The sequence below is a fragment of the Stutzerimonas stutzeri genome, from assembly GCF_002909485.1.
Lineage (GTDB): Bacteria > Pseudomonadota > Gammaproteobacteria > Pseudomonadales > Pseudomonadaceae > Stutzerimonas > Stutzerimonas stutzeri_AH.
The window spans coordinates 1-57,231 of record NZ_PPXG01000009.1; the positions used below are offsets into that span (position 1 = coordinate 1).

50 protein-coding genes (1 of these 50 only partly in view) are annotated in these 57,231 nt (G+C 63.1%); 33 read left to right on the top strand and 17 right to left on the bottom strand.

Annotated features, from left to right (window positions below; genetic code table 11):
* Positions 1-215: 215 nt before the first annotated feature.
* Positions 216-821 (bottom strand): TetR/AcrR family transcriptional regulator, encoded by a 606-nt coding sequence (locus CXK91_RS19315; RefSeq protein WP_033961699.1) that lies wholly within the window; start codon positions 819-821, stop codon positions 216-218.
* 141 nt (positions 822-962) lie between these two features.
* Between CXK91_RS19315 and CXK91_RS19320 the strand changes: the two genes are divergently transcribed.
* From CXK91_RS19320 to CXK91_RS19415, 20 genes are all read left to right on the top strand, one after another.
* Entirely contained in the window at positions 963-2,165 is a 1,203-nt protein-coding gene (locus CXK91_RS19320; protein WP_023110674.1) for an efflux RND transporter periplasmic adaptor subunit, read from the top strand.
* 19 nt (positions 2,166-2,184) lie between these two features.
* Positions 2,185-5,352, top strand: coding sequence for an efflux RND transporter permease subunit (locus tag CXK91_RS19325; RefSeq protein WP_004350825.1), 3,168 nt, complete (start codon positions 2,185-2,187; stop codon positions 5,350-5,352).
* 64 nt (positions 5,353-5,416) lie between these two features.
* A complete protein-coding gene (locus tag CXK91_RS19330; protein WP_008294935.1) occupies positions 5,417-6,946 on the top strand; it encodes an efflux transporter outer membrane subunit in 1,530 nt (509 codons plus the stop codon).
* Between the two features lie 14 nt (positions 6,947-6,960).
* A complete protein-coding gene (locus tag CXK91_RS19335) occupies positions 6,961-7,905 on the top strand; it encodes a LysR family transcriptional regulator (protein WP_004350822.1) in 945 nt (314 codons plus the stop codon).
* Between the two features lie 2 nt (positions 7,906-7,907).
* Positions 7,908-8,162, top strand: a complete 255-nt coding sequence (locus tag CXK91_RS19340; RefSeq protein ID WP_024718240.1) for an EexN family lipoprotein — start codon at positions 7,908-7,910, stop codon at positions 8,160-8,162.
* A gap of 236 nt (positions 8,163-8,398) precedes the next feature.
* Complete coding sequence (locus tag CXK91_RS19345; RefSeq protein WP_008294936.1) at positions 8,399-10,396, top strand: conjugal transfer protein TraG; 1,998 nt, start codon at positions 8,399-8,401, stop codon at positions 10,394-10,396.
* Positions 10,393-10,881 (top strand): ribbon-helix-helix protein, CopG family, encoded by a 489-nt coding sequence (locus CXK91_RS19350; RefSeq protein WP_008294937.1) that lies wholly within the window; start codon positions 10,393-10,395, stop codon positions 10,879-10,881. Before CXK91_RS19345 ends, CXK91_RS19350 begins: the two co-directional genes overlap by 4 nt.
* Positions 10,878-11,948: a P-type conjugative transfer ATPase TrbB gene (trbB, locus tag CXK91_RS19355; protein WP_022960601.1), complete on the top strand. Its 1,071-nt coding sequence runs from the start codon at positions 10,878-10,880 to the stop codon at positions 11,946-11,948. Before CXK91_RS19350 ends, trbB begins: the two co-directional genes overlap by 4 nt.
* The gene (locus tag CXK91_RS19360; protein ID WP_022960600.1) at positions 11,945-12,331 is read left to right on the top strand and encodes a TrbC/VirB2 family protein; all 387 of its coding nucleotides are present in this window, start codon (positions 11,945-11,947) and stop codon (positions 12,329-12,331) included. The genes trbB and CXK91_RS19360 overlap by 4 nt, the downstream gene beginning before the upstream one ends.
* Positions 12,328-12,597: a VirB3 family type IV secretion system protein gene (locus tag CXK91_RS19365; RefSeq protein ID WP_003462917.1), complete on the top strand. Its 270-nt coding sequence runs from the start codon at positions 12,328-12,330 to the stop codon at positions 12,595-12,597. The genes CXK91_RS19360 and CXK91_RS19365 overlap by 4 nt, the downstream gene beginning before the upstream one ends.
* 12 nt (positions 12,598-12,609) lie before the next feature.
* The gene (trbE, locus tag CXK91_RS19370) at positions 12,610-15,060 is read left to right on the top strand and encodes a conjugal transfer protein TrbE (protein WP_103457685.1); all 2,451 of its coding nucleotides are present in this window, start codon (positions 12,610-12,612) and stop codon (positions 15,058-15,060) included.
* Entirely contained in the window at positions 15,057-15,800 is a 744-nt protein-coding gene (gene trbJ / locus CXK91_RS19375) for a P-type conjugative transfer protein TrbJ (protein ID WP_023110638.1), read from the top strand. Before trbE ends, trbJ begins: the two co-directional genes overlap by 4 nt.
* Before the next feature lie 12 nt (positions 15,801-15,812).
* Positions 15,813-16,145: a hypothetical protein gene (locus CXK91_RS19380; RefSeq protein WP_023110637.1), complete on the top strand. Its 333-nt coding sequence runs from the start codon at positions 15,813-15,815 to the stop codon at positions 16,143-16,145.
* Positions 16,142-17,518, top strand: a complete 1,377-nt coding sequence (gene trbL, locus CXK91_RS19385) for a P-type conjugative transfer protein TrbL (RefSeq protein WP_023110636.1) — start codon at positions 16,142-16,144, stop codon at positions 17,516-17,518. Before CXK91_RS19380 ends, trbL begins: the two co-directional genes overlap by 4 nt.
* Positions 17,519-17,535: 17 nt before the next feature.
* Complete coding sequence (gene trbF / locus CXK91_RS19390; RefSeq protein WP_023110635.1) at positions 17,536-18,240, top strand: conjugal transfer protein TrbF; 705 nt, start codon at positions 17,536-17,538, stop codon at positions 18,238-18,240.
* A complete protein-coding gene (trbG, locus tag CXK91_RS19395) occupies positions 18,237-19,229 on the top strand; it encodes a P-type conjugative transfer protein TrbG (protein ID WP_023110634.1) in 993 nt (330 codons plus the stop codon). The genes trbF and trbG overlap by 4 nt, the downstream gene beginning before the upstream one ends.
* 2 nt (positions 19,230-19,231) lie before the next feature.
* Positions 19,232-20,503: a TrbI/VirB10 family protein gene (locus CXK91_RS19400; RefSeq protein WP_023110633.1), complete on the top strand. Its 1,272-nt coding sequence runs from the start codon at positions 19,232-19,234 to the stop codon at positions 20,501-20,503.
* A complete protein-coding gene (locus CXK91_RS19405; RefSeq protein WP_023110632.1) occupies positions 20,500-20,745 on the top strand; it encodes a DUF2274 domain-containing protein in 246 nt (81 codons plus the stop codon). Before CXK91_RS19400 ends, CXK91_RS19405 begins: the two co-directional genes overlap by 4 nt.
* A 471-nt stretch (positions 20,746-21,216) precedes the next feature.
* Entirely contained in the window at positions 21,217-22,344 is a 1,128-nt protein-coding gene (locus tag CXK91_RS19410) for a DUF3182 family protein (RefSeq protein WP_103457814.1), read from the top strand.
* A complete protein-coding gene (locus CXK91_RS19415) occupies positions 22,331-23,110 on the top strand; it encodes an alpha/beta hydrolase family protein (RefSeq protein ID WP_103457686.1) in 780 nt (259 codons plus the stop codon). Before CXK91_RS19410 ends, CXK91_RS19415 begins: the two co-directional genes overlap by 14 nt.
* Before the next feature lie 163 nt (positions 23,111-23,273).
* Here the strand turns inward: CXK91_RS19415 and CXK91_RS19420 are convergent, their stop codons facing one another.
* From CXK91_RS19420 to CXK91_RS19440, 5 genes are read right to left on the bottom strand one after another with little or no spacing between them, the layout of a single operon-like run.
* Complete coding sequence (locus CXK91_RS19420) at positions 23,274-24,302, bottom strand: ion transporter (protein ID WP_103457687.1); 1,029 nt, start codon at positions 24,300-24,302, stop codon at positions 23,274-23,276.
* A complete protein-coding gene (locus tag CXK91_RS19425) occupies positions 24,295-24,882 on the bottom strand; it encodes a cob(I)yrinic acid a,c-diamide adenosyltransferase (RefSeq protein WP_103457688.1) in 588 nt (195 codons plus the stop codon). The genes CXK91_RS19420 and CXK91_RS19425 overlap by 8 nt, the downstream gene beginning before the upstream one ends.
* A 17-nt stretch (positions 24,883-24,899) precedes the next feature.
* Positions 24,900-26,915, bottom strand: a complete 2,016-nt coding sequence (locus tag CXK91_RS19430; RefSeq protein ID WP_103457689.1) for a sensor histidine kinase — start codon at positions 26,913-26,915, stop codon at positions 24,900-24,902.
* Between the two features lie 45 nt (positions 26,916-26,960).
* Positions 26,961-27,872 (bottom strand): putative 2-dehydropantoate 2-reductase, encoded by a 912-nt coding sequence (locus CXK91_RS19435; RefSeq protein WP_103457690.1) that lies wholly within the window; start codon positions 27,870-27,872, stop codon positions 26,961-26,963.
* A gap of 4 nt (positions 27,873-27,876) precedes the next feature.
* On the bottom strand, positions 27,877-28,842 hold the full coding sequence (locus CXK91_RS19440) for a GGDEF domain-containing response regulator (protein WP_103457691.1): 966 nt from the start codon (positions 28,840-28,842) through the stop codon (positions 27,877-27,879).
* A gap of 154 nt (positions 28,843-28,996) precedes the next feature.
* Between CXK91_RS19440 and CXK91_RS19445 the strand changes: the two genes are divergently transcribed.
* Positions 28,997-29,476, top strand: a complete 480-nt coding sequence (locus CXK91_RS19445; protein WP_103457692.1) for a YajQ family cyclic di-GMP-binding protein — start codon at positions 28,997-28,999, stop codon at positions 29,474-29,476.
* Between the two features lie 87 nt (positions 29,477-29,563).
* On the top strand, positions 29,564-30,388 hold the full coding sequence (locus CXK91_RS19450) for a mechanosensitive ion channel family protein (protein ID WP_103457693.1): 825 nt from the start codon (positions 29,564-29,566) through the stop codon (positions 30,386-30,388).
* 58 nt (positions 30,389-30,446) lie between these two features.
* Here CXK91_RS19450 and CXK91_RS19455 read toward each other — a convergent pair whose 3' ends face one another.
* Both CXK91_RS19455 and CXK91_RS19460 read right to left on the bottom strand, forming a co-directional pair.
* Positions 30,447-32,147: an AmpG family muropeptide MFS transporter gene (locus tag CXK91_RS19455; RefSeq protein WP_103457694.1), complete on the bottom strand. Its 1,701-nt coding sequence runs from the start codon at positions 32,145-32,147 to the stop codon at positions 30,447-30,449.
* 38 nt (positions 32,148-32,185) lie between these two features.
* Positions 32,186-32,545 (bottom strand): MGMT family protein, encoded by a 360-nt coding sequence (locus tag CXK91_RS19460; protein WP_103457815.1) that lies wholly within the window; start codon positions 32,543-32,545, stop codon positions 32,186-32,188.
* Between the two features lie 135 nt (positions 32,546-32,680).
* On the opposite strand from CXK91_RS19460, the gene CXK91_RS19465 reads away from it, so the two are divergent.
* Positions 32,681-33,685: a DUF481 domain-containing protein gene (locus CXK91_RS19465; RefSeq protein ID WP_103457695.1), complete on the top strand. Its 1,005-nt coding sequence runs from the start codon at positions 32,681-32,683 to the stop codon at positions 33,683-33,685.
* Between the two features lie 73 nt (positions 33,686-33,758).
* On the opposite strand, the gene CXK91_RS19470 is transcribed toward CXK91_RS19465, so the two are convergent.
* Complete coding sequence (locus CXK91_RS19470) at positions 33,759-34,517, bottom strand: SDR family oxidoreductase (RefSeq protein WP_103457696.1); 759 nt, start codon at positions 34,515-34,517, stop codon at positions 33,759-33,761.
* Positions 34,518-34,617: 100 nt separating this feature from the next.
* Between CXK91_RS19470 and CXK91_RS19475 the strand changes: the two genes are divergently transcribed.
* On the top strand, positions 34,618-35,325 hold the full coding sequence (locus CXK91_RS19475) for a HugZ family protein (protein WP_103457697.1): 708 nt from the start codon (positions 34,618-34,620) through the stop codon (positions 35,323-35,325).
* A gap of 133 nt (positions 35,326-35,458) precedes the next feature.
* Positions 35,459-35,917 carry an FxsA family protein gene (locus CXK91_RS19480; protein WP_103457698.1) on the top strand — a complete coding sequence of 153 codons (459 nt, stop codon included), beginning with the start codon at positions 35,459-35,461 and terminating at the stop codon, positions 35,915-35,917.
* 11 nt (positions 35,918-35,928) lie between these two features.
* Here the strand turns inward: CXK91_RS19480 and CXK91_RS22625 are convergent, their stop codons facing one another.
* Positions 35,929-36,135 carry a hypothetical protein gene (locus tag CXK91_RS22625; RefSeq protein ID WP_146048137.1) on the bottom strand — a complete coding sequence of 69 codons (207 nt, stop codon included), beginning with the start codon at positions 36,133-36,135 and terminating at the stop codon, positions 35,929-35,931.
* A gap of 28 nt (positions 36,136-36,163) precedes the next feature.
* Here CXK91_RS22625 and CXK91_RS19485 point away from each other — a divergent pair, with 28 nt between their 5' ends.
* The 8 genes from CXK91_RS19485 (at position 36,164) to CXK91_RS19520 (ending at position 45,852) form a co-directional block, all read left to right on the top strand.
* Positions 36,164-36,457: a co-chaperone GroES gene (locus CXK91_RS19485; RefSeq protein ID WP_019340746.1), complete on the top strand. Its 294-nt coding sequence runs from the start codon at positions 36,164-36,166 to the stop codon at positions 36,455-36,457.
* 57 nt (positions 36,458-36,514) lie between these two features.
* Positions 36,515-38,164, top strand: coding sequence for a chaperonin GroEL (groL, locus tag CXK91_RS19490; protein ID WP_103457699.1), 1,650 nt, complete (start codon positions 36,515-36,517; stop codon positions 38,162-38,164).
* A 349-nt stretch (positions 38,165-38,513) separates the two neighbouring features.
* The gene (locus CXK91_RS19495) at positions 38,514-40,382 is read left to right on the top strand and encodes a TonB-dependent receptor plug domain-containing protein (RefSeq protein ID WP_256055764.1); all 1,869 of its coding nucleotides are present in this window, start codon (positions 38,514-38,516) and stop codon (positions 40,380-40,382) included.
* Positions 40,382-44,371 (top strand): cobaltochelatase subunit CobN, encoded by a 3,990-nt coding sequence (gene cobN / locus CXK91_RS19500; RefSeq protein ID WP_103457701.1) that lies wholly within the window; start codon positions 40,382-40,384, stop codon positions 44,369-44,371. The genes CXK91_RS19495 and cobN overlap by 1 nt, the downstream gene beginning before the upstream one ends.
* A 21-nt stretch (positions 44,372-44,392) precedes the next feature.
* Positions 44,393-44,944, top strand: a complete 552-nt coding sequence (locus CXK91_RS19505; RefSeq protein ID WP_103457702.1) for a MotA/TolQ/ExbB proton channel family protein — start codon at positions 44,393-44,395, stop codon at positions 44,942-44,944.
* Between the two features lie 5 nt (positions 44,945-44,949).
* The gene (locus tag CXK91_RS19510; protein WP_219811504.1) at positions 44,950-45,255 is read left to right on the top strand and encodes a DUF2149 domain-containing protein; all 306 of its coding nucleotides are present in this window, start codon (positions 44,950-44,952) and stop codon (positions 45,253-45,255) included.
* Between the two features lie 16 nt (positions 45,256-45,271).
* Positions 45,272-45,454 carry a hemin uptake protein HemP gene (gene hemP, locus CXK91_RS19515; RefSeq protein ID WP_103457704.1) on the top strand — a complete coding sequence of 61 codons (183 nt, stop codon included), beginning with the start codon at positions 45,272-45,274 and terminating at the stop codon, positions 45,452-45,454.
* 170 nt (positions 45,455-45,624) lie between these two features.
* Entirely contained in the window at positions 45,625-45,852 is a 228-nt protein-coding gene (locus CXK91_RS19520; protein ID WP_103457705.1) for a hypothetical protein, read from the top strand.
* Positions 45,853-45,884: 32 nt separating this feature from the next.
* Here CXK91_RS19520 and CXK91_RS19525 read toward each other — a convergent pair whose 3' ends face one another.
* From CXK91_RS19525 to CXK91_RS19555, 7 genes are all read right to left on the bottom strand, one after another.
* On the bottom strand, positions 45,885-48,941 hold the full coding sequence (locus CXK91_RS19525; protein WP_103457706.1) for a multidrug efflux RND transporter permease subunit: 3,057 nt from the start codon (positions 48,939-48,941) through the stop codon (positions 45,885-45,887).
* Positions 48,942-49,008: 67 nt separating this feature from the next.
* Positions 49,009-50,145 carry an efflux RND transporter periplasmic adaptor subunit gene (locus CXK91_RS19530; RefSeq protein ID WP_103457707.1) on the bottom strand — a complete coding sequence of 379 codons (1,137 nt, stop codon included), beginning with the start codon at positions 50,143-50,145 and terminating at the stop codon, positions 49,009-49,011.
* 222 nt (positions 50,146-50,367) lie between these two features.
* Positions 50,368-51,990, bottom strand: coding sequence for a methyl-accepting chemotaxis protein (locus CXK91_RS19535; RefSeq protein WP_044313802.1), 1,623 nt, complete (start codon positions 51,988-51,990; stop codon positions 50,368-50,370).
* An 85-nt stretch (positions 51,991-52,075) separates the two neighbouring features.
* Entirely contained in the window at positions 52,076-53,170 is a 1,095-nt protein-coding gene (locus tag CXK91_RS19540) for a DUF1513 domain-containing protein (RefSeq protein ID WP_042927041.1), read from the bottom strand.
* A gap of 2 nt (positions 53,171-53,172) precedes the next feature.
* A complete protein-coding gene (locus tag CXK91_RS19545; RefSeq protein WP_103457816.1) occupies positions 53,173-54,249 on the bottom strand; it encodes an imelysin family protein in 1,077 nt (358 codons plus the stop codon).
* Between the two features lie 69 nt (positions 54,250-54,318).
* Positions 54,319-55,737: a di-heme oxidoredictase family protein gene (locus tag CXK91_RS19550; protein ID WP_103457708.1), complete on the bottom strand. Its 1,419-nt coding sequence runs from the start codon at positions 55,735-55,737 to the stop codon at positions 54,319-54,321.
* 169 nt (positions 55,738-55,906) lie between these two features.
* On the bottom strand, positions 55,907-57,231 hold the 3' portion of the coding sequence (locus CXK91_RS19555) for an imelysin family protein (RefSeq protein ID WP_103457709.1). 10 nt of this gene lie beyond the right edge of the window; the window shows 1,325 of its 1,335 coding nt (coding positions 11-1,335); the start codon falls outside the window, past its right edge — the gene reads right to left on this strand; its stop codon occupies positions 55,907-55,909.

A 57,231-nucleotide genomic window follows, 5' to 3' on the forward strand; every position in this document is an offset into this window, starting at 1 on the left:
ACCATCGGTTACGGAATGCTAGACTTCGCAGAGGAACTCAACTACGGGGTCGATCTATCAACCATCTGAGGGTGGCATCAGGTTGGTGGGGTGAAGATGCCCCATCAACCATTAAATCCGTATACCCGATTTTTGAAAGGGTTCATGGTCAAAATCCAAATAGGTGAATGGTCTGGGTCAAAGAGTCCGGCCTGCCGGTCGGCACCTTTGGGTTGTTACGGCTGCGCGGGAGAGGTGTCCCGCCGCAAGCCCGCCACCAGTACAAGAAATCCCTGCACGGCTTTTTCGGAAGCGGCGCGTGGGTCGTCTGCGCTGGCGATCCACAGCGATGCGCCCAGCAGCGCCCCGCTTATCAGGCGGGCCGTCGCCAGGGGATCGACGGGGCGTATGACTGCCTCCTCGATCAACTTCTGGAGGCTGCGGCGCGTATTCACGATGCACACGTTCTGGCTGGGCCACTGGGAGGGATCGCCCAGAACCGCTGGCCCGTCCAGCAGGACGATCCGCTGGACTTCGGGCTCGACGGCCATCTTGATGTAGCCAATGCACTCCTGAACGAAGCCGTCCCAGGTGGACTCCGCCTCCTCGACGATGACGGCCAGTCGGCCAGATATCTCTGCATCAATCTGGGCGATGACCGCCTCCAGCAGCCCTTTCTTTCCACCGAAGTGGTGATAGAGCGCTCCGCGCGTCAGTCCGGCTTGGGCCGTCAGCTCATCCATTGAACTGTCCGCATATCCCACGGTTGCGAACGCAGCGCGGGCGGCACTGATGAGCTTGGCCCGCGTTTCCTCAATCATCTCTGCACGCTTTTGTGCTATTAGGTCGTCCTCCGATTTTTCACATACGAAGTGTATGTAAATGATTGACATACGTTGCGTATGAGTGGATGATAAATGGCATACGTCACGTATGTCAAATTTTATCAACCGGGTTTCGCCATCCCTTCGAGACTGAAAACAATGAGCACATTGCCTTACCTTGCGGTCCTGCCTTCCTGGCGCCGCGCCTTGCCGTTAGCTGCGGCGAGCTTGCTGGCGCTGTCCCTAGCTGGCTGCAATAGCGACGCCGCCGACGCGGTCGCCGCCCCTCCACCCACGGTCAGCGTGGCACCTGTGTCGGTGCGCAAGATCGTCCTATGGGATGAGTTCAATGGCCGCGTCGAGGCGGTGGAAAGCGTTGCGCTGCGGCCACGTGTGAGTGGCTACATCGACAGGGTCAATTACGAAGAGGGCCAGATCGTCAAACGTGGCGACGTGCTGTTCGAGATTGACGCTCGCAGTTACCGTGCTGCTCTGGCTCGCGCGGAAGCAGACTTGGCCCGCGCCCGCACGCAGGCCGCACTGGCACGTAGCGAAGCGGCCCGTGCTCAAAAGCTGGCTTCGTTGCAAGCAGCCTCCACCGAGGAGTTGGAGCAGCGCCACGCCGCCGCCGATCAGGCCCAAGCCAACGTGCAGTTCGCCCAAGCCGCAGTCGAGACCGCCAAGTTGGATCTGTCGTTCACCCAGGTACGTTCGCCCATCACAGGCCGCGCCGGACGTGCACTGGTCACGGCAGGCAACTTGGTGAGTGCTGACGGCCAGGCCAGCATCCTGACCACCGTAGTCTCGCTGAACCCGGTGCACGTGCATTTTGATAGCGACGAGCGTACCTATCTGCGCTACGCCCACATGGCTCGCAACGGAGAGCGCCCCGACCAGCGCAGCGAAAGTATCCCGGTGCAGGTGGGCCTGGTCGGCGAGAACGGCTATCCACACGCCGGAAACGTGGACTTCGTGGACAACCGTGTCGATGCGGCCACCGGCACCATCCGCGCACGCGCCACCCTGGTCAATCCCGACGGCCTGCTTACGCCGGGCCTCTATGCCCGAGTGCGCCTGCCGGGTAGCGGCAGTTTCGAGGCCATGCTGATCGACGACAAGGCCATCCTGACCGACCAGAGCCGCAAGTACGTGTATGTGATCGATGAGAACAACACCGCCCAGCGCCGCGACATCACGCTGGGACGCAAGGCCGAAGGCCTGCGCATCGTCGAGGAAGGTCTAAATCCCGGCGACCGCGTGATCGTCAACGGCATCCAGAAGGTTTCTGTCGGCATGCCAGTGACGGCCCAGGACATTGAAATGGCGCCTGCAGGCCGACAAAACGCCCAGGCGAGCGAATGAGCGCGGAGAGCCAGCCATCATGAACTTTGCCCGCTTTTTCGTGGACAGGCCGATTTTTGCGGCCGTGCTGTCCATCATCATTTTCGTGGTTGGGTTGATCGCGATCCCGCTCTTGCCCGTCAGCGAGTACCCGGAAGTCGTGCCACCCACCGTACAGGTTCGCGCCACGTATCCTGGCGCAAATCCGCGCGAAATCGCCGACACGGTAGCCGCACCACTGGAGGCATCCATCACCGGCGTGGAAAACATGCTCTACATGAAGTCCGTGGCCGGTAGTGATGGCGTGTTGGTGCTGACCGTCACCTTCCGTCCTGGCACCGATCCCGACGACGCCCAGGTCAAGGTACAGAACCGTGTCGCCCAGGCAGAGCCGCGTCTTCCCGAAGCGGTGCGCCAGCAAGGTGTGGTGACCGTCAAACAGTTCCCCAACGAAACGCTGGTCGTGCAGTTGCGCTCGCCGGGCGATCGCTATGACGCGCTGTACCTGCGCAACTATGCCGTGCTCCATGTACGCGACGAGTTGGCACGCATCCAGGGGGTGGGCGATGCCACGATCAACGGCTCTGGCGACTACGCCATGCGCTTATGGCTGGACCCCGACAAAATTGCGGCGCTGGGTATGACCGCCGGCGATGTGGTCGAAGCCGTGCGCGAACAGAACGTCCAGGTCTCGGCCGGTCAACTAGGTGCGCCGCCCAACCCCTCGGGAAGCGACTTCCTCCTGTCCATCAATGCGCAGGGCCGGCTGGTGACGGAAGAAGAGTTCGGCGACGTCATCGTCAAGACCGGATCGCAGGGTCAGGTCACCCGGCTGCGAGATGTGGCGCGCGTGGAAATGGACGCATCCAGCTACTCGCTGATGTCGTTGCTCAACAACAAGCCTGCTGTCGCGATCTCTGTCTTTGAAGCCCCGGGCGCCAATGCCATCGAAATCTCGGATCAAGTCCGCGCGAAGATGGACGAGTTGGCCAAGCGCTTTCCCGAGGGAGTGGAATGGTCGGTGGAGTATGACTCAACTGTCTTCGTGCGTCAGTCGATCAAGGCGGTCGTCAACACTCTGCTGGAAGCCATCGGACTGGTGGTGCTGGTGGTGATCTTGTTCCTTCAGACTTGGCGTGCCTCCATCATCCCACTGCTAGCCGTGCCGGTGTCGGTGGTAGGCACCTTCGCCGTGCTGCTGATGCTGGGCTTTTCCATCAATACGCTCACGCTTTTTGGACTCGTGCTTGCCATCGGGATCGTGGTGGACGACGCGATCGTGGTGGTGGAAAACGTCGAGCGCAACATCGCCGAAGGGCTGGCGCCGCTGGCTGCGGCCCATCAGGCCATGCGCGAAGTCAGTGGCCCCATCGTCGCCATCTCGCTGGTGCTGTGCTCGGTATTCGTGCCTATGGCATTCCTGTCCGGCGTGACAGGGCAGTTCTACAAACAGTTCGCCGTCACCATTGCGATCTCCACGGTAATTTCGGCCATCAACTCGCTGACGCTGTCGCCTGCGCTGGCCGCGCGCCTGCTTCGCCCGCATGGTGCCGCGCCAGACCTGCCCACGCGGGTGCTGGATCGCAGTCTGGGCTGGATATTCCGGCCGTTCAACCGTTTCTTCCTGCGCAGCGCGGATGGCTATGGAAACAGCGTGTCGCGCATCCTCGGGCGGCGTGGTGCGGTGTTTCTCGTCTACATCGCGCTACTGGTGGCGACGGGAGCTGTGTTCAAGGCCGTCCCTGGCGGATTCATCCCCATGCAGGACAAGCTGTATCTCCTCGGTGTCATCCAGCTACCCGAGGGTGCATCCCTGGAGCGCACGGAAGCGCTGGTCCGCCGTGTGAGCGACATCGCGCTCAAGACCGATGGCGTCTACAACGCCGTGCAGTTCCCGGGCATGAACGGCTTGCAGTTGACCAACACGTCCAATAGCGGCCTAGTGTATTTCATACTCAAGCCCATCAATGAGCGCAAGCACACTGCAACCGAGATTGCGGAACAGTTGAACGAGCGCTTCGCTCAGGAGCAGGACGGTCTGGCCTTTGCCATCATGCCGCCCCCTGTCATGGGGCTGGGCGCGGGTTCCGGGTTCTCTCTTTACGTGCAGGATCGCAACCGTGAGGGCTATGCCGCATTGCAGACGGCGACCACCGAGCTGGCGACGGCCATCTCGCAAGAACCGGGATTCCAATATCCGATCAGTTCCTATCAGGCCAATGTGCCGCAGCTTGACGCCGTAGTGGACCGCACCAAGGCGAAGGCACAGGGCGTGGCCGTGACCGATCTTTTCGATACGCTGCAAGTGTACCTGGGTTCGGCGTATGTCAACGACTTCACGCGCTTTGGCCGCACCTTCCGGGTGATGGCTCAGGCGGACGCACCGTTCCGCAGTTCTGTCGAGGACGTGGTCAAACTGCGCACCCGCAACGCCAATGGCGACATGGTGCCCATCGGCAGCATGGTGGACGTGCGCAAGACATTCGGCCCCGATCCCGTCATCCGCTTCAACGGCTATCCATCTGCCGACCTGATTGGTGAGTCAGATCCGCGTCTGGTGTCGTCATCGCAGGCATTGCAGCAAGTGCAATCCATTGCAGACAAGGTGCTGCCGCCAGGCATGCAACTGGAGTGGACCGACCTCAGCTACCAGCAGGTCACGCAAAGCAATACCGCGCTGGTGGTGTTCCCGCTGGCGGTACTGTTGGTCTTCCTGGTGCTGGCGGCACTGTACGAAAGCTGGACGTTGCCGCTGGCCGTCATCCTGATCGTGCCCATGAGCCTGTTGTCGGCCATGACGGGCGTGTGGCTCGCGGGTGGTGACAGCAACATTTTCGTGCAGATTGGCTTGATAGTGCTGATTGGTCTGGCCTCCAAGAATGCCATTCTGATCGTGGAGTTCGCCCGTGAACTTGAGCGCAAGGGGCACAGCATCCTCGATGCCGCGCTGGAGGCATCACGCCTTCGTCTGCGCCCGATCATCATGACTTCCATCGCCTTCATCGCTGGCGTGGTGCCGCTGATGGTCGGTTCCGGCGCAGGCGCGGAGATTCGCCAGGTTATGGGAGTGACTGTGTTCGCCGGCATGCTCGGCGTGACCTTGTTCGGTTTATTCCTGACTCCTGTTTTCTACGTCGCGTTACGCAGGCTCGCGACGCGCAAGCCACGTCGCCAGGCAAATGTCGCCATGGAGGCCACCCATGACTGACTCCACAAGGACTGATTCCGTCATGCTTCAAACGCCATCCCGCATCCGACCATGCCTACGTCGGATGCCACATCTGGTACTGCTCCCTTTGGTGGCGTTGACGCTGGCAGCTTGCGCAGTAGGGCCGAATTACAAGGCACCTGCCGCGCCCCAGGCAGTGACGTATGCCCGCCAAGACCCCGTTGCCGTGTCCCAGCTTGTACCGGAGGCCGATGCGCAATTCTGGCGGGAACTGGATGACCCGGTGCTGCACTCTTTGGTGGAGAATGCTCTTCACGCCAATCACGACATCCGCATAGCACTGTCGCGCTACGAGCAAGCCAGCGCACTGTCGCGCGAACGTCGCCAAGACTACTATCCGACGCTGGGCGCGTCCGGTGAAATCAGTACCCAGCGCGCCAGTGCTGCACAAGCACCGGATGCGTCCCGCTCCGACCGGGATAACGATCTGCATTCGGCTGGCCTATCCGTGATCTGGGAATTGGACTTCTTTGGCCGAGTGCGGCGCAGCGTGGAATCGCAGCGCGCCGAGACCGAGGCCAGCGCAGCCGACCTGGCGGGCGTACAAGTGGCTATGGTGGCCGAGTTGACCGACGCCTATTTCCGCTTGCGCGGCTTGCAAGTGCAATTACAGGTCGCGCGGGACAACGAAATCAACCAAGCCGATACGCTGCGGCTGATCGAGGTCTTGTTCGAGAACGGCCGGGGCACGTCGTTCGATGCCGACCGCGCCCGCACGCAATTGGCGCTGACACGCTCGCGCATTCCGCCGCTTGAAGCTGAGGCTGCTGTGGCCGCCCACCGCATTGCCGTGCTCACTGGCCGCACGCCTGCGGCGATGGCCGAAGTGCTGGATCACCCCGCAGCCTTGCCTGAGCTGCCCGCCCAGATCAACGCCGGTGCACCGGGCGATCTACTGCGTCGCCGTCCCGATGTGGCTGCGGCAGAACGTAGGCTGGCTGCGGCCACTGCGCGTATCGGCGTAGCCATGGCAGACCTGTTCCCTCGCTTTACGTTGGGAGGGCTGATCGGCACGCAGGCGTTGGGCTTTGGTTCGTTGTTCGAGCGTGATAGTGAAACGCGAATGATCTCGCTCGGTGTGGGTGGTTCCTTCCTAGACGTGGGCCGGGTGCGGTCGCGCATCGCGGCGGCCAATTCAGCCACTGCCGAAAACTTGGCGGTATACGAGCGCACGGTGCTGCGCGCCATGGAAGAAACCGAGAACGCGCTGGTACGCCTATCGCGCGCGCAGACCGAGAACGCCATGCTGGTACAGGCGACCGAGGCCAGCCGCCGGGCAGCCAAGACGGCTCGCCTGCAATTTGAGGGCGGCGCCATCCATGTTTTGGATGTGCTGGAGGCCGAACGTTCACGCTTGGAGTCCGAAGACTTGCTGGCACAAAGCGCCACCCGCAGGGCGACGGCGTTGGTGGCGGTCTACAAGACGCTGGCCGGCGGCTGGTCACACGCCTTGCCCGGACCGCAGGGCGAGGCAGTCGCGCAGCGCCACAAAAGCGGCGACAGGCCTGAACTGGATGAACTCGGTGAGATGAGCGGCTACAACGCTGCGACTCTCAAACGGCCTTTGTACTGACAACAGGAGGCGAAATGGAGATTCGACACTTACGCTGCTTTCTCGCTGTCGCCGAAGAACTACATTTCGCCCGCGCGGCGGAGAGGCTGCACATCGAGCAGTCACCGCTGTCGCGCACTATCAAGGAGCTGGAGGAGAGCCTGGGCGAACAGTTGTTCATTCGTACCAGCCGCAGCACGCGGCTGACACGGGCGGGCAAGCTGTTTCTGGAGCATGTGCCGCGCATCTTCACCGCCTTGCAGCAGGCGCGCGATAGCGTGAATGCAGCCACCAACGGCTTCCACGGTCAGTTGCGTATCGCACTGTCCGACGGCATCACGCCCTCGCGCCTGCCGTCCTTGCTGGCGCTGTGTCGGCAGGAAGAACCCGAAGTCGAGATTCGCCTGTTCGAGGTACCCTTGTCGCAGCAGATCAAGGGACTGCATGACGACCTTTACGACGTGGGCTTTGCCCAGTCCGATGAAGTTGGAGAAGGCATCACTGCCGAAGCCGTTTGGAGCGATGCGCTGATGGTGGCGGTTCCTGCACGTCATCCGCTTTTGAAGCACAAGCGCATCCCGCTGGAAGAAGTGCTGCGCTATCCGCTGGTGTTGTGCGATCCGCACGTATGCGAAGGCCATGCTCGCCAAGTCGAGCGCGTACTGCGCCGGATAGATATGGAGCCGCTGATTGCCGAACGTGTGGCTTCGTGCGATTTGATGATGGCGTTAGTGTCGGCGGGCTTTGCGCTGGGCCTAGCCGGAGCGCCGCATATCGCAGGCAGCCGTGAGCCTGGGATTGTGGCTCGGCCGCTGGCGGGTCGCTCACCCATGCTGACCACTTATGTGCTGCACCGGGAAGGTGGATCCTCGGACGTGCTGTCACGCTTTATCGAGCGTGTGCAGGCCATCGAATCGCCGGACGGCATCAGAGCCACGCCCCCCCTTGAACCCGATTCCCAAGAGGAAGTCGAGTCATGACCATGAAGCAGATCGCCCCATTCCTGTTGGTCGCCGCGCTGTCCGCTTGCGGCCAGTCCGAAACACCGAAACAGGCAACCAATGTACCGACCGTGGAAGAGCTGGTCGCAGATCCTGCGCGCCTGAGGGAGCTGCGCCGCCAGTGCAAGACCGAACGCCCGACGATGGGAGACGTGCTGTGCAACCGGGTGGCCGAGGCGACGAACAAGCGCTTCTTTGGCTATGGAAACACGCCCTACACGCCGCCGAAGTTCTGATTGTTGGCTTTCTGCCGCGAATCTTGATTTTTCTTTCTCGACACGCCGCCGCGCGCTCACGCCTGCGGCGTTTTTACTGGTTTCGCCTCTGCATGACACCATGCTTTTTGCATCACCTTGCTGCCGATAACGGTCTTTGACCGGCACTGAACCGGCACCGATCCTGACGCCTGCGGCACGCCTTTGTGCCGCGTTTTCCACGGGGAATCAGCGCAGGAGAAATCGGAGGCCAGGGTATGCAAGCTCAGGGCGTGTTGTTCGGGCAGATCGCCGCCGTCTTCGGCATCGTGATCGCCGGTGTGTGGGGTGCCACGCAATGGACCGCCGCCGCCTTGGGCTACCAGCTACGCCTGGGCGCGCCCTGGTTCGACTTCCACGGCACGCCGGTCTATTACCCGTGGAAGCTGTTCGAGTGGTGGTTCTTCTTCGACGCCTACGCGCCGCAGGTGTTCGACACCGGCGGCATGATCGCGGCGAGCAGCGGCCTGCTGGCCGTGGTGGTCGCCATCGCCATGTCGGTGTGGCGCTCGCGCCAGGCGCGCAAAGTGACGACCTATGGCTCGGCCCGCTGGGCCGATGTCGCCGACATTCGCAAGGCCGGGCTGACGCAGCCCGCCGGCGTCTTTCTCGGCCAGCATGACGGCCACTACCTGCGGCACGAAGGGCCGGAACACGTCCTGACCTTTGCGCCCACGCGCTCGGGCAAGGGTGTGGGCCTGGTGGTGCCGACGCTGCTGTCCTGGCCGGCATCCGCCGTCATCCACGACATCAAGGGCGAGAACTGGCAGATCACCGCTGGCTGGCGCAGTCGATTTAGCCACTGCCTGCTGTTCAACCCGACCGATGCCAGTTCGGCGGCCTACAACCCGTTGCTGGAAGTGAGGCGCGGCGCGCACGAGGTGCGCGACGTGCAGAACATCGCCGATATCCTGGTCGATCCCGAAGGGGCGCTGGAGAAGCGCAACCACTGGGAGAAGACCAGTCATGCGCTGCTGGTCGGCGCGATCCTGCATGTGCTCTACGCGGGAGAGGACAAGACGCTGCGCGGCGTGGCGAACTTCCTCAGTGACCCGGCTTGCCCGTTCGAGCTGACGCTGCATCGGATGATGACCACGCGGCATCTTGGAGATGTACCGCATCCCGTTGTCGCGTCCGCCGCCCGCGAAGTGCTCAACAAGTCGGACAACGAGCGTTCCGGCGTGTTGAGCACCGCCATGTCGTTCCTCGGCCTGTACCGTGATCCGACCGTGGCCGCAGTCACGTCGCGCTGCGACTGGCGCATCGCCGATCTGATCGCGTCTGCATCCCCTGTGTCGTTGTATCTGGTGGTGCCGCCTTCGGACATCAGCCGCACCAAGCCGCTGATCCGGTTGATCCTCAACCAGATCGGGCGACGGCTCACCGAGTCGCTCGATGGCAGCGACGGCATTGAGCGCCGCCACAAGCTGTTGCTGATGCTCGACGAGTTCTCGGCTCTGGGGCGCCTGGACTTCTTCGAGACGGCGCTGGCCTTCATGGCCGGCTACGGCATCCGCAGTTTCCTGATCGCGCAGTCGCTCAACCAGATCGACAAGGCGTATGGGCAGAACCATTCGATTCTGGACAACTGCCATGTGCGCGTGACCTTCGCCACGAATGACGAACGCACGGCGAAACGGATCTCCGAAACGCTGGGCACGGCTACCGAACTGCGTGCGCAGCGGAACTACGCAGGCCATCGACTTGCGCCGTGGCTCGGCCACCTGATGGTGTCCCGCCAAGAGACGGCGCGGCCGCTACTGACGCCCGGCGAAGTCATGCAGCTTGCGCCAGACGAATCAGTGGTGATGGTGTCCAGCGTCGCGCCGATCAAGGCCAAGAAGTTGCGCTACTACGCTGATGCCAATTTCAAGCAGCGGGTACTGCCGCCGCCTGCGCTAACGGCAGGCCGCTATGCCGATGTGCCGCCTGCACGTCCCGATGACTGGAGCGGTTTGGCGATCCCGGCCGTGCCTGCGGCACAGGCCACGGCATCTGCCGATGACCTGGGTGGCTCCGACGACGGCGGCCCCCGCCGTCAGCCCGAGCTGTCCGAAACCGTCGCCTACGACCCCGAACCCGATTACACGCCCAGCGACTTGGCGCTGCTCGATGACGACGACATGCCCCCGCTGCTTCCCGGCCAGTTCGACCCCGCCCTGCAACGCACGGCGCGGCTGGCATCTCTCGACCCCAACGACGGAATCGACATATGAGCCAATACCGATTGAACCTGTTCATCCAGCACGAGCACGCCAAGCGTCTGGACGAGCTGGCCGCGAAGAAAGGCGTGTCAAAGTCCAGCATCGTCGCCGCTGCCTTGGCGTCCTGGCTGTCACCCGATGCCGGCGACCAGCGTGAGGCCGCCATCGCCAAACGACTGGATCGCCTGTCGCGGCAGGCCGAGCGCCTGGAGCGTGACCAGAACATCCAGATCGAGACGCTGGCGCTATTCGTCCGCTACTACCTGACCGTCAGCACGCCGGTGCCGGAGGCCCATCAGGATGCGGCTCGCGCGCAGGGCAAGGCGCGCTTCGAGCAGTTCGTCGAACAGTTAGGCCGCCACCTGCTGCGTGGCCGCAGCCTGGTACGGGACGTGGTGGAAGAACTGCATCCCCAGGATCGTGAGTTCGAGATGCGCATGGATGACGCGGCCGCGATGGCCGCCGCCCATGAACGCACTGCGGAGCGTGCGTCATGAGTGCCGTTCCTCAAATCCCGCCCGAACCGCGCTCATCCGCTGCAGCATCCCAGGATCGCCGCATCCAGATGCTGCGCACGGCGATGGGGCCGGTGATCGCCGCTGCGCTGGAAGACCCGGACGTGGTGGAAGTGATGCTCAACCCCGACCGGACATTGTGGGTGGATCGGCTGTCGTCTGGCCGTGCGCCGCTCGGCGTCGAACTGCCCGAAGCCGATGGCGAACGCATCATCCGCCTGGTCGCCGCCCATGTCGGTGCGGAGGTGCATCGCGGCCAACCGCTCTTGACCGCCGAACTGCCTGAAACCGGCGAACGCTTCGAGGGCATCCTGCCGCCCGCCGCACCCGGCCCGGCCTTTGCGCTGCGCAAGCGTGCCGTGAGCATCATCGGTCTGGATCGCTATGTGGCTGATGGCATCCTGACCACTGGGCAGGCCGAGTTTCTGCGTCATGCCGTGCGCGAGCGGCACAACATCCTGATCGCCGGAGGCACCAGCACCGGCAAGACCACGCTGGCCAATGCCTTGCTGGCCGAGATCGCCGCCACCGGCGACCGCGTGCTGGTGCTCGAAGACACCATCGAACTGCAATGCGCGGCCCGCGACCATGTGCCGCTGCGCACCCGCGCCGGCGTCGTGTCCATGACCGAGCTGGTGCGGGCCACGATGCGCCTGCGGCCCGACCGCGTGATCGTCGGCGAAGTGCGCGGCGGCGAAGCGCTGGATCTGGTGAAGGTCTGGGGCACCGGCCACCCCGGCGGCATCGCCACCATTCATGCCGGCTCCGCGTTGGGCGCGCTGCTGCGCCTGGAGCAACTGATCCTCGAAGTGGCGGTGAATCCGCCCCGCGCCCTGATCGCCGAGGCGGTCAATGTCGTGATCCACATCGCAGGCCGCGGCCGCAAGCGCCACGTCGAAACCATTTCCCGCGTCGTCGGTTTCGACGGCGCGGGCTACCGCCTGGCGGATGCGCTGGAAGCGACGCTTCCCGAGCTGCCGCCGGTTCCTCTTACAGCCGCTGCCGCTACGCCTTCCTCGATCCCTGAACAACCTGGAGAACTGCCATGACGCACGTTGATGCTTTCCGTCTTTCTGTAAACCCGCTTTCCCCGCTGCCCATGCTGGCGCGTTTGCATCGCCTGGCCCGACCCGCAGGACAAGGGTTGCTGCTCGCGGTGTTGATGCTGTTGCTGGCGGGCACGGCGCAGGCCGCCGGTTCCTCAATGCCGTGGGAAGGCCCGCTGCAATCCATTCTCGAATCCATCCAGGGGCCGGTAGCCCGCATCGTCGCGGTGATCATCATCATCGCCACCGGCCTGGCGTTGGCCTTCGGCGATACCAGTGGCGGCTTTCGCAAGCTGATCCAGATCGTCTTCGGCCTGTCCATCGCCTTCGCGGCTTCGAGCTTCTTCCTGTCGTTCTTCAGCTTCTCCGGCGGGGCCGTCGTATGAGCACGGCCACCGATCTTCCGGGCTTTGAAGTGCCGCTGCATCGCTCGCTGACCGAGCCGATCCTGCTGGGCGGTGCGCCGCGCACCGTGGCGATTGCCAACGGCACGCTGGCCGCCGCCGTCGGGCTGGGCCTGCAACTGTGGATTCCCGGCGTGGTGCTCTGGATCGCCGGCCATTCGCTGGCGGTCTGGGGCGCGCGCGTCGATCCGCAGTTCATGCAGGTCTTCGCCCGGCACATCAAGCACAAGCCGCTGCTGGACGCATAGGGGAGTGCCGACATGCTGAACCTTGCCGAATACCGCCAGCGGCCCGCACTGCTGGCCGACTGGCTGCCCTGGGCCGGGCTGATCGGGCCGGGCGTCGTCTTGAACAAGGATGGCTCGTTCCAGCGCACGGCACATTTTCGCGGGCCGGATCTGAACAGCGCCACGCAAGGCGAGCTGATCGCCACGTCGGCACGCTTGAACAACGCACTGCGCCGCCTGGGGTCGGGCTGGGCCTTGTTCATCGAAGCCGAGCGCTGCGCAGCGGCGGGCTATCCACGTTCCGATTTCCCCGAGCCGTTGTCCTGGCTGGTGGAGGAAGAACGCCGTGCAGCCTTCGAGGAATCCGGCCACCACTACGAGAGCGCCTATCACCTGACGCTGGCCTACCTGCCACCAGAAGAATCCCGCGCCCGTGCCGCCAAGATGCTCTATGAGAATGCGCCGGGCGATGGCGTGGACTGGCAGGGTCGGCTGGAAGCCTTCGTGGCGGAAACGGATCGCGTGTTCGACCTGCTCGACGGCGTGATGCCGGAGATTGCCTGGCTCGATGACAGCCAGACACTGACTTACCTGCACGCCACGGTGTCCACGCGGCGCTACCGCGTCGGCGTACCCGAGGTGCCATTCCACATCGACGCATTGCTGGCCGACTCCGCGCTGGTCGGTGGTCTGGCACCCATGCTGGGCGATCAGCACCTGCGCGTGGTGTCGGTGCGAGGCTTTCCGACCTCGACTTGGCCGGGGATTTTGGACGACCTCAACCGCTTGGGCTTCGGCTATCGTTGGGCAACCCGGTTCCTTTGCCTCGACAAAGCCGAAGCGGAAAAAGAGCTTGGACGCCTGCGTCGCCAGTGGTTCGCCAAGCGCAAGAATGTCGTCGCGCTGTTGCGTGAAACGATCTTCCAGCAGGAAAGCCCGCTGGTCGATACCGACGCCAACAACAAGGCCGCCGATGCAGACGCCGCCTTGCAAGAACTGGGCAGCGATCAGGTGGCCTTCGGCTACCTGACGGCTACCGTGACAGTGCTCGACACCGACCCTGCCGTGGCCGACGAGAAGCTGCGCATGGTAGAGCGCGTCATTCAGGGGCGCGGCTTCGTCACCATCCCCGAAACCTTGAACGCGGTGGATGCCTGGCTGTCGTCCATTCCCGGTAACGCCTACGCGAATGTGCGCCAGCCCATCGTCTCGACGCTGAACCTGACGCACATGATGCCGCTGTCCGCCGTGTGGGCCGGGCCGGAGAAGAACGCGCATCTGGATGGCCCGCCGCTGATCGTCACCCGCACCGATGGCGCGACGCCGTTCCGGCTGGTGACGCACATCGGCGATGTGGGCCACACGCTGGTCGCCGGGCCAACCGGCATGGGCAAGTCGGTGCTGCTCGCCACGCTGGCAATGCAGTTTCGCCGCTATCCCGGCTCGCGCATCTTCGCCTTCGACATGGGCCGCTCGATGCGCGCCACCATCCTCGGGCTGGGCGGCGAGCATTACGACCTCGGCAATGACGGGGCGATTGCTTTTCAGCCATTGGCCCGCATCGACCAGGAGGGCTACCGCACCTGGGCCGCCGAATGGGTGGAAGGCCGCCTGTTGCATGAAGGTGTCGTCATTGGCCCGGACGAGAAGGCTGCGATCTGGTCGGCACTAGGCAGCTTGGCCGGTGCGCCAGCGGAGCAACGCACGCTGACGGGCCTGTCGGTACTGCTGCAATCAAACGCACTGCGCCAGGCGCTCGCACCCTATGTGCTGGGTGGTGCCCACGGCAAGCTGCTGGACGCCGATGCCGACCGACTGGGCTCCGGCAGCGTGCAGGGCTTCGAGATGGAAGAGCTGATGCACAGCAAGGCGGCGGTGCTGGCCGTGCTGGGCTACCTGTTCGCCCGCTTCGATGAACGCTTCGACGGCGCACCCACGCTGCTGATACTCGATGAAGCCTGGCTGTTCCTCGATGACCCGGTGTTTGCCGCCCGCATCCGGCAATGGTTGAAGACGCTGCGAAAGAAGAACGTGAGCGTCATCTTTGCCACCCAGTCGCTGGCCGACATCAAGGATTCGAGCATTGCCCCGGCAGTGATCGAAAGCTGCGCCAGTCGGATTTTTCTCCCTAACCCGCAGGCCACCGAGCCGCAGATTCGCACGATCTACGAAGGCTTTGGGCTGAACGCGCGCCAGATCGAGATCGTGGCGACCGCGCAGCCCAAGCGTGACTACTACTACCAATCGCGCCTGGGCAATCGCCTGTTCGACCTCGACCTGGGGCCAGCCACGCTGGCCTTTGCCGGGGCTTCCATCCCGCAAGACCAACGCGACATGGATCGCGTGCTGACGCAGGCCGGCGCTCCCGGCTTCGCCGGCGCGTGGCTGCGCCATCGCGGCCTCGATTGGGCCGCCGACCTGCTGCCGTCCTCACCGGCGGCGGCTTCTTTCCTCAACTCCCCACCACTGGAGGTTTCACCATGAATACCAAGCACCGTTTGCTGTCTGCCTCGCTCGCCACCGTGCTGTCGGTGTCGCTGTTGGCCTCACAGCCTGCATCCGCACTGACGGTGTTCGACCCGTCCAACTTCGTGCAGAACACGCTGACCGCCGTGCGCACACTGGAGCAGATCAACAACCAGATTAATCAGCTCCAGAACGAAGCGCAGATGTTGATGAACCAAGCGCGCAACTTAGCGAATCTCGACTTCAACATCGTCAATCGCCTGCGCTCGACACTGGCGACTACCGAGCGCCTGATCACCGAGGCACGCGGCCTGGCCTACGACGTGCAGAGCATGGATGCCACCTTCGCCCGGCTGTACCCGGAGCAGTACGCAGCGACGGTGAGCGGCGACCAGATGCTACGCGACGCGCAAGAGCGTTGGAAGAACACCTTGAACGGCCTGCACACCGCGATGCGGATGCAGGCGCAGGTGTCGCAGAACCTGGCCCAAGACGAAAGCGCACTGGCCGACCTCGTGAGCCAGAGCCAGTCGGCCACCGGCGCGCTGCAAGCCATGCAGGCGACGAACCAGCTTCTCGCCTTGCAGGCCAAGCAGTCCATCCAGGCCCAGCAGCTCCAGATCACGCAAGACCGGGCGGCCTCGCTGGAACTGGCGCGGCAGGCGGCGGCCACCGAGCGCGCCCGCGAAGTGCGGCGGCGCTTCCTCGGCACCGGCACGCCGTACACGCCGCAGTCCGTCAACTTCTACAACAACTGACAGGAGGCGGCCATGCGATGCGTTCACGTCCTGCCGGTTTCGTTGCTGGCCGTGCTGCTGACCGCGTGCGGCCAGCAACCGGCCGAACACCTGGCCGCGACCTTGGCCGCCGATGCCGTGCGGCTCAAGGCGCTACGCGCGCAATGCGCGGCCGACCGGCAGGCCGTGGGCGAAGACGCTTGCCGCGCCGCCGCCGACGCCTTCCGGCGGCGCTTCTTCGCCGGCCACACCGGGCCGGACGAATACGGCTCGCTGGCCGACCTGCCACCGATCCCGGCGAGCTTCGACACGCCCACCGATGACGCTGGTGATGCGCCGCTCGCCGCTACGGAGGACACGCCATGAATGACGTGACCATCATCGACAAGTTCCTCGATACATTCTCGCGCTACATCGACTCCGGTTTCGGACTGCTGCAAGGCGAGGTGGCGTTCCTGACGGCCACGCTCATCGTCATCGACATGACCATCGCGGGACTGTACTGGGCCATGAGCCATGCGACTGGCCAAGGCGAGGACGTGATCGCCAAACTGGTTCGCAAGGTGCTCTACGTCGGCGCCTTCGCCTACATCATCGGCAACTTCAACTGGCTGGCAAGCATCGTGTTCCGCTCGTTCGCCGGTTTGGGCATCACTGCCACCGGCTCGGCCATCACGATGGAGAACTTTCTTCAGCCGGGGCGACTGGCAAAGACCGGCATCGACGCGGGTGCGCCGATCTTGGAACAGATCGGCGACATGGCGGGCTTCCCCGAGGTGTTCGTGAACATCGACCCCATCGTGGTGATGTTCCTCGCCTGGCTGGTGGTGATCCTGTGCTTCTTCGTGCTCGCGGTACAGCTTTTCATCACGCTGATCGAGTTCAAGCTGACGACGCTGGCCGGCTTCGTCCTGATCCCGTTTGCGCTTTGGAACAAGACGAGCTTCCTGGCGGAAAAGGTACTCGGCAACGTGGTGTCGTCAGGCATCAAGGTCTTGGTGCTGGCCGTCATCGTCGGCATCGGATCGGGCCTGTTCACGGAGTTCCAGGTTCACCCCGACGAGCCATCCATCGACCACGCGCTGGTCGTGATGCTGGCCTCGCTCGCCTTGCTGGCGCTCGGCATCTTCGGCCCCGGCATCGCCACGGGCCTCGTGTCCGGTGCGCCGCAACTCGGCGCGGGCGCGATGGCCGGCGCGGCGGTTGGTGCTGTCGGCACGGGTGTTGCCATCGGCGCCGCCGCTACTGGCGTGGGCGGCGCGGTCATGGCTGGAGCGCGCATGGCCCCGGCCGCCGCCAAGCTGGCCGGCGCGGGTGCGCGTGCCGCGACCTCGGCGGCTGGTAGCGCCCGCTCGGCGTTCCAGGCCGGTTCCGCCGCTGCTGGCGGCGGGGCCAGGGGTGCAGCGGCTGGCCTAGGCAATGTCGCCAAGACGGGCGCACAGGCGGCGGGCCGCCGCGCCGCGTCTGGCGCTTCCGCTGCCGGGCAGAAGGTGGCCGATTCATTCCGCGCCGGCTGGAACGGCACAGGCGCTGGCGCTGCTGGCGCAGGCCAGGCCGCCGCTGGCGAAGCAGCAGACGGTGCTGCCGGCTCGCCCAAGCAGGAACAACCCGCCTGGGCCAAGCGGATGCACCGCCGCCAGCAAATCACCCATGCCGCGACCACCGCCGCCCACACGCTTCGCGGGGGCGACGGCGGCGGCTCCGGGCAAGGCCCGAGCCTGCGCGATTCCGATACCTGACCTTCAAGGAGAAACCCATGCGATTCAAGCGACCGCAGGTGCGCTATGCCGACACGCCGCAGCCTGCCACCCCATACCAATCCGCCGCCCAAGTTTGGGACGACCGTATCGGCTCGGCCCGCGTACAGGCGAAGAACTGGCGTCTCATGGCGTTCGGTTGTCTAGTGCTGGCACTGCTGATGGCCGGTGGCCTGGTGTGGCGCTCGGCGCAGTCCATCGTCACGCCCTATGTCATCGAGGTGGATGAAGCCGGCCAGGTGCGCGCCGTAGGCGAAGCCGCCACGCCGTACCGGCCAGGCGATGCGCAGATCGCACACCACTTGGCGCGCTTTGTGACGATGGTTCGCTCGCTGTCCGTCGATCCCATCGTCGTGCGGCAGAACTGGCTCGACGCCTACGACTACACGACCGACAAAGGCGCGGCCGCGCTCAACGATTACGCCCGCACCAATGACCCGTTCGCGCGCATCGGCAAGGAGTCGGTGACGGTGCAGATCACCAGTGTCGTCCGCGCAAGCGACACGTCATTCAACGTGCGCTGGACGGAACGCCGCTATGTCAACGGCGCGGCCGCCGGGCTGGAGCGGTGGACGGCCGTGGTGTCCATCGTCCTGCAAACCCCGCGCACCGAAGAACGCCTGCGCCGCAATCCCTTGGGCATCTACGTCAATGGCCTGGCGTGGAGCCGCGAACTGGATTCTTCCGAAGGAGCCAAGCCATGAACCTGCCTTTCCGCTTTTACGCTTTGCCGTCGATCCTGCTTGCCCTTGCGGGCTGCGCCTCGCAGGGCAAGCCGCCTCCGGTCATTTCGCTCGATGGGCCGGTGCAGGCGCAACCGCTGCCCGAGCCGCCCAAGCCGGTCGAAGTCGTGGCCGTCCCCGAGCCGCTGGCGCTGCCCGCGCAGTTGAAGCCGCTGCCGGAGGTCGATATGGCCCCGGCTGCGCCGGAGCCAGCCGACGAGAAGGTGCGCGTTTCGCGCGCCAACGCCGAGGCGCGCATCGCGCCGACCCGCGAGGGCTACGTCAATGCGATTCAGGTGTGGCCCTTCACGGACGGCGCGCTCTATCAGGTCTATGCCGCGCCGGGGCGCGTGACCGTGGTTTCCTTGCAGCCCGGCGAGGAACTGATGACGGTCGCCGCTGGCGATACCGTGCGCTGGATCGTGGGCGATACGTCCAGCGGCAGCGGCGAAGCGCTGCGCGTCAATGTGCTGGTCAAGCCCATCCGCTCGGGCCTGAAAACCAATCTGGTCATCACCACCAGCCGACGCACCTACCTGCTGGAACTGACCTCGACGGAAAAGGCGTGGATGGCCTCGGTGTCCTGGGACTATCCGAAAGACCGGATGCTGGCCTTGCAGCGCCAGTCGCAGGCGGCCAGCGCCGCCGCGCCGGTCGATACTGGCTTGTCGCTGGAGAAGATCCGTTTCCGCTACGCGGTCAGCGGTAGCAATCCGCCGTGGAAGCCGCTGCGCGCCTTCGACGACGGCGAGAAGGTCTATATCCAGTTCCCGCCCGGCATCGCGCAAGGCGAATTGCCGCCCTTATTCGTCATTGGTGCGCAGGGCGACGGGCAACTGGTGAACTACCGCTTCCGCTCGCCGTACTACATCGTGGATCGGCTGTTCGGCGCGGCTGAACTGCGCCTGGGCGGCGATGGCGGCGACGTGGTACGCATCGAGCGCACCGATGGCGTGGCGCGGAGGAACTGACCATGAGCCAGGACGACACTCCCGACCTCGCCACGCCGCAGGCGGCGGACAAGATCGCGCCCGAGGCGGTGGCGCTGCGCGCGCAGCCGCGCCCGGTCACGCGCCTGAACCGGCGCACCCTGGCCATCCTTGCCGGCGGCCTCGCGGTCGCCGTGCTCGGCGCGCTGATGTGGTCGCTGCAACCGCAGAGGCGCGGAGCCAGCGAGCAGGCCGAGCTTTACAACGTCGATCGCGTCTCGAAGTCGGAAGGGCTGGATGCGCTGCCGGCGGATTACTCGAAGCTGCCGCCCGCCGTTCCCGAATTGGGGCCGCCGCTGCCGGGCGATCTCGGCCCGGCCATCGTGAAGTCGCAGCAGCCGGTGACGGCCGCCTATGCGGCCCCCGGCCACGATCCGAACGACGCGCTGCGCAAGGAAGCCGAAGCGGCCGCGGCTTCGTCCGTGTTCTTCCGTTCGGGTGCGCAGGCGGCTGCGCCGGTCGCGCAGTCGCAGGTCGCCGCCGCGCCGGGCTTCGCCGCCAATGCGGCCTTCGACCCGATGGCCGCAGGGCCGGCTTCGACGGCGGCCCTGCCTGCCGACCCGACCGCCGTGCAGAACCGGCAAGACCAGAAAGAGGCTTTTCTGAAAGGTGGTTCTACGGAAACCCGCAATTCCGGCAACCTGACCCTGCCGGCTTCGCCGTACCAGGTCATGGCCGGAACGGTGATCGCAGGTGCCTTGGTAACCGGCATCAAGTCGGACTTGCCGGGCGACGTGATCGCCACGGTGACGGAGCCGGTCTATGACACGGCGACCGGGCGCTTCCTGCTGATCCCGCAGGGTTCGCGCATTTTGGGCCGCTACAACAGCCAGGTCAGCTACGGGCAGAGCCGGGTGCAGGTGGTGTGGAACCGGATCATCCTGCCGGACACGTCATCGCTCACGCTCGACAACCTGGCCGGCACCGACCCGGCCGGCTATGCCGGCCTGGAAGACGATGTGGATTGGCATTGGGATCGCATCTTTGCCGGCGCGGCGCTGACCACGCTGCTAGGCATCGGCGCCGAGCTGGCCGCGCCGGAGAACCGGCAGGACGGCGATCGCATCATCATCGCCGGGCGCGACAGCGCGCAGGACAGCATCAATCAGGTCGGCCAGGAGATGACCCGGCGCAACCTCAACATCCAGCCGACCTTGACCAGCCGGCCCGGCTTGCCGGTGCGGATCATCGTGGCGCGCGATCTGGTGTTGCGTGCCTATCAGCCGCTCTTTTTCAACAAGGGAACTTCACGATGAGCACGACCAGGAAATTGCGGCTTGGCCCTCTGCCTCGCCATGAAGTCATGAAGCTGACCTTCTCCTGCCCGGCCAGCCTGAAAGCCGACCTCGATGCCTACGCCGCGCTGCACGCGCAGGCGTATGGCGAAGCGGTTGATGCGGCCACGCTGATCCCGCACATGCTCGAAGCCTTTATGGCGGGGGATCGAGGATTCAGGAAGGGAAGTGTGGGCAAGGCCGCAGCCCCTAAGCCTGGTTGACGATGCAGACGCATCCGCCATACGCGCACGATGAAAGCGCAGCCCGAGGGCTGCGCTTTCGCTTTGAGAGGTGGTTTGTGACACGCTAGGGCTATGATGACGATGCGACCTTGCCCGCTGTGCCGCCCCTGGGTTTGCCGCCGCGAAGCGCCTATCCGGCACCTAGCTCGAAAAGAGACAAGCGTACGCGATGGCCGAAATCTGGCCTAACCTGTTGCCCCATAAGACCTTTCGCGCCGATGCATCCCTGCGCCAAAGACTTGACAGCGGACATTTTTTATGTCCGGCGGGCGGGGGCTGAAATCAGCTTTGCCTTGCACTCCGATTGACTGCGCTGCCTGCCGAGGATCGTTGAGCACCTGCTGCGGTCTACTCCGGTATACCGCGCTACGGCTCAGACCGGGGGCGAGCGCTCGATAGCCGTGGGGCACGAGCGTGCATCTTGAGCAGTCCATGGAGCTATCCACCAATATGATGAATGCGGAAACGCTGCAGCGCTCACGTAGGGTCGTCGTGACCTATGCCAACCGCTTACGTGAGCCACAGCATGAGAAAGTCGTGCATGCGGCCCTGGCCGAGCGCCTCGCTGCATTGCTGGGTTTGAGTTATGGCGGTGAGTACGACCCGGCGGGGCGCTATGAGGCCCAGCCTTATCTGGTGCCCTCAGGCACCGTAATCGGCCTACGCGAAGCCCAGGCGCTGGGGCTGAACGAAGAGGGTGATCTGTTTGGCGGTGTCGTGCCGCAGGCTTTTGTCGAGACCAAGGCGATCACCCATCCGCTGGTGCGCCCGGATGCCGTTGCTCCGGTGGGTTGGTCGCGGGAGTTCAGCAGCCAGGTCAAGGGCAGCGTACTGGCGGGATACAGCGCCTTCAGCATCGAGGATGCGCGTGATGCTGGTCGGCGCTTGCTGCGCGAGGGGGCGGTGCGGATCAAGCCGGTGCGCGCCACGGGCGGGCGTGGGCAGCAGCGCGTCAATGACAGTGATTCCCTGGATCAGGCTTTGTTTGCCCTCGATGAGAAGGAGTTGGCCGAGTACGGCCTGGTCCTGGAGGCGCATCTGGATCGTGTTACCACTTTCAGTGTCGGTCAGGTGCGGGTCGGCGGACGGCTGGCGAGTTACTACGGCACGCAACGTCTGACTCAGGACAACGCGGGCAACGAGGTCTATGGCGGCTCCGATCTGGTGGTCGTCGACGGTGATTTCGATGCGCTGCTGGCGCTGGATCTGCCGGAGACGACACGTCTGGCGGTCAGTCAGGCCCAGGTCTATGACGAAGCGGCGTCGGCCTGTTATCGGCAGTTCTTTGCTTCTCGCCGCAATTACGATATCGCGCAGGGCATCGATGGCCGTGGTCAGCCACGTTCCGGCGTTCTTGAGCAGTCATGGCGTATAGGTGGTGCAAGCAGCGCGGAGATAGCCGCGCTGGAAATATTCAAGCAGGGCGCCTCCGCGCGGGCCGTGCGGGCCTCTTCGCTTGAGTTCTATGGGCAACAGCAGAGCGTGCCGGCCGGGGCGAGCGTGCTGTATCGGGACGAAGACGCAGATGTTGGATTCATTACCAAGTGCGTGATGGTGGAGGAATATGGCGACGCATAGCGAGATGGTCGACATTCTGGTGGGCGATGAACATATCGCTGGGACCTTTCTATCCCCTCCGGAAAAAATGCCAGGGGTGCTCTTCGTGCACGGCTGGGGCGGCAGTCAACAGCGCGATCTGAGCCGCGCGCGGGGCATTGCCGGGCTTGGCTGTATTTGTCTGTCGTTCGATCTGCGTGGGCACGCGCAGACTCGCGCACAGCAGGAGACGGTGACCCGCGAGCAGAATCTCGATGACTTGTTGGCGGCCTATGATCTGCTCGCCCAGCATCCGCATATCGACCCAGCAGCAATCGCCGTGGTGGGCACCAGCTACGGTGGCTACCTCGCGGCGATCCTCACTTCGCTGCGATCGGTGAAGTGGCTGGCCCTGCGCGTGCCGGCGCTGTACCTCGACGATGAATGGCAAGTACCCAAGCGGCAGCTCGATCGTGACGTGCTCAACCAGTTGCGAAGCAGGCGGGTATTGCCGAAGGAGAATCGCGCACTGGCGGCATGTGCCGATTTTCGCGGCGACGTACTGATCGTCGAGTCCGAGCACGACACATTCGTGCCTCACGAAACGATCATGAGTTACCGCGCCGCCTTTCACAGCACCCATTCACTGACTCACCGCATCATCGATGGTGCAGACCACGCCTTGAGCAACGAGCGCTGTCAGGAGGCCTACACCTCGATTCTGGTGAATTGGGCGACCGAGATGATCATCGGCGCGCGTCTCGACGAGAAATCCGCTGAGGGCTTCAAGGCAGTCGAAGAGTCCTGACCTTGGGCGGCAGAGAGTGTTGTCGGAAGAGGCCAGCGCTGAGTGCCGGCAAGGGTGGATTTCAGCCCGCCGGCAATGAGTCCGGCTGCCGAGGCGGCGTTATTCGAGCGAGCCTATCGATGGTTGCTGAGTGGGGTGAGCGTTCTCGGGCTGCTGATTCCGTTCATTGCGGATGTGTCGGCGGCGGTGTTGGGCCGACGAAACGGCTCCAGCGCCGGTCGAGCACCTGTTGCTTGAGCACCTCGATGACGTCGACCAGCAGTTCTTCCAGCGCCAGGTCGGTCTGCTCATCCTGATACACCCAGGCATCAAAGAACTCGTCAGCCAGATTGCCCGCCAGTGCCTGGAACTGCGGGCCGCGCATGCCTTCCACGGCCCCCTGCAACAGCCGCGCAGCGATGTCCCCCAGCGCATCGTCGAGTGTTGCAGCCAACCGATTACCCAGGGGCAGCCGGCGCAGGTTGTTCATCTCCGGATTGCTTGCCAGCGCCTGATGAATCAGCTGATTGACGTAACCCTCGATGGCGCCACGATTGTCGCGGTAGCCGGTTTCCAGCATATCCTGCAGGCGTCGCGAAATATCGTTCAGCACACGCTGCTTGCGAGGACGAACCACCTCCTGCAACAGACGACGCGACAGGTCGTCGCTGGCGCCGATCTCCTGCTGCAGGCGGCCGAACAGCCGCACCATCACCCGGTCGGAGAGCTCTTCGATCAGCATGTAGTAGTAGCGGCTGAACACGCCGTAGACGGCCCAGCCGCGCATGTCGATCAGGCCCAGACGCTGCAGGCGAATCAGCAGCGTACCCACGCGTAGCACCCGTAGCCAGCGCAGTCCTGCCAAGGGGATGCAACCAAGCACGTCATACCAGTGGGCGAAGGGGTAGTAATACCAGCGTGCGTAACGGCGCTCGAAAAGCGCCACGGTCCAGCCGAGCAGCACATCAAGGACGAAGATCGCCACGAATCCCAGATCGATGTACTGGAAGTTCGCATGGATGGTGTGCTGGTAACGCTCATGCAGCTGCGGCATGAGGCTCGCTAGGGCGGCATTGACCGGTTGCAGGGCGAACAGGCTGTCGAACAGGATCAACACCAAGTTTATACAGACCAGCAAGACGATGAATGCTTCCCAGGCCGCATGCAGCCCGTCGCGGCGCCTTGCCTGTTGTGCAGCGCTCTGCTCAGCCATTCGCTTCGGTCGCAGTCGCCGGCTGCCAGAGTATCTCACCGCAACCCTGACGCCTGGCAATCAACCGGGCGGCGACGAACAGCGCGTCGGAGAGCCGGTTCAGATAGGCCAGCAACACCGGGCGTATGGTTTCGCTGGTATTCAGCTGCTGGCAGCGGCGCTCGGCGGTGCGCGTCATGCTGCGGCAGAGGTGGGCGAGGGCGATCAATCTGGAGCCGCCCGGCAGAATGAATTCCTTGAGCGGTCCGAGCTCCTGGTTCCAGTTGTCGATGGCCTGTTCCAGTCGCTCGATTTCCGTGTCCTGCAGTGCCTGGTAGTCAGGCATCGCCAGTTCACCGCCGAGATCGAACAAACGGTGCTGGCAGGGGGCGAACACGCTGATCAGCTCGTCGAGAGCTGGCCATTGCACCTGCGCCTCGGCCAGTTCAGCGAGCAGCAGGCCGAGCTGGCTGTTGAGCGTATCGACCTCGCCCATGGCCTCCACTCGCGGGTGATCCTTGGCTACCCGGCGGCCGTCGCCGAGCCCGGTTTCACCGCTGTCGCCAGTGCGTGTGTAGATCTTCGACAGTCGATTGCCCATGCGCTTTTATTCCTTGTTCAGGCCGTGGCCGGCTCGCTGGGCGAGCTCAGCGGTAGACGCAGGGTGAAGGTAGAGCCGTGGCCGGGTTGGCACTGCACTTCCATCTGACCCTGATGATTGTTGGTGATGATGAAATACGAGACGGAAAGGCCCAGTCCGGTTCCCTGGCCGACTTCCTTGGTGGTGAAGAATGGTTCGAAGATGCGTTTGCGCACATTTTCCGGAATCCCGCCGCCGTTGTCCTCCACCTGGATTTCGGCCCACGGTGGATTCAGGCGAGTACGCAGAATGATTTGTCCCGATTCGCCTCCTTGATGGGTATGGATAGCCTGAGCGGCATTCTTCAGCAGATTGAGCAGCACCTGCTCTAGCTCGTTACCGATGCAGGGCACGCGATCTATTCGCGGGTCGAAATCGCGGACGATATCGATGGCCTTGAAATCGAATCCCTCCATCAGCGCAAAGTCGTTGCCGGCAATCTCCAGCGCCTGATCGATCAGCACCGGCAGGTGGCACTCGGCCAGTTGACGGTTGCTCATGCGACTGAAGCTGAGCATATGGCTGACGATCTTCGCTGCGCGTGAACCTGCCTGCTGGATACCATCGAGCAGCTGCGGGACTTCGCGGCGCTGCAGGTATTGGTTGACTGCCTCAAGGCGCACGCCGGTTTCCTCGGCCGCCTCTCGGTTGCGCTCAAGTTCAGGCGAAAGCCGGCGACGGATGTTCTGTGCGTTGTGCAGGATGGCGCCGAGAGGGTTGTTGATCTCATGAGCCATGCCGGCCGCCAGGCTGCCGACCGAAAGCATCTTCTCCGACTGCACCATCATTTCTTCCATGTTGATCCGCTGCGTGATGTCGTCGATGCGGATCACCACGCCTCGGCCGCCGGCGCCTGTCAACGGATAGCAGGTCAGCGCATAGTGGCGCGGCTCGTCGTTACGCAGCCAGGTCACGCGCTCGATCTTCGCCACCACGTGTTGTTCCGAGGTGCGCCGAATCTGTGCGAGAAACGGTTTGAGCGGCTCGAAGGCAACGAAGACCGGCTGGTTCAATGCATCGTCCAGTGACGTACCGGAAAGTGCGCTCGCCTCCTGGTTCCATTGAGTGACGTAGAGCTGCTCGTCGAGGGCAATCAGTGCCGATGGCATCGAGTCGATGATGCTGTTGAGGTACTTCTGAAAGCCGGTGAGCTTCTGCTCGATCTTGCTGCGTACCTGAACCTCCAGCTCCAGCTTGCGATTGGAGTGGCGTGTCTCTTCGGCCAGCCCTTGGGCATGGTCGAAAGCATCCTGGGCATCGTCGCGGGCGCGTTTGAGCTGCTGCTCGCGCGCCTCCATGCGCGACAACATGGTGTTGAAGGCATCGGCCAGCCTACCGATCTCATCCTGATTGCCCGGCTTGGCCCGCAGCGAGTAATCCTCTTCGCGGGTGACCTGGCGCGACAGTGCTTCAAGATCGCGAATCGGTCGGGTGATGAGCTGGCGGATCTGCCGCGCGACCAAGACCCAAAGCAGCAGGCTGGCGACGAGGATCGCAAGGCTCGCGGTCAGCGTACCGGTATAGAACGCGCCGGGCAGCTCGCTGCTGGCGACCATCAGCAGGTGGCCGGTGCTGCCATCCGCTTGCGGCAGCCGGACCAGCAGGTTGGCGCGAATCTCGCTGGCTCTCCAGTGCGCAACCTCGCTCAGTTGCTCTGGCAGACGCAGACGCTCCCCTTGCTGCAGCTGGGCGAGGCTGTTGCCGTCACGGTCATAGATCATTGCTGCCCGTAAAGGCGCGTAACCTTCCATGCGCTTAAGCAACGCACTGGCAGCCTCTGGTGACGACAGCGCACGAGCGCTCAGCTCTTCGGTGGCGAACAGTTCACCGAGGGTGTGCATCGCCTGTGGCGCTACGCTTTGCCGCGAGATCCAGTAGGCCGCGCTGATGAAGGCGAGATTGGATACCAGCAGAACGGCTGCAAGCAGAACGAGCAGGGCGAGCAGCAGCTTGCGGCCGACGGGAAGGTTTTCGAGGCGCTGACGCAGGATCATTGGCGGGCACGAAGCGGTAGAGTGATTCTGCAGGGTAGCCGCGGCTCAGTCCGTGGGCAATCCGCGCAGGCTCAGGTGTTCGCGCAGCTGACGGTGCAGGTCGTGCAGCAGTGGCACCACCAGCCCCAGCGAGTACGCGCTGCGGCAGGCGTAGCCCAGCAGATAGTCGATTTCGGTGCGCCTGCCGAGCCGCACATCCTGGTACATGGACGAGTAGTTGACGGCGGTAGCTTCGATCACCCGCAACACTTCGCCGTGCAGATCGATGGCTGCGGTTGCTTGTCCATTTGCCTCGAGCAATGTGCTGAGCTCTTCGCAAAGCGCTGCGAGCTGTTCGCGATGCTGCAGCAGTTCGCCGTTGCGGCAGTCGTGAAGTACGGTCAGCGGGTTGATGGCGCAGTTCAGCGCCAGCTTGCGCCACAGTCGTGTGAGGATGTCGCTGCTCCATATTTGCGGAATGCCGGCCTGGTCCAGGTCGCCCAGCCAGCTCGGCACACTACCGCCGTTCGGGTCACCCAGCCAGTTCTGGCCGCGCCCGGCGAACACGACCTGCATGGGGCCGTCGCGGTAGGCACCTTCGGTGCTCGACACGAAAATACAGCGTACCTGCGGCCAGCGTTCAGCAATGGCTTGTTGGCTGCCGAGGCCGTTTTGCAGCAGGAGGATTTCGCAGCTGTTGGCGAGGCGCGGCGACAATTGGGCAATCGCTGCTTCGGCGTCGTAAGCCTTGCAGGCGACCAGCAGGCGCTGGATCGGCGTTGTCGCGTCGGGCAACTCGGCCGCAATGGAGTGGAAGCTGGACTGGCCTGCTTCGCTCAGCGTCAGCCCTCCGGCATGTTGATAGTCGATGAGGCGCTGTGCGGAACGCAGGATGATTCGCACCGGCACGCCGGATCGAGCCAGGCGCGTTGCCCAGAGGCTGCCGAGGGCGCCGGCGCCAAGGATGTGCCAGCTCAAGGCGTCACGCCGATTGCTTCAGGCGTAAAGGGACGATGCGGCCGGTGCTGTAGGCGCTCGGCAACAATGACGCTGCGCGTTCGATGATTGCCTCCGGTGTGATGGGTAGAGCATCTGTATCCAGACTGATCAGGCTGATGCCAGCTTTGATCGAAACGAAGCCCTCGCTAATCTTCAATGCTCTCAGATTCAAACCTTCGTGCAGGCGCTTGAAGCTGCTCGGCGAGCATCCCTTGAGATCGTCGACCAGGGCGAGCAGGCCGAACTGAGCCTCACCGATGCGACACACTACATCCAGCGGGCGGACGAGCTGTTGCAGGCGGGCTGCGACAGCACAGAGAATTTCAGCGTATACCGCTTCGCCGTAACGCTCGCGCAGCGTCTCGGCTTCCGGTAGGCCAATCTGCAGGTAGTACAGCGCCGTGCCGCGGTTTTCCATCTGCCGCAGGCTGGCGGCCAGCCGCTGGTGCAGGTAGCGATCATTGCCCAGACCCGTCAGTGGGTCTTGCAGGCTGTGTTGTTCAAGGTTGGCGACGTTTTCCGCCAGCTGATGGTTTTCCTGCTTGAGTTTCTGTAGGGACCCGCACAGTCGGTCAGCGGCAAATATTCGCGGCAGGAGCTGCTCGTTCATTGCCGACTTGCTGATGAAGTCGTCGACGCCATGGTCGAACGCGTGGCCGAGGGCATTTTCGCTGTCGCGCCCGGTAAGCAGGATGACGTAGCTGTAATGGCCGCCCACGGCGTCACGTTGGCGTATCAGTCCGGTGAGTTCGAGGCCATCCATTTCCGGCATCAGCCAATCTGCGAGTAACACGTGAGCGGGCCGCTGAGCGTGCTGTGCCAGTGCATCAGCTGCGCTGCTGGCAAAGCGGATGTCTTGGTAGCCGGCTTTGCTCAGCGCTCGTCCGATCATTACGCTGGAGAACTTGGCATCATCGACTACGAGGATGCTCAGGTGGGGGTTGGGCATGGCAAGCTCAATCAATTGAAGGGGGACGTCCTGTCACTTGCCGTAGGGGCGGGCGCTGACACGTCGAATCGTTATAATGACCGCGCATTCTCAACCGTCAAGACACGCGCGCTCGGCTCATGCGGCCCGTCGCGCTACATAGTGGAGGAATCCCATGCCCTCGTTCGACGTGGTGTCCGAATTGGACAAGCACGAAGTCACCAACGCGATCGACAACGCCATGAAGGAACTGGATCGACGTTACGATCTGCGCGGTAAAGGCAGCTTCGAGCAAAAGGATCTGACCGTGCAGCTGACGGCGGATGCCGAGTTCCAATTGGAGCAGATGCTCGAGATCCTGAAGTTGAGCTTGGTCAAACGCAAGATCGATATCCAGTGTCTGGAAATCAAGGATGCCTATGCATCCGGTAAGAGCACGAAGCAAGAAGTAGTGCTGCGTGAAGGGATCGAAAAGGAGCTGGCGAAAAAGATCGTCGCACACATCAAGGACGCCAAGCTCAAGGTGCAGGCTGCCATTCAGGGTGAACAGGTACGCGTGACCGGCAAGAAACGTGACGACCTGCAGGAAGCCATTGCCGCGCTGCGCGGCCATGAATTCGGCATGCCGCTGCAATTCAACAACTTCCGCGACTGATTTCTTCCGCGCCCAGGCGCGCATCCATCCCTCGCTTCAAACGGTGCCCGTCGCTCACGGGCACCGCCCTCTCTAAGGAGTATCTCCATGGACCTGAGCGTCGACTATCTGGTCGGTCTTTCCGAATCCTGGCTTCCGGTCGTTCTGCAATACGGTGCGCAGGTGACGCTTGCGCTGCTGACATTCCTGTTCGGCTGGTGGCTTATCAACACCCTGACCGGCAAGGTCAGCAGCCTGTTGCAGCGCCGCAAGGTTGACCCGACATTGCATGGCTTTATCGGCAGCCTCGCCAGCGTAGTGCTCAAGGTGCTACTGCTGGTCAGCGTAGCGTCGATGATCGGCGTGGAAACCACGTCCTTCATTGCCGTAATCGGTGCTGCCGGCCTTGCGATAGGCCTGGCCTTGCAGGGCAGTCTGGCGAACTTCGCCGGTGGCGTGCTGATCCTGCTTTTCCGGCCGTTCCGTGTCGGTGAGTGGATCGAGGCGCAGGGTATCGCGGGTACGGTGAATTCCATCCAGATTTTCCATACCGTGCTCAAGACCGGGGATAACAAGACCGTGGTAGTGCCCAACGGCGCGCTCTCCAACGGGCATATCACCAACTTCTCCCGCGAGCCGCGGCGCCGTGCGGATATCAATGTCGGCATCGACTACAGCAGCGATATCAAGCTGGCACGGCAAGTCCTGCTGGAAATTGCCGAGGATCCGCGTGTCCTGCGCGAGCCAGAGCCGGTCGTGTTTGTCACCGGGCTTGGCGACAGTTCGGTAAATCTGTCGCTACGCGTATGGGTGGCGACTGGTGACTTCTGGCCGGTGACCTTCAGCTTCACTGAGCAGGCCAAGGAGCGGCTCACTGCGGCGGGTGTCGGTATCCCATTCCCGCAGCGAGTGGTGCATCTGGTACAGAGCTGACGCGATCGTGTCGTGCGGACAGAAAGAAGCCGGCATTTGCCGGCTTCTTGGTTTTCTCTCAGGGCTGTTCTGAGGTGGCTTCGCGCTGCGGCTCGTCTGGCTGCTGCCTGGTTCTCGACCACTGCCAGGCGATCAGCACCAGCGTCGGAATGCCGAGCAGCGCGGTGACCAGGAAAAAATCACTGTAGCCAAGCTTTTCCACCATCACGCCGGAGTAGCCGCCGAGCAGGCGCGGCAGCAATAGCATCAGTGAGCTGAGCAACGCATATTGAGTGGCAGAAAACTTGAGATTGGTCAGGCTGGAGAGGTAGGCGACGAATGCGGTCGACGCCAGGCCGCCGCTGAAGTTGTCGCAGGAGATGGTGACGATCAGCATCTGCAGGTTCGCGCCCATTTCCACCAGCAGCATGAACATCAGATTGGTCGCCGCCGATGCAACGCCGCCGATGAAGAGGATTGGCAGAATGCTGAAGCGCACGATCAGCAAGCCACCAAATGCTGCCCCAAGCAGCGTCATGACAAGCCCGAAGAGCTTGCTGACACTGGCAATCTCATCCTTGGAAAAGCCCTGGTCGATGTAGAACACGTTGGCCATCACGCCCATTACCGTGTCCGACATTCGATAGGTGGCGATCAGCCCGAGTAAAAGCAATGCCTGCCAGCGGTAGCGGACGATGAAGTCGGTGATTGGCGTCAGCACTGGTCCCATCAGGATGCGCCCAGGTGCCGACAGGCAGCCCCAGCAGATCAACAGATACATGGTCCCGCGTGGCCAGTAACCGCCCCAGTAGGACTGGAACATGCCGGTGGTGGACACCATCAGGATGATCAGCACGATCACTGATACCGCCTGATGCGCGAAGTCGAAACGTAGCGGGCGCTGCCGCTGGCTAGCCTGGCCGAAGATATGGCGCACCGGAACGAGCAGCGCACGGCCTACCGGAGACGCGGTGCCAAGAATGAACAGCGCATACAGCATTGCCCGCGGCCATGCCTCGGCAATCAGCGCGTTGATCATTGCCGGCACCGAGATGAGTAGAACCAGCATCAGGCCGACTGCGGCGAGTTGGTGGTTGAAACTGTAGCGAGAGGGCTCGTTGGGCAGCGGTGTGCCTGCGTCTGGCTCGCGGATCACCAGGCTGGTGATCAAGCCGGGGATGATCAGCACGGCGAACGCTAGGTAGGTCGTGGTCCAGGCTGCCTGGTTGTAGTCGACGCTGCTCGAGCCCAGCCATTCGGCGAGGAACAGGGCGCCGGCGCTGGCGAGGAGCATGGCGACCCGATAACCGGTCATGTAGCTGGCAGCCAGTGTTGCCTGAAGTTTGTCCTCGGCAATTTCCAGGCGATACGCGTCGATGGCGATGTCCTGCGTTGCTGAGGAGAACGCCACTACTACTGCCAGCGCGATAAGCACAGTGAGGTTGTGCTGAGGGTTGCATAGCGCCATGCCAATCAGGCCGGCCGCGATCAGGGCCTGGGACAGCACCAGCCAGGAGCGCCTGCGCCCTAGCGCGCCGATCCAGGGCAGGCGCCATTGGTCGAGCATCGGCGACCAGACCCACTTGAAGGCATACGCCAGGCTGATCCAGCTGGCAAAGCCAATGGTTTCCCGGGAGACGCCGGCCTCGCGTAGCCACACCGAAAGCGTGGAGAACACCAGGACAGCGGGTAGACCGGCAGCGAAACCCAGCAACAGCAGGGCCAGCGTGGCGGGACTGGCGTAGGCGGCTAGCGCATCGCGCCAGGTTTCACGGGACATACATCGATATTCTGTACAGTTTGGACGAAGGGCGCACTCTAACCGCTGTGCTCCGTCGAATGCCAGCCGTGCCGACGCATGTCCACCCGGTCATTGACAATGGTCAGCCCCTCGGCGCGCAGACGCATACGCTGCTCGTGCCCAGCTGCCGTTCCGGCAGGCAAGCTGAGCCTGCCGCCGGCGGCGATTACCCGATGCCAAGGCAGGGTGGTCTCATCAGGCAGTTGCGACATCAGGCGGCCAACCCAGCGGGCAGCGCGGCCGAGGCCGGCCATGGCTGCCAGCTCGCCGTAGCTCACAACTTTGCCGGGCGGAATTTGCGACATCACCAGATAGACAGCAGCCCGACGCGTTTCGACGTCGGCTGAGGGCGGCAGCAGTGGCGAATGATCGATCATGAGGGGTTCCGGTAGGGAGAATGGCAGGTTGCTATCGAACTCGTGCTCCATTCGGCGGTCTTTGCTTGCTGTAGCTGAACGCATAGGGATAATGCCAGCCTTTCCACTGCCTACGATCAGATTTCCAGCACATATATGCTCACCAGAACCCTGCTTTGCGCGACCCTTTCCGCTGTTGCCCTGCCATCGTTCGCCGACACTGTGTGGCTGAAGAACGGTGATCGCCTGACAGGCAAGATCAGTGTGCTCGACGGCGGCAAGCTGCTTATCGAAACTGAATACGGCGGCTCGATTCCACTGAAATGGAACCAGATCGCTACTCTGGAAAGTGATCAGCAGTTGCTGGTCAAACAGGATGACGTGACCGGCGAGGTGGCTCAGTCGTTGCAGGCCGCCGACCATGGCAAGGTCACGCTGGTCAACGGTGCCGCGCCGCGTACCGTAGAGCTGGCGAGCATCTCGCAGATCATCCACCCCAAGCCGCTGATCCAGGATTTTACCTGGAAGGGCAACATCGACGTGGCGATGGATTACAAGCGCGCCGAAACCGATACCGACGACTACGACGTCTCTTTCGATACCAAGGCCCGCCACGGCCTGTGGCGCCACAACGGTACCGGTAACTACAACCGCGAGTACCGCGATGGTGTGACCGTCACCGACAACTGGGACGCCGAATACGCGCTGGACCGTTTCCTCGACGAGCACTGGTTCTGGCAGGGGCGCCTCAGCTACAAGCGTGACCAGATCGAGGACGTTCGCCGCCAGCGCACCATCGGTACCGGTCCGGGTTATCAGTTCTGGGATAACGAACTGGGCGCGTTCTCGCTGGCCGCGTTGATCAACCGCAGCGACTATGAATTCGCCGATGGTGACAAAGAGAACTTCTACCTGGCCGCGATGAAGTGGGACTACAACCGCTACCTGGTGGGCAAGACGTTCGAGTTGTTCAGCACCGGAGAGCTCGGCAAGCCGCTGGAAAATGTTGCCGACTACGCGCTCGATGCCGAGATCGGCCTGCGCTACAAGGTGACCGACTGGGCCTCATTGAATATGAAAGCCCAGAAGGACATCATCAGCGGCGCAGACAATGACCTCGACGAAACCCGCTACAGCATCGGTTTCGGGGTGGGCTGGTAAGCAATTTCCGCCTGTGTGCATATATAAAGAAAGGCAGCCGATGGCTGCCTTTCTTTTTGCGCGAGGGATGCAATCAGAGACGTAGGCCACCATCGAGTTCGAGAATGCGCCCGGTGTAATAGTCGTTCTCGAAGATATACGCCACCGAGTGGGCAATCTCGGCCGGCTTGCCCATGCGCTTGAGCGGAATGCCGGCAGTCATCTTCTCCAGTGCTTCAGGTTTCATGCTGGCGACCATCTCCGTCTCGATGAAGCCTGGGGCCACACCGGCGACACGAATGCCGTAGCGTGCCAGTTCCTTGGCCCATACCACCGTGGCCGAGGCCACTCCGGCCTTGGCAGCGGAGTAGTTGGTCTGGCCCATGTTGCCGGCGCGGGAGATCGAGGAGATGTTGATGATCGCGCCCTCGCTCTTCAGCTCGACCATCTTTGCCGCGACCTCGCGGGTGCACAGGAACACGCCGGTCAGGTTGACGTCGATCACCGCCTGCCACTGCGCCAGGCTCATCTTGCTGATCTCGCCGTCCTTGACCTTGAGCAGCAGGCCGTCGCGCAGGATGCCGGCGTTGTTCACCAGACCATGCAGGCCGCCGAAGTCCTCGGCGACGCGCGCAACCATGTCGCTCACCTGTTCCTCGTTGGCGACGTTGCACAAGTAGGCGCGGGCGTCGCCGCCGGCCGCCTTGCAGGCCGTTACCGCTTCATCCAGGCGGTCCTGGTTGAGATCCACCAATGCCAGCCGCGCGCCCTTGCTCGCCAGGTATTCGCCCATTGCCCGGCCGAGGCCCTGGCCGCCACCAGTGACGATGATGACTTTGTCTTGAAGCTGCATGCCTATCTCCATGTGGTCGTTCTGCTGCGGGAACGACGCCCGCGGGGGAAACCGTTATGCTGAGCGCCCGTCGACCCGGACCCGTATCGAGGAGCCTCAGGTGAGCGCCGAAGCCAGCAAGCATGCCCGACAACTCCTGCTCAAGGAATACCGCGGCGTGCTCTCCACCCATTCCCAGGCCATGCCCGGCTTTCCGTTCGGTTCGGTAGTGCCTTACTGCCTGGACGCCAATGGCTGGCCGCTGATCCTGATCAGCCGCATCGCCCAGCACACGCGCAACCTCAAGGCCGATGGTCACTGCTCGCTGCTGGTGGGCGAACGCGCCGCCGAGGACGTGCAGGCGGCTGGTCGACTCACGCTGCTTGCCGAAGCGCGCCAGATCGACGAGCCCGCGGCGATCGAGCTGGCTGCGCAGCGCTACTATCGCTACTTTCCCGAGTCGCGCGACTACCATCGCGTGCATGACTTCGATTTCTGGGTGCTGGAGCCGGTGCGCTGGCGCTATATCGGTGGCTTTGGCGCGATTCACTGGCTGGATCATGTCGCACTGGCCAATCCCTTTGCGGTCGAAAATGGTGAGATGGAGCAGGGCATGGTCGAACACATGAACGACGACCACGCTGCGGCCATCGCCCGTTACGTCGAGCAGGCCGGACTGCCGCAGAACCAGGCGGCGAGAATGGCCGGAATCGACGGCGAGGGTTTCCATTTGCGTATTGGCCACGCGTTGCATTGGCTGGCTTTCCCAGAGCCATGCGAAACGCCGCTGGCGGTGCGCCAGGCGCTGGTCGCCATGGCGCGCGGCTGAAGCGAATTCAGCTTCGATTCAGCCGCGTTGCGCATAATTCGGTTACAGGCTGTTTTATTACCTGGGTTGAATTAGACCCGTTATGGCGCCATCTACAGAGGACTGGAAGCTGATCTTCCGTCAAGGACCATCGATGCGAATCTTCTTTGTGCTGTTCCTGTTGTTTCCGCTGGCCGAGCTGTATGTGCTGATCAAGGTCGGTGGCTCCATTGGTGCGCTAGCGACCATTCTGCTGCTGGTGCTCAGTGGCATCGCCGGCATACTGCTGCTAAGGCTGGCCGGTTTCGCCACGGCTTGGCGCGCGCGTGAGCGGCTGGCGCGTGGCGAGCTGCCCGAGCGCGAGATGCTGCAGGGCTTGATGATGGCCATTGGCGGCGGTCTGCTGTTCCTGCCCGGTTTCATCAGCGATGTGCTGGCGCTGATTGTGCTCTTCCCGCCGACCCGCAACTTCCTGTTCCGTCAGATCAATCGACGGATCGAAGCTCAGATGCAGCGTCAGCGTGCTTTCGCCGACGATCTGCAGGCGCGCTCCAACCCACAGCGACCGAATGTGATAGAGGGTGAATGGGAGCGCGATGACCGCGACCGGTAGGTCGATCATTGCTATTTCGGCATGCCATCAGGCATGCCGTTTTTCGTTTTCATCCATGAAAATTTCATGCGCGCCCCTTGAAATGCTCTTGAACGCCCGCATGTAGCGGACACCGCAAGGTCGCTGTCGTATTCGACAGTCCGTTTTCTGCGGCTCGCGTTGCGGGCCGCAACCGGCACCGCCGGATTTGCCAACCCGCCGATGAAGGTCATCGGCATGGAACAACTCTATTAGGAGAGATCGACAATGAAGCTTCGTCCTCTGCATGACCGCGTCGTGATTCGTCGCAGCGAAGAAGAAACCAAGACCGCAGGCGGCATCGTTCTGCCGGGTTCCGCTGCCGAGAAGCCTAACCGTGGCGAAATCGTCGCTGTAGGCACTGGTCGCGTTCTGGACAACGGCGAAGTCCGTCAACTGGCCGTCAAGGTTGGCGACCAGGTTGTATTCGGCCCTTACTCCGGCAGCAACACCGTCAAGGTCGACGGTGAAGATCTGCTGGTGATGAGCGAGAACGAAATTCTCGCCGTCGTCGAAGCCTGATCAGCGTTCGCCTCTAGCGAACTGCGCTCCATCAACAGAATTTGAGGAAGAATCAACATGGCTGCTAAAGAAGTTAAGTTCGGCGACTCCGCTCGCAAGAAAATGCTGGTAGGCGTCAACGTCCTGGCTGACGCGGTAAAAGCGACCCTCGGCCCGAAAGGCCGTAACGTCGTCATCGAGAAGAGCTTTGGCGCTCCGACCATCACCAAGGATGGCGTTTCCGTTGCCAAGGAAATCGAGCTTAAGGACCGTTTCGAGAACATGGGCGCGCAGCTGGTTAAGGACGTTGCTTCCCGTGCCAACGATGACGCTGGCGACGGCACCACCACTGCTACCGTTCTGGCTCAGTCGATCGTCAACGAAGGCCTCAAGGCCGTTGCGGCCGGCATGAACCCGATGGACCTCAAGCGCGGCATCGACAAGGCGACCATCGCCATCGTTGCTGAGCTGAAGAGCCAATCCAAGCCTTGCGCTGACTTCAAAGCCATCGCTCAGGTTGGCACCATCTCCGCCAACTCCGACAGCTCCATCGGCGCCATCATCGCCGAAGCCATGGAAAAGGTCGGTAAAGAAGGCGTAATCACCGTTGAAGAAGGCTCGGGCCTGGAAAACGAACTGTCCGTCGTAGAAGGCATGCAGTTCGACCGTGGTTACCTGTCCCCTTACTTCATCAACAAGCCGGACACCATGGTTGCCGAGCTGGACAGCCCGCTGATCCTGCTGGTCGACAAGAAGATCTCCAACATCCGCGAAATGCTGCCGGTACTGGAAGCTGTTGCCAAAGCCGGCCGCCCGCTGCTGATCGTTGCTGAAGACGTCGAGGGCGAAGCCCTGGCGACTCTGGTCGTGAACAACATGCGTGGCATCGTCAAGGTTGCTGCGGTCAAGGCACCTGGCTTTGGCGATCGTCGCAAGGCCATGCTGCAGGATCTCGCAATCCTGACTGGCGGTACCGTGATTTCCGAAGAAGTCGGCCTGAGCCTGGAAACCGCTACCCTGGAGCACCTGGGTAACGCCAAGCGCGTCGTACTGAACAAGGAAAACACCACCATCATCGATGGTGCTGGTCAGCAGGTCGACATCGAAGCTCGCGTTGCTCAGATCCGCAAGCAGGTCGAAGACACCACTTCCGACTACGACAAAGAGAAGCTGCAAGAGCGTCTGGCCAAGCTGGCTGGCGGTGTTGCTGTGATCAAGGTCGGTGCTGGCACCGAAGTCGAGATGAAAGAGAAGAAAGCCCGTGTCGAAGACGCGCTGCACGCAACCCGTGCTGCCGTTGAAGAAGGCGTGGTACCTGGCGGCGGTGTCGCCCTGGTCCGTGCACTGCAGGCGATCTCCGAGCTGAAGGGCGAAAACGCCGATCAGGACGTGGGCATTACTCTGCTGCGTCGCGCTGTCGAAGCACCGCTGCGCCAGATCGTCGCCAACTCCGGTGGCGAGCCAAGCGTTGTGGTCGATAAGGTCAAGCAGGGCAGCGGTAACTACGGTTACAACGCTGCGACCGACGAGTACGGCGACATGATCGAGATGGGTATTCTCGATCCGGCCAAGGTAACCCGCTCTGCTCTGCAGGCCGCAGCTTCCATTGCCAGCCTGATGATCACCACCGAAGCGATGATCGCTGAAGTGGCTGACGACAAGGCCGGTGGCGGCATGCCGGATATGGGTGGCATGGGCGGTATGGGTGGTATGGGCGGCATGATGTAAGCCAGCCACTTCGGCCCTCGGGTCGAGTACAAATGCCTAACGGGTAACGGTGAAAACCGTGCTCGCAAGGCACGCTGAAAACAATGCCCGTATCGTTCGATACGGGCATTGTCGTTTATGGCAAAGCGAATAATGCCCGACTGAGCAGCTGTGACATCAAGCCACGCTACGCTTAATTGCAAATAAGAACTATTCATATTAAAGTCCGCGCCCTGAACCAATATTGCCGGCCGTTCGGCCGGCATCCCCCTAGCCAGCCAGGGTGTTTCACCCAAGCCAGCCACGACCATCTAGCCCGAGGTTGGATATGCGTAAGCCGGCGTTAACCCTTGCCTGTCTGATGGCATCCATGGCTCAAGCCGCCCCTGTTACCGAACTCAACCCCACTGTGGTGACCGCTTCGCGTAGCGAGCACAGCGTGGCCGACGCGCCTGCGTCGGTGAGTGTGATCACCGCCGAGCAGATCAAGGCGCGCGGTGCCAGCAATCTCCTCGAAGCGTTGCGTGGCATCCCCGGCCTTACCCTCAACGGGCGGCAGGTCGGCGGTCGCAAGACACTGAGCATCCGTGGTGCGGAAGACCGCCACACCCTGGTGCTGGTGGACGGCCGGCGTATTTCATCGACCGACGACACCATTGGCCATTCGGACTATCAGTACGGCTGGGTGGCCATGGACCAGATTGAGCGCATCGAGGTGGTTCGTGGGCCCATGTCTGCGCTGTATGGTTCCGAGGCGGTGGGTGGTGTCATCAACATAATCACGCGCAAAGGTGGTCAACAATGGCATGGCGCAGCCAGCATGCGCGGCGACGTAGGCGAGGGACCAGCCGGCGATGGCCACCAGCTTTCGGCCAGTGTCAGCGGGCCGCTGGGCCAGTGGTTCGACTTGGCGTTGGGTGTCGAGGATATGCGCCGTGCTCCGACCCCGCGCCCGGAAAACAAGGCCACCAGCGATATCGAGGGGCAGGATCGACAGAGCGGAAATCTGCGCCTGGGGTTCAATCCCTTAGCAGGCCAGCGTCTGCAGTTGGACATGTTGCGCAGCGATGAAAAGCGCCGCCGCCATGAACAGAACACGCGCTTGCCGACACAGCCGTACTACCTGGATACCTACGATCTGGACCGTCGCCAGGATGCCGTGACCTGGCAGGCCGACTGGTCAAGGCTGCGTAGCGAGCTGCGCTATAGCGAGGCCGAATTCGAGGTCAACAACAAGCGCAGCAACAATATTGCGCCGACGCGGGCGCAGCGGCTCCAGGACAAAGTCTGGGATGGTAATCTGGCTTTCGAGGTGGGAGAGGGTCACAGCCTGACAGTGGGAGCCGAGCGTCGTGAGGAGCTTCTCGAAAATGCCGGGCTCACGGGTGGTTCGGATAGTGCCGTTCACAAGGCCTTGTATGTGCAGGATGAGATTGCGCTGGCCGAGGACTGGGCGCTGACCCTTGGCGCACGCCTGGATCGGCACGAGATATTCGGCAGTGAGACCAGCCCTCGGGCCTACCTGGTGTGGCGCGCCAGCCCGGAATTGACTTTCAAGGGTGGCTACGGCGAAGCGTTCCGCGCGCCGACGCTGAAGCAAATATCGCCCAACTATGTCGGTGCGGAAGGGCCCCATACGTTTCTCGGCAATGCCAACGTCAAGCCCGAAACCAGCCGCTCCTGGGAGCTGGGCGCCGACTGGCGTGACGCCCGCAGCGCATACAGCGCAACGCTGTTTCGTAACGAGATCGAGGACCTGATCTATTACAACCTGCTGCAGAGGGTCGGCCCTCGCAGCATCTATCAGTACGACAACATCTCACGCGCGCGTATCGACGGTCTGGAGGTGTCGCTGCGTCGTGAGTTGACTGCCGGTTTCAGCCTGGCCAGCAGCCTGACGTGGCTGGATGCGCGGGACCGCGACAGCGACGACAAGTTAACCGGGCGTCCGGAATTCAGCGCTACGCCGAGCCTGCAATGGCATCAGGGAGCCTGGGGCGCGCAGCTGGAGTGGCAATACATCGGTCACCAGACGCTCATGAATAGCGCCGGACAGCTCAAGCGCGCACCTGCATACAGCCTGCTCAACCTTGGCGGTAGCTATCGTGTCGACGATCACCTGACCCTGCGTGCCGGGTTGAACAACCTCAGCGACGTTCGTCTGGAGGACAAGTCGGAGCTGTTTGGCTACGTCGAAGAAGGTCGAACGGCCTGGCTCGCGCTGGAGGCCGGCTTCTGATGAGCACCCGTCACAGGCTCTTTCTGCTTTTGCGTACGTGGCACTTGCGACTCTTGCGGGCGCTGCACGGCGGGTTATGGCTAGCGGTCCTGCTGCTGACTTGCACAACGGCTTCAGCCGAGCAACGCCTGCTGTTCCTCGCTGCGGCGCCGGTACAGGCTGGCAAGTTCGAGAAGCTCAAGCCCGTAGCGGCCGAGGCCGGGTTCATTCTCGACTACCGCATGCTCGACCATGCCGATCAGGTGCCGACCCGTGAGCAGCTCGGCGGTTATGACCTACTGATCATTGATGCCCCATACGGCGCGGCTCAGGGAATGGCGCAACAGCGCGCTGCGCCGCTATTGGAAGGGCAGCAAATGCCGTGGCTCTGGTTGCGACGCGATGGCAGCCGTAGCAATGGGCTGCCTGCGGAACTGGTCAAGGCACTCGATAGCCACTACACCAATGGCGGCGTGGCCAACTTCTCCGGCTTCTTCTGCCGGCTGGGCGCGCATACCGCAGGTGGTTCAGGGGATGGTTGCGCAGTGCCGCAGATTCACCCGCCGTTCGGTATCTACCACCCCCAGGCTCAGGGTCGGATATTCAATGGGCTGGACGATTTCGTAGCCTGGAAGGGCGTTGGCTTGGGCGACGATCAGCCAGTGATAGGCCTGCTATTTCACAAGGCGTACATGGATTCGGGGCTGACTGGGTTCATCGACGCCAGTGTCGCCCGGATCGAGGCGGCTGGCGCGCTTGCGGTGCCGATGTTCACCAGTGCCATGGGAAACGGCGAGATCACCCGATTACTGAGTGCCGGGGGCAAGCAGTGGGGGGATGTGCTGATCAATATGCAAATCATGCTTAACGCCAATGGCCGCAAGGCCGAGTTCGAAGCGTTGGGCATCCCGGTGCTGCAAGCCATGCCTTATAGAGCCGGCGAGCAGGCTGATTGGGAAGCAGACGCGCAGGGGCTCGCTGCGCAGGACATCCCCTTTTACCTGGCGCAGCCGGAGTTCGCAGGGCTGGTCGATCCCCTTTTCGCCGCCAGCACGCGGCAGGTTGATGGCGATATCGTCCCCATCGAGCGCCAGCTGCAGGCCGTGGTGGCCAAGGCCATGCGGCTGGTGCGATTGCGCCATCTGCCAGTGGCGGATATCAAGAGCGCCATCCTGTTCTACAACTATCCGCCGGGCGAAAAGAACCTCGGCGCCTCGTTCCTCAACGTGCCACGAAGCCTGGAGCGGCTGCTCGCAGCCTATGCCGAGCGCGGTTACGACGTTGAAGTGCGTAGCGAAGCGCAACTGATCGAAGAGCTTACCGGGCTGTTGGCTCCGTTCCACCGTGATGCCGCACTCGCCGAGCTAGTAGCCCGGGACCGCGCCGCGCGGCTTCCTTTGGACGATTACCTGGCCTGGTTCAGTGCGCTGCCAGAGAGGTTGCAAACCGATATCCGTGAGCGTTGGGGCGAACCTGAGCAGGCCGGTTTGTTATTTCGCGAAAACGGGCAGGCCTTTTTCGCCATCCCACGACTGCAATTGGGCAAACAGCTGCTGATGCCACAGCCACCTCGTGGCGAACGCCTGGACGACCGTGAAAAGGCGCTCTATCACGATACCAAGGCGCCTCCGTCGCATAGCTACCTGGCGGCGTACCTGTGGCTGCGCCAACAACAGAATGTGGATGCTCTGGTGCATTTCGGAACGCATGGCAGCGCCGAATGGCAGCCCGGCAAAGAGCGCGGACTGGACGTGCTGGACTACCCCTATTTGGTGCTCGGCGACCTACCGGCGATCTACCCATACATCGTCGACAACATCGGCGAAGCCCTGCAGGCCAAACGCCGTGGGCGTGCATTGATCCTCAGCCACAACACCCCTTCGTTCGGCCCGGCAGGTCTGCATGGTTCACTCAACGAATTGCATGATCTGCTGCATGAGTGGCTGAACATGACCGAGGGCGAGGTACGCAGTGCTACCGCCCAGCGCATCCGTAGCCTGGCTGGCGAGCTCAATCTGAACAAGGACTTGGCTATCGATCTGGACGACTCGGCTCTGAACATGGCGCTCCTGGTCGATGAGCTGCACCTGCATCTGCATGACCTGGCGCTGCAGCAGCAGCCGCTGGGGTTGGCGCGGTTCGGTGTGCCGGCCGAGTCCGATCTGCGTCTGCTTACGGTGCAGCAGATGCTCGGCAAGCCGTTGCTCGAAGCGTTGGCTCCGGAGGATCCAGAGGAATTACTGCTGGTGGACTACGAGCAGCTGCGGCAAACCCCGGTATGGCAACTGCTCGACCAGCACGTACGCGAAGGGCAGCCATGGGCGGGGGATGAAGTCATTGCCGAACTGCTACAGCGCGCCCGTCAATACTGGCGACAGCTGGAGAACGATAACGAACTGAGCAGTTTCTTCGACGCCTTGCAGGGCAAGCATGGAGCGACCTCCTACGGTGGCGATCCGATCAAGAATCCGGACAGCTTACCTACCGGGCGTAACCTGTATGGCTTCGATCCCTCGCGCATCCCCACTCGAGAGGCGTGGGAGGCAGGAAAGCTCGCAGCCGAGCGTCTGCTTGAGCAGCACCGCCAGAGCCATGGCGAGTACCCACGCAAGCTCGCGTTCACTCTCTGGTCGGTGGAAACCATGCGTCACTTCGGCCTGCTCGAGGCTCAGGTTCTGGCATTGATGGGCTTTCGTCCCTTGTGGGATGAAGGCGGGCGGGTAACGGGGATCGAGGAAATTGCAGCCGGTGAATTGCAACGCCCTCGCGTGGACACGGTGGTATCTGCCACCGGGTTGTATCGCGATCAGTTTCCGCAGGTCATGCACTGGTTGGCGCAGGCTGCCAATCAGGCGAGCGAGCTCGAGGAGCCGAATAACCCGGTGGCCGCCAATAGCCAGGCCATAGAGCTGCAGCTGCGCGCTGCCGGCATGCCCGTGGAGGACGCGCGACTGGCGGCACGCACGCGCATCTTCTCTTCGGAGTCAGGTGCCTACGGCACGGGCCTTGAGGATGCGACCCTCGCCAGCGACAGCTTTGGTGAAGGCGAGGAGGGCGGGCAAGACCGCGCGAGCGGTGAGAAAAAACTGGCGCGGATGTACCTGGACCGCATGCAGTTCGCATACGGACCGGACGCCTCGCGCTGGGGCGAGAAATCCGAAGTCAACCTCTATGCCGAGCAATTGCGCGGTGTGGAAGGCGCGGTGCTTTCACGCTCGTCCAATCTGTACGGCATGCTCACCACTGATGATCCCTTCCAGTATCTCGGTGGCATCGGTCTGGCTGTACGGCATCTCGATGGTCGCGCCCCGACCCTTTACATCAGCAACCTGCGCGATGCTGGCAATCCACGCAGCGAGACGGCCTCTGGCTTTCTCGCACGCGATTTGCGCACACGTTATCTGCATCCAGGGTGGATAAAGCAGGTCCAGCAGGAGGGCTACAGCGGCACGCTGGAAGTACTGGGCAGCGCCAACAATCTATGGGGCTGGCAGGTAACTGCGCCGGAAACCGTGCGTGATGATCAATGGCAGGAATACAAGGCCGTCTACCTGGATGACAAGTACAACCTGCAGATCAACGAGTGGTTCGAGCAGCACAATCCGCATGCCCAGGCCCAGCTGATCGAGCGGATGCTCGAAGCCGCGCGCAAGGAGTATTGGCACACCGACGCGCAGACCTTGCAGCAACTGGCCGAGCGCTATCAGCAGCTGGCTGAGCGTTTCGACGTGCGCAGCGACAACCAGCGCTTCAACGACTACGTCGCCGGTGCTGCCGCGGGTTTTGGTCTGCTGGCGCCCGGCAACGCGGCCGGGCAGCCGGTGAGTGAGGACCTGCCGTCGCCGTCCGCGGAGCTGCAGCCGGTACAGGGCCAGCGGCTGGATAAACAAGCCGAGGCTGAGCCAGTTGAGCCCGCTCCGTTTGAATACACCGCTCTGATCGGCCTGCTGTTGATCCTGTTGGCCGCCGCTGGCGGGGCGCTAAGCCAGGCGCGCCGCCGTTCCCCTTAACACCGACTCGGAGACTCGACCATGTCATTGCAATTGATCGTCGAAACCGCGCTGTACAGCGCGAGCCAGTTATTCATGCTGCCCGTGCTGCTTGCTGTGTTGATTCTGTTCTTTTATGCCTTTTACGCGGTCGGGGCCTTTCTCTGGCAGAGCCGGCAACGTCGGCAGGGTGAGGCTGTCGCTTTCGACCTGTTGCAAAGCTGGCGTGCGCAACCGCAAATGAGTGCGGTGGAGCTGGAAACCATCGCTTTCAAGCGCTTGGAAGCCCCACGCATCGTGACCCGTGTTACCCCGATGCTTGGTCTGGTCGCGACCATGATCCCCATGGGCCCCGCGCTCAAGTCGCTTGCTGGCGGGCAGCTGGCGCAGGTAAGCGACAACCTGACCGTGGCTTTTTCTGCGGTGATCCTGTCGTTAGTGGCGGCATCGCTCACCTATTGGGTGGTCAATGTGCGACGTCGCTGGTATGCCGAGGAACTCGTACTGATCGAACAGGCGCAGCGGGAAGAAGGGCGAGGCCTCAACGCACCGCTGACGGCGACGGCCCATGAGCTGGCTTCGGAGGCTGTCTGATGAGCCTGCGACTGCTGGAAGAGGCCGAAGATGATGACCCCATTCTCTCGGTGGTAAATCTCATTGATGTGTTTCTGGTGATCATTGCTGCGCTGCTGCTGTCGGTGGCCAACAACCCGCTCAATCCGTTCACCGAGGACGATTTCACTCTTATCAAGAACCCTGGCGAGGCTCATATGGAAGTCTTGATCAAGCAAGGCGAGACGCTGGAGCACTACAAGTCCAGTGGCCAGATAGGCCAGGGCGAGGGAGCCAAGGCGGGGATCGCCTATCGACTGAAGGATGGCTCGATGATCTATGTACCGGAATGAGCTCAGGGAGCACGCGATGTCCGCAACGCAACTAGCACAACCAACACCTTCCGTACGCAAGGCTGGCGGATCGGTATTGCGGCGCAGCCTGACGAGCCGCGAACTGCTTGGCGATCAGCAGGAGCTGTTGATCGAGCACAACGGCTGTCAGTATTGCCTACGGCTGACACGCCAGAACAAACTGATTTTGACGAAGTAGGCGGTTTTGCCTGTTCGGTAAACTCTATGCCGGCTTCGCTGCCCGTGCAGCACTGCGCTGCTGCTTGTGTCCAGGGGCAGTTCCGGCGGTGCCGCTCGTCGCAATTTTCCCGCTGCCCCCTGGTCTAGGCTACGGTCAGTGAATCTCGCTGTTACTCAAAGGGTTACGCCATGAAGCTGGAAATTGCTCGAGGATTGTTTCTAGTCGGTGCACTTGGAGTGACCACGTTGTGCATGGCGGCCTGGAATGAGCCTAACGCTAGGCTTGTGCAGAGCAGTGAAAGCCGCGCGCTGTGCGTGCTGCCGGCCAATGCCAGGAACAGGTATGAGGTGGTTCGCCCTGATCAGGACCTGCTGCTTTTCCTTTACGGCCTGTCCCAAGGTGTCGCTGCACGCTGAGCCGAGAGGTGCGCGGCTCGAGCGGGCAGCAGTCAGCCCGCGCTTGCCGGGACCACGTCGGCAACCGTCCGGTCCGGTTGCGCCAGCAGGTCGTAGACCGCCGGTAGAACGAACAGGGTGAACAGCGTGCCCACCGACATGCCGGTGGCAATCACCAGGCCGATGTCGAACCGGCTGACCGCGCCGGCCCCACTGGCGATGATCAGCGGCACCATGCCGAACACCGTCGCCGCTGTGGTCATCAGCACCGGCCGCAGGCGGATCGCCGCCGCTTCTTCCACCGCTTCGCGTCGACTCAGGCCCTGTTCGCGGCGTAGCTGATTGGCGAACTCGACGATCATGATGCCGTGCTTGCTGATCAAGCCGATCAGCGTCACGAGGCCCACCTGGGTATAGATGTTCATGCTCGACAGGCCAAGGAACAGCGGCACCAGCGCGCCGCAGACCGACAGCGGCACGGTGACCAGGATCACCAGAGGATCGCGGAAGCTCTCGAACTGCGCGGCCAGGACCAGGAAGATCACCGCCAATGCCAGCGCGAAGGTCAGGTACAGCGCGTTGCCTTCCTGGATGTACTGGCGCGAGGCGCCGGCGTAATCGAAGCTGAAACCTTCGGGCGCTTCTTCGCGGGCGATGGTCTGCAGCGTTTCGATCGCCTCGCCCATGCTGACGATCGGAAAGCCCTGGATCATCGCGGCGTTGAGTTGCTGGAACTGCTTGAGCTGAGTCGGTCGAGCGCGATCGTGCACCTGGATCAGCGTCGACAGCGGCAGCATCTGGCCTTGCCCATTGCGCACGTAGTAGTTGCTCAGCCAGTCCGGGTTGTCGCGGTAGGCGCGCTCGACCTGGGCGATGACCTTGTAGCTGCGGCCTTCGATGGTGAAACGGTTGATCTCCCCTTCGCCGAGCAGGGTGCTCAGGGTCAGGCCGAGGTCTTCCATGGAGACGCTCATTTGTGCCGCCTTCTCGCGATCGATCTCGACCACGATCTCCGGCTTGTCGAAGGCCAGGTCCACATCGAGGAAGGCGAACTTGCCGGACTCCTCGGCGCGCTTGCGGATGCGCTCGGTCACCTGCAGCAGCGTCTCGTAGTCGTTGGCGGTGTTGATCACGAACTGGAACGGCAGGCCTTCGCCGGTGCCGGGCAGTGAAGGCAGGTTGAAGCCGAAGATCTGCAGGCCCGGCAGGCGATCGAGCTTGGCCTGTACCTCGGGAAGGATCTCCATCTGCGAGCGCTCGCGCTCGTCCCAGGGTTTGAGCAGGAAGCCGCCGATGCCGCTCTGCACGCCGTCAAAGCCGTTGATCTGGAACCAGGAGTAGTACTCTGGAAAGCTCTTGAAGATCTCCAGGAACTGATCGGTGTAGGCGTTCAGGTAGTCCAGGTTGGCGGTCTTCGGTGCGCTGGCCATCATGAAGACGATGCCCTGGTCCTCCTCCGGTGCCAGCTCGCTCTCGGTGAACATCAGCAGGGCGGGAATCAGCGCCAGCACGAGCACGGCGAACACCAGCACCACCGGCCGGGTATTCAGCGTGCCGTGCAATGACCGTTGATAGCGCTGCTTGAGCCGCTCGAACAGCTCGTCCAGGCGATGGGCGAAGCCACTCGGATTTTCTTCGTGACGCAAGAGTTTCGAACACATCATCGGCGATAGCGTCAGCGCCACCACGCCTGAGATCAGTACCGCCCCGGCCAGGGTCAGGGCGAACTCCTGAAACAGTGCCCCGGTCAGCCCTTGCAGGAATCCGATGGGCGCATAGACCGCCGCCAGGGTGATGGTCATCGTTACCACCGGCATGGCGATTTCCCGTGCGCCGTCGATGGCCGCCTGAAACGGTGACTTGCCTTGCTCGATATGCCGGTGGATGTTCTCCACCACGACGATGGCGTCGTCCACCACCAGGCCGATCGCCAGCACCATGGCCAGTAGCGTCAGCAGATTGATCGAGTAGCCCATCGCCTGCATGAAGAACAGCACGCCGATCATCGACAGCGGAATGGTCACCACCGGAATCAGCACGGTGCGCAGCGAGCCGAGGAAGAGAAACACCACGACGATGACGATCACTGCGGCTTCGGCCAGGGTCTTCACCACCTCGTCGATGGAGGCCTGGATGAACTCGGTGGCGTCGTAGGCGATGGTCGCCTTCAGGCCCGGCGGCAACTGTGCCTCGATCTGCGGCATGATCGCGCGCACTTCCTTGATCACGTCCAGCGGGTTGGCGCTGGGTGTGCCCTTGATGCCGATATAGACCGAGGGGATACCGTCGAACGAGCTGATCGAGTTGTAGCTTTCGGCGCCCATCTCCACCCGCGCCACATCACCCAGCAGAACGCGACTGTCGCCCTGCGTGCGCAGCGGGATGGCGGCGAACGCTTCCGGCGTCTTCAGTTCGGTGTCGGCGTTGATGCTGGTGACCACATACTGGCCCTTCACTTCGCCGGCCGCCGAGAGGAAGTTGTACTTGCGCACCGCCTCGTTCACGTCGCTGGCGGAAACCCCGTAGGCCGCGAGCTTCACCGGGTCCAGCCAGAGGCGCATGGCGAACACCTGGTTGCTGAGAATTTCCGCTTCGGCCATGCCCGGCAGCGTCGCCAGCTTGGGCTGGATGACCCGCGACAGGTAGTCGGTGATCTGCGGGTTGCTCAGCTGGTCGCTGTAGAAGCTGATGTACATCAGCGCGGTGGAGTCGGCCGCCTGCTTGTTCAGCACCGGGTCCTCGGCATCCTGCGGCAGCTGGTTCTTCACCGAGTTGGCCTGGCTCAGCAGCTCGGTGTAGAGGCGATCGGTGTCGGCACCGATGCGCGCATAGACGGAGATCACCGAGGCGTTCTGCTGGCTGACCGAGGTCATGTAGTCGACGCCTTCGGCGCTGGCCAGACTCTGCTGCAACGGCTGGGTGATGTAGCCCTGGATGGTCTCGGCGTTGGCGCCGGGGTAGGCGGTGGTCACCGTGATCAGCGCACTTTCCATTTGCGGGTACTGACGGATGGTCAGGCTGTTGAAGGCCTGGATGCCGAGCAGCACGATCAGCAGGCTGATGACGCTCGCCAGCACGGGGCGGCGGATGAAGGGGTCGGTGAACGCCATGGGAAGTCCCTGGAACCTTGTCTGAGTCTGCTGTGCGTCGGCCTGCCGCGTGAGGAACAGGCTTTTTCTATTCGGTCGCCGGCTGCTGAGAGCCTTCCAGCTTGAGCGTGCGGCTTTCGGCGATGGCGACATGGGTGCCGCTGTCCAGCTTGAGCTGGCCGGCGGTGATCACCTGTTCGCCGCCCTCCAGGCCGTCGAGGACGACCGTCAGTCCGTCGCGCCGCTCGCCGGTGGTGACGAAGCGGCGCTCAACCACCAGGTAGGGCTCGTCGCTGCTGACGCCTTCCGGCGGCGTGCCCTCGGTCACCAGCAGCACCGAGTTGCCATACAGGGTGTAGGTGATGGCGGTTTCCGGGACCACCACCTGGGCGGTCTCGGTCGGCAGCAGCACCTGCAGGTCGGCAAACATGCCGGGCAGCAGACGTCCGTCCGGATTGCCCAGTTCGGCGCGCACCTGAACGTTGCGGGTAGTGGTTTCCACCTTCGGGTTCAGCGCGCTGATCACGCCTTCGAAGCGTTCGCCGGGATAGGCGGCGACCTTTAGCTGCACTCGCTGGCCGAGCTTCAGCAGCGGCACATGCTGCTCGGCGAGGAAGAAGTCGACATACAGCGTGGACAGGTCCTGAAGCGTCGCGATTGGCGTGCCGGCGGCAATATAGTCGCCGACATCCACCTGACGGATGCCGATGGTGCCGGAGAAGGGCGCCAGGATGCGCTTCTTCGACAGACTGGCGCGCAGCTGCGCGACGCTGGCCGCGGCCTTCTGCGATTCGGCATTGAGCCGGTCGTACTCACTGCGCGAAATGGCCTGGCGATCCAGCAGGCTACGCGCGCGCTGGAATTCCAGGCGCGACAGGTTGAGGTCGGCTTCGGCGCTGGTCAGGCTGGCCTGCTCCATCTCGCTGTCGAGCAGCACGATGGCCTGGCCCTTGCTGACCTTCTCGCCGGACTGGAACTGCACGTCGGTAATCGTTCCGGCGATCTCGACGCTGAGGTCGATGCCCTGCGACGCCTTGAGCGTGCCGATGGCTGGCAGGCGGCTTTGCCAGTCCATGCGGCGGGCGAGCTCGGTTTCGACGTCGATCGCAGGCTTGGGCGCCTGGAACTGTTGAATCTGCTGATAGATCGAGTTGAATTTGAGCGAGGCAAGAATCGCAACGACGACGACAACCGCGCCCAGCATGAACAGCATGCGGCGCAACATTTTCCGATTTCCTTGGAGATGTGAGCCGGCTGTCTACTGCCGTGATCGAGGCAGCCGTTCGAACGGTCCGGTCGCCAGCTTCGGCGACCTGCTGGCACCTGACTCAGCAGGACCGGAGAGCGAGGAACTTAGCCCCGAAACGAGGCCAAGTAAAGGGGGAGCGGGGCGGAAAGCAGCGCAGGTGTGGGGCGGGCGACAGACTGTCGGCCCGCCCGCAGATCATCAGCCGGCAAGGCGTTGGGTGACTTCGGTAAGTTGCGCCGACAGCCCGTGCAGGTTCTGGCTGGCGGTTTCGGTGCGCTCGACGTTCTGCTGGTTGATGGTGGCGATGGAGGTGATCTCGGTGATGTTGCGCGAAATGTCTTCGGCCACCGCGGTCTGCTCCTCGGCGGCCGTGGCGATCTGGCGGTTCATGTCGCGGATCGCCTCGACCGCTTCGGTGATGCGCTGCAGCATCTGACCGGCCTCGGTCACCTGGCCGACGCCCTGTTCGCTGCGCGCCTGACCGCTCTCGATGGCGCGTACGGCATTGCTCGCGCCGGTCTGCACGGTATCGATGATCTGGTGAATCTCGGCGGTGGATTCGGCGGTGCGCTGGGCCAGGGTGCGCACCTCGTCGGCGACCACGGCAAAGCCACGGCCGGCGTCACCCGCTCGGGCCGCCTCGATGGCGGCATTGAGCGCGAGCAGGTTGGTCTGATCGGCGATCCCGCGGATCACCTCCAAGACCTTGCCGATGCGCCCGCTATCACCCTCCAGGCGGCGGATGACGTCTGCCGTGCTGGCGATCTCGTTGCTCATGTCGGTGATGGTGGCGATGGTGCCGCGCATCACCGCTTCGCCCTGCTGGGCGGAATGGTCGGCGGCGTCGGCGGCCTGCGCGGCTTCGGCGGCATGCCGCGAGACTTCCTGAGCGGTCGCGGACATCTCGTGCATCGCCGTGGCGACCTGATCGGTACGCGAGAACTGCTCGCGGGCGCCGTCGGCCATCAGCCTGGCGATGGCGTTCAACTCGCCGCTGGCACTGTCCAGATTCGAGGTGCTCTGCTGCAGGCGGGTGAAGGTGTCGGCGAGGAAGTCGCGCAGCACGTTGGCGGCAGCGGCAAGGCGGCCCAGTTCGTCGCTGCGGCTGGCATCCACGCGGTCGGCGAACTTGCCCTGGCTGAGGCGGGCGATGTGCTCGATCAGGTTGCGAATCGGTTCGATGATCCGGCGATTGACCAGCCACAGGCTGAACAGCGCCACCACCACACTGGCGAGGATCATGATGATCGGGCCGAAGGACGCGGTGCTCTGAGCGTCGGCACGGATGGTCTCCGAGCGCTGCGCGGCGGCGTCGCCCAGCTGTTTGACCAGCTCGCTCAGCTGAGCGCTGGTCGCCCGGTCGATACCGGCTACCGCGGCGTCCCCGGCGAGCGGGTCGCTGTCGGCGGCAATGTAGGCATCCAGGCCCTTGCGATAGGCAACGCCGAGAGTGCGGTGCTCGCTACGCAGGCTCTCGATCTGCTTGGCCAGCTGCGGTTCGTCGGCGGTCAGTACCAGTAGATCGCCCAGAATCTTCTGCACCTTGGCTTCCTGGGCCTCGAACTGGCTCCAGTAGCGGTTGCGAGAGTCCGGCTGTTTGCCACGCAGCAGCACGTTCTTCCATTCCTGGACCTGCACCTTGAACTCGAGGTTGGCCTCGTCGATCAGTTGTACTTCGGCCAGCGGGCCGTCGAGCAGCGCCTGGAAGTGGTCGATGTTGTTGCTGAGCAGGCGAATGCAGGCGAGGGCGATGAGCAGCGTCAGCAGCAGGCTGCCGCCGATCAGCGCGAGGATCTGCGCGCGCAGGGATTTCTGGAGCATGGGCAAAGTCTCGGCATTTGAGAAAACGTAAATGAGCATCCCTGCCGTTGCCCAGCATCATCGGCCGGGGGACGTTTTTCTTGAGCTAGACGATGCGCAGATGGTTGTCCCAGAGCCCCGCCGGCAGGTCCAGCGGTGTGCTGGCGATACGTTCGCCACGGCAGTCGAACAGGCGGCAGCGGCCCTGCCCGGAGCTGACCACGAAGCCCTCGGTGACTGCCGCGACGCCCGCGCAATCGGGCACATGGGCTGCCTGCCGCAGCTCGGTACTGTCCAGGTCCCAGATGAACACCTTGTTGCCGCGCGGCGCGGTGACAGCCAGCAGCCGCAGCTCGTCGTGGATGGCGAGGCTGGCGGTGTACTGGTTCATGATCTGCCGCTGTGCCTCGCCCAGCGGAAAGTGCTGGAAGGCCTGCCCTGGCCGCTTGATCGCCAGCAACGGGATGCGGTCCATGGCATCCCCTTCGTACTGCTGGCCGCTGACCACGGTACCGTCGGCGGCCACGGCGAGGTGACGCACGCTGTTCATCTGCTCCGGCAGCTGTTCCTTGCTGACCAGCGTACCGTCGCGGCGTAGCAGCACCAGGCTCGGCTCCATCGCATCGAGATTCATCATCTCGCGGCTGTCGGCTTCGGTGCGGATCCCGCCATTGGCGATGACCAGGGTTTCGTTGTCCGGCATCCACAGCAGCTGGTGCGGGCCGATGCCATGGGTCGCGTGCTCGCCGACGCGCACCAGCTGTCGGCCTTCCAGTCGATAGACGCCGAGCACGCCACGGCCGGCATCGGCGGTGTCGTTTTCGGTGGTGTAGAACCACTCGCCGTCCTTGTGAAACACCCCGTGCCCGTAAAAGTGGCGGTCGGCCGGCGAGGCCATGACCTGCAGCAGACGCCCGTCACGCGCATCTATCAGGTAGCTCTCGCGGCTCGGGCGACGGCCGACGAACACCGCCAACGGCAGGTACGGGTGCGGGTAGACGTCATGGCAGCGCTCGGCGACCGGTGTGGCAAATACCTGGCTGCCATCGAGGCGGTAGCCGACGGCGTAGTGTTGCCCGTCGGCGCCATCACGTGCGGAGAGCAAAACCTGTTGCCCGTCGTGACGCGTCAGTGACCAGCCAGCGATGCCGCTGGCGGCAAGCATGGCGCCGGTCAGGCCAAGCAGGGTGCGGCGCTTCATGATCAGTCCCCGTCGTGCGCGTTGAAGCCGATCTGTACGCCGAGGGCGCGCGCCAGCTCGAGCTGGTGCAGGCGATGCAGTTGGTCGATCCGCTGGTACAGCGCATCGAGCTGCGCCCGACTCTCCTCGTTGGCGAGCATTTTTCCGAACGGCTCGGACATGGCTTTCAATTGTTGCAGCAGATCGGCGTAACCGGCGTCGATGCGCTTGGCCAGATCGGCCTGCTCAGCGCCGAGCAGCGCGCGCAGACCGTCCTGGTCGGAACCCAGCCAGAGGCTTTCGGCGCCTTTGACAGTGGCAGCGATATTGCTCAGGGTCGTGTCGCTGCGCCAGCCGTCGGCCTGGTACGGCTGCGGATGGCCCTTGGTCTGGCGGCCGAGCGGCGCGCCGAGCTTCTTCTTCAGGCCGTCGAGGGCCGTGACCTGAACCCGCAGCAGTTCGGCGATGGCTTCGCTCGGTTCGGCATAACGCTCGTTGGGAAAGCTGCGCAGCTGATCGGCCATGCCGTCCTTGTCCTGCCATTGCTGCAGGACGCTGGCTGCAAGCTGCTGCTGGTGCTCGCCTATGGCCGTCAGCAAGGGGCAGTAGCGCGTCCTGGTGGCGGGGTCGGCGAGGTCGATGCTGCTGTCGAAAAGGACGTACTCGTAGGCGCTCAGGCCCTGCACCACGACGCTGGCGTTATCCAGATCGGCCTGGGTCAGCTCGGGCTTGGTCTTGAGCAGTGCCGTGACCTGGCGTGCAACGAGGTTCTTCTTGTCCGGCCAGAACTGGACCTGCCAGGCCAGATTGCCTTCGCCCATTGGGCCGATCAGCAGCGGCTGCAGGCCGGCCCAGGCGGTTTGCGCATGCACGAAGGCAGCATGCGCTTCGTCCAGGGTCTGGTTGTCGGCACAGAAGGCGATCGCACTGGCCGCCAGGCGGCGGTCGGCTTCCGACCACTGAGTGTAGGTCGGCAGCAATACACCATCGGCCAAGGCTTTGCTGGTCTCGGCCTGCGGGTCGGCGGGCGTGCAGGCGCTCAGCAACAAGGCGGTGAGCAGAGCGCCGCTGGCGATGCGCAGGGTGTTCGAACGGATCATGGTGTCCTCATCGGCAAGGCCGGTTGCAGCGCTTTCGCGCCGGGAAAGCATGGTGAATAGCATGGGTATTCAGAGCGACTCGAGGAAGCTCAGCAGCGCGGTACGTTCGTTCTGGTCGTAGCCGAGCACGATCTGGCGCGCCTTTTCGGCCTCGCCGCCGTGCCAGAGTATGGCTTCGAGCAGGTTGCGGGCGCGGCCGTCGTGCAGGAACTGGGTATGCCCGCTGACTGCCTGGGTCAGGCCAATGCCCCACAGCGGTGGCGTGCGCCATTCCCGGCCGTTGGCCTCGAACTCGGCGCGGTCATCCGCGAGGCCTTCGCCCATGTCATGCAGCAGCAGGTCGGTGTAGGGGCGAATCAGCTGATTGGCCAGCTCCGGTTCCGCGGCGTCGGCAGCGGTGGTCAACTGTGGCACGTGGCAGCTCTGGCAGCCGGCGCGGTGAAATAGCGTCTTGCCGGCGAGTACCTGTGGGTCGTCGACGTTCCGTCGCGCAGGTACGCCGAGATTGCGGGTGTAAAACAGCACCTGGGCGAGGATGTCGTCGCTGACTTCCGGCTCGCCACCGTCCCGCATCGCGCGACACTCGGTCTGCCGGTCGGTGCAGCTGCTGCCACTGAGCAGACTGGTGGACAGGCCCATATCGTTGAAGAAGGCGTCGGCATTCTGCTGGTTGAGGCTTGGCTGCCCGGCCTTCCAGCCGAAGCGGCCGATCACGGTCTGCCGGCTGGTCTGGTCGAAGACCCGGTTGGGGCGGCCGGAGATGCCGTCGCCGTTGCGGTCATCGGGGTCGGCATTGGCCAGCAGCGCTTCTTCGGGAATGGCTTCGAGCAGGCCCAGGCCGATCATCGGTGGCGCGATGCGCAGGGACATCCGGGTTTCCGGATGCATGTCACCATAGGCCAGGTCGTTCAGTTCGATTTCCGGCCTACGCAGCTCGACCTCGGTGCCATCGGCGAAGCGCACCTGCTCGGACGAATAGCGCAGCCGTACCTTGCCTTCCGGGGCGACGCCGGGAATCGCCATGTCCTGCAGCTGGCCGCCGTAGCTTGGCTCCGGTGCGATGCCACGTTCTCGGACGACTTCGGCATGCTCGGGCCCGGCTGGAATGGAAAGCCGTACCAGCATCGACACGGCGCTGGTCGCATCGGGTGCCGGCGGATGGCCGCGGCCGTCCTTGATATGGCAGTTCTGGCAGGCGTTGGTATTCAGCAGTGGGCCAAGACCATCGCGAGCGGTGGTGGATGCCGGGGCGATGACCCAGGGATTTCGGAAGAAGCTGTTGCCGACGCTGAAGTCGAGTCGACGCATCGGTGCCAGATTGGCCGAAGGCATGGAGTAGGCGTTCTGGTCGAACTTCATCACCGTGGTGCTGCCGCCGGAGAGCGCCTCACCAGGTTCGGGCTGGGAGAAAGTCGGTGTTTCAGCGTTATCGCAGGCGACCAGGGCCAGAGCCAGCAGCGGGAAGAGGCGGCGAAACAGCGGGCGCATCGGAAGTACCTGCGGGGCGGTGAATTAAGCCGCGCAATCTTAGCAGGCTAATCGTAATGGAATAAGAGGGATTTGCATTTGCGCGAGAGGAGCGCGCGCTCTGGGACCAGGCAGGGGTACAGCGAAAAGCCCGACACGGGCGCAACAGCTGCGCCCGTGTCGGCGCCGATCAGAACTCGTGATCGGCGGTGTCAGGGTTGAGGTCGCTGATGCCGAGGGCACCGGCGGCCTGCTCGATTGCGGCGGTCTGCTTGACCAGTGCGCCGATGGCATCGCGTACTTTCTGCTGGCCTTCGGTGTTGTCCGAGGCGATCAGCTGATCGAACGCTTCGCCGTTCTCAGCACTTTCCACCAGAACCTGCAGCTTGGCTTCGGTAGTTTCCAGGTCGGTCTTCAGCGTGCTGTCCACCTCCGGGCTGACGCCCTGAACCAGCGATGCCAGGCTCGGGCCGGTCAGTGTGGTGCCGTCGACGCGCTTGTACTCGCCAAGATAGACGTTACGAACGCCACGGGCATTGAAGAAGTGCGAGTTGTGGGTGTTGTCGCTGAAGCAGTCGTGCTCGTCTTCGGTGGAGTTGGCTTCCAGAGCGACTTTCATGCGCTCGCCAGCCAGTTCGCCGAGGGACAGGCTGCCCATGCCGAAGAACATCTTGCGCAGGCCGTTTTCCGCGGTATCGGCTTCGAGGCTGGCGCGGTAGTTCTCGGCATTCGGCTGCCACTGCTCGACCATTTCCTGCAGGTCGCTGACCAGTAGTTCGGTCGCGACTTTCAGATAGGTGCGGCGGCGGTCGCAATTGTCGCCGGTGCAGCTTTCGCCTTCCACGTAGTCGGTGTAGGGCCGCTCGCCGGCACCTGGGCCTGTGCCATTGAGGTCCTGGCCCCAGAGCAGGAACTCGATCGCGTGGTAGCCAGTGGCGACGTTCGCTTCGGAGCCGGCCAGTTCGTTGAGGCTGGCCAGCAGCTCGGCGTTGATTTCGCTGGTGTCGACCTTGTCTTCGCCAATCTGCAGTTCGCTGTTGGCGATGATATTGGCTGTGGCGCCCGGGTTGCCGAGAGCGTGCTGGTAGTCGCCCTCGATGTAATCGATCAGGCCCTCATCGAGCGGCCAGGCATTGAGCTGACCTTCCCAGTCATCCACCACGGCGTTGCCGAAGCGGAATACCTCGGTCTGCATGTAGGGAACGCGGGCCGCCAGCCAGGCCTGACGCGCGGCCTGCAGGGCCTCTTCGCTGGGGTTGGCGAGGAGGGCGTCGACAGCTTCCTGCAGTTTCACGCCGGTGGCGTGGGCATCGCTGAATACCGCCAGCGCCAGATCGGCGTAGTGGCTGACGACTGCCTTGGCCGGTTTCTCATCGGGCGCCTGCGCCTTTTCGGCTGGCACGCTTTCGGTAGTGCTTTGCGGGGCAGCGGTCTGGTTCGCGGGGGGCTTGTCCTCACCGCAACCGGCGAGTGAGATGGCCACAGCGAGGAGGCTGGCGGTTGCCCAGATGGGGG

What these genes read in the sequence shown, in the direction of transcription:
- CXK91_RS19320 (WP_023110674.1), top strand. Translation starts at nt 963, where the DNA reads ATGAGCACATTGCCTTACCTTGCGGTCCTGCCTTCCTGGCGCCGCGCC.
- CXK91_RS19325 (WP_004350825.1), top strand. Translation starts at nt 2,185, where the DNA reads ATGAACTTTGCCCGCTTTTTCGTGGACAGGCCGATTTTTGCGGCCGTG.
- CXK91_RS19330 (WP_008294935.1), top strand. Translation starts at nt 5,417, where the DNA reads ATGCCACATCTGGTACTGCTCCCTTTGGTGGCGTTGACGCTGGCAGCT.
- CXK91_RS19335 (WP_004350822.1), top strand. Translation starts at nt 6,961, where the DNA reads ATGGAGATTCGACACTTACGCTGCTTTCTCGCTGTCGCCGAAGAACTA.
- CXK91_RS19340 (WP_024718240.1), top strand. Translation starts at nt 7,908, where the DNA reads ATGAAGCAGATCGCCCCATTCCTGTTGGTCGCCGCGCTGTCCGCTTGC.
- CXK91_RS19345 (WP_008294936.1), top strand. Translation starts at nt 8,399, where the DNA reads ATGCAAGCTCAGGGCGTGTTGTTCGGGCAGATCGCCGCCGTCTTCGGC.
- CXK91_RS19350 (WP_008294937.1), top strand. Translation starts at nt 10,393, where the DNA reads ATGAGCCAATACCGATTGAACCTGTTCATCCAGCACGAGCACGCCAAG.
- trbB (WP_022960601.1), top strand. Translation starts at nt 10,878, where the DNA reads ATGAGTGCCGTTCCTCAAATCCCGCCCGAACCGCGCTCATCCGCTGCA.
- CXK91_RS19360 (WP_022960600.1), top strand. Translation starts at nt 11,945, where the DNA reads ATGACGCACGTTGATGCTTTCCGTCTTTCTGTAAACCCGCTTTCCCCG.
- CXK91_RS19365 (WP_003462917.1), top strand. Translation starts at nt 12,328, where the DNA reads ATGAGCACGGCCACCGATCTTCCGGGCTTTGAAGTGCCGCTGCATCGC.
- trbE (WP_103457685.1), top strand. Translation starts at nt 12,610, where the DNA reads ATGCTGAACCTTGCCGAATACCGCCAGCGGCCCGCACTGCTGGCCGAC.
- trbJ (WP_023110638.1), top strand. Translation starts at nt 15,057, where the DNA reads ATGAATACCAAGCACCGTTTGCTGTCTGCCTCGCTCGCCACCGTGCTG.
- CXK91_RS19380 (WP_023110637.1), top strand. Translation starts at nt 15,813, where the DNA reads ATGCGATGCGTTCACGTCCTGCCGGTTTCGTTGCTGGCCGTGCTGCTG.
- trbL (WP_023110636.1), top strand. Translation starts at nt 16,142, where the DNA reads ATGAATGACGTGACCATCATCGACAAGTTCCTCGATACATTCTCGCGC.
- trbF (WP_023110635.1), top strand. Translation starts at nt 17,536, where the DNA reads ATGCGATTCAAGCGACCGCAGGTGCGCTATGCCGACACGCCGCAGCCT.
- trbG (WP_023110634.1), top strand. Translation starts at nt 18,237, where the DNA reads ATGAACCTGCCTTTCCGCTTTTACGCTTTGCCGTCGATCCTGCTTGCC.
- CXK91_RS19400 (WP_023110633.1), top strand. Translation starts at nt 19,232, where the DNA reads ATGAGCCAGGACGACACTCCCGACCTCGCCACGCCGCAGGCGGCGGAC.
- CXK91_RS19405 (WP_023110632.1), top strand. Translation starts at nt 20,500, where the DNA reads ATGAGCACGACCAGGAAATTGCGGCTTGGCCCTCTGCCTCGCCATGAA.
- CXK91_RS19410 (WP_103457814.1), top strand. Translation starts at nt 21,217, where the DNA reads ATGATGAATGCGGAAACGCTGCAGCGCTCACGTAGGGTCGTCGTGACC.
- CXK91_RS19415 (WP_103457686.1), top strand. Translation starts at nt 22,331, where the DNA reads ATGGCGACGCATAGCGAGATGGTCGACATTCTGGTGGGCGATGAACAT.
- CXK91_RS19420 (WP_103457687.1), bottom strand. Translation starts at nt 24,302, where the DNA reads ATGGCTGAGCAGAGCGCTGCACAACAGGCAAGGCGCCGCGACGGGCTG.
- CXK91_RS19425 (WP_103457688.1), bottom strand. Translation starts at nt 24,882, where the DNA reads ATGGGCAATCGACTGTCGAAGATCTACACACGCACTGGCGACAGCGGT.
- CXK91_RS19430 (WP_103457689.1), bottom strand. Translation starts at nt 26,915, where the DNA reads ATGATCCTGCGTCAGCGCCTCGAAAACCTTCCCGTCGGCCGCAAGCTG.
- CXK91_RS19440 (WP_103457691.1), bottom strand. Translation starts at nt 28,842, where the DNA reads ATGCCCAACCCCCACCTGAGCATCCTCGTAGTCGATGATGCCAAGTTC.
- CXK91_RS19445 (WP_103457692.1), top strand. Translation starts at nt 28,997, where the DNA reads ATGCCCTCGTTCGACGTGGTGTCCGAATTGGACAAGCACGAAGTCACC.
- CXK91_RS19450 (WP_103457693.1), top strand. Translation starts at nt 29,564, where the DNA reads ATGGACCTGAGCGTCGACTATCTGGTCGGTCTTTCCGAATCCTGGCTT.
- CXK91_RS19455 (WP_103457694.1), bottom strand. Translation starts at nt 32,147, where the DNA reads ATGTCCCGTGAAACCTGGCGCGATGCGCTAGCCGCCTACGCCAGTCCC.
- CXK91_RS19460 (WP_103457815.1), bottom strand. Translation starts at nt 32,545, where the DNA reads ATGATCGATCATTCGCCACTGCTGCCGCCCTCAGCCGACGTCGAAACG.
- CXK91_RS19465 (WP_103457695.1), top strand. Translation starts at nt 32,681, where the DNA reads ATGCTCACCAGAACCCTGCTTTGCGCGACCCTTTCCGCTGTTGCCCTG.
- CXK91_RS19470 (WP_103457696.1), bottom strand. Translation starts at nt 34,517, where the DNA reads ATGCAGCTTCAAGACAAAGTCATCATCGTCACTGGTGGCGGCCAGGGC.
- CXK91_RS19480 (WP_103457698.1), top strand. Translation starts at nt 35,459, where the DNA reads ATGCGAATCTTCTTTGTGCTGTTCCTGTTGTTTCCGCTGGCCGAGCTG.
- CXK91_RS22625 (WP_146048137.1), bottom strand. Translation starts at nt 36,135, where the DNA reads ATGCCGATGACCTTCATCGGCGGGTTGGCAAATCCGGCGGTGCCGGTT.
- CXK91_RS19485 (WP_019340746.1), top strand. Translation starts at nt 36,164, where the DNA reads ATGAAGCTTCGTCCTCTGCATGACCGCGTCGTGATTCGTCGCAGCGAA.
- groL (WP_103457699.1), top strand. Translation starts at nt 36,515, where the DNA reads ATGGCTGCTAAAGAAGTTAAGTTCGGCGACTCCGCTCGCAAGAAAATG.
- CXK91_RS19495 (WP_256055764.1), top strand. Translation starts at nt 38,514, where the DNA reads ATGGCTCAAGCCGCCCCTGTTACCGAACTCAACCCCACTGTGGTGACC.
- cobN (WP_103457701.1), top strand. Translation starts at nt 40,382, where the DNA reads ATGAGCACCCGTCACAGGCTCTTTCTGCTTTTGCGTACGTGGCACTTG.
- CXK91_RS19505 (WP_103457702.1), top strand. Translation starts at nt 44,393, where the DNA reads ATGTCATTGCAATTGATCGTCGAAACCGCGCTGTACAGCGCGAGCCAG.
- hemP (WP_103457704.1), top strand. Translation starts at nt 45,272, where the DNA reads ATGTCCGCAACGCAACTAGCACAACCAACACCTTCCGTACGCAAGGCT.
- CXK91_RS19520 (WP_103457705.1), top strand. Translation starts at nt 45,625, where the DNA reads ATGAAGCTGGAAATTGCTCGAGGATTGTTTCTAGTCGGTGCACTTGGA.
- CXK91_RS19525 (WP_103457706.1), bottom strand. Translation starts at nt 48,941, where the DNA reads ATGGCGTTCACCGACCCCTTCATCCGCCGCCCCGTGCTGGCGAGCGTC.
- CXK91_RS19530 (WP_103457707.1), bottom strand. Translation starts at nt 50,145, where the DNA reads ATGTTGCGCCGCATGCTGTTCATGCTGGGCGCGGTTGTCGTCGTCGTT.
- CXK91_RS19535 (WP_044313802.1), bottom strand. Translation starts at nt 51,990, where the DNA reads ATGCTCCAGAAATCCCTGCGCGCGCAGATCCTCGCGCTGATCGGCGGC.
- CXK91_RS19540 (WP_042927041.1), bottom strand. Translation starts at nt 53,170, where the DNA reads ATGAAGCGCCGCACCCTGCTTGGCCTGACCGGCGCCATGCTTGCCGCC.
- CXK91_RS19545 (WP_103457816.1), bottom strand. Translation starts at nt 54,249, where the DNA reads ATGATCCGTTCGAACACCCTGCGCATCGCCAGCGGCGCTCTGCTCACC.
- CXK91_RS19550 (WP_103457708.1), bottom strand. Translation starts at nt 55,737, where the DNA reads ATGCGCCCGCTGTTTCGCCGCCTCTTCCCGCTGCTGGCTCTGGCCCTG.